Source organism: Pseudonocardia kujensis, assembly GCF_021283305.1.
Classification (GTDB): domain Bacteria; phylum Actinomycetota; class Actinomycetes; order Mycobacteriales; family Pseudonocardiaceae; genus Pseudonocardia; species Pseudonocardia kujensis.
Map to the genome: position 1 here is coordinate 1 of NZ_JAJSOK010000033.1, position 56,382 is coordinate 56,382.

The window sequence follows — 56,382 nt, forward strand, 5'->3', positions numbered from 1 at the left end:
TTCAAAGCCCTGCGCCGGGTCAGCCTCTGCCCCCGCCGCATCGGCGCCATCACCGCCGCTGCGCTCGTCGTCCTGCACCACGAACACGACCGCACAACATGATCAACGGCCTACTGAGAAAGGCTCAGTGACCGCTTATTCGCCGGTACAGCCGAAATGGGAGTCAGCTGATCACGGCTGACAGTCCGGACCTACGGGCACCGATCCGAGTAGCCGCAGCGATGAGCTCCGTCCCCGACGAGTGGCGCAGCCCCGGCGCGGCGGCTGATCGAGACGATGGCCGCTTGTCGGAGTACCCGCCCGTGTCGAGATACCGACGCAAGGCGCTCACCGGAGCAACCCGCCGCCGTCGCAGACGATCGATTGGCCGGTGATCCACGCGACGTCCGGTGAGGCGAGGAAGGACACAAGCCCAGCGAGGTCCTCTGGGTCACGAACTCTTGGATCGCCTCTGAGCCATGGGTCGGGTGAAGACCGCGTGGGCGCTGTGCGCGCGGGTGCCAAGCGTGGCGACCCGTGCAGCGTGACGGCGTTGACGCAGATTCGGTGTTCACCGAGCTCCCGGGGATAGGAGCGACCGCGGCCGACATGGCCTCGGCGCCGCTCAGTCCCCGCCGAAGGAGCGCAGGCCGGGCGTGCTGCGGCGGAGACTCGTCAACGCTGTCGCCGAGGGGCCTGCCCTCACCGCCGCCGGCCGGGTTGACGGGCGGCGACGTCGGCATCAGCCGAAGAAGGCAACCGTACGCGCCTCGACACTGGCACGCGGGGCCGCATCCGGTCGTGAGGTCGGGTCGTCGATTGCGCTGTGCGCCACGGGGAACGGGACGGAGGGGTCGGTGTCCCAGAGCCGGAAGAGCAGGGCCTCGTCGGGCTGCATGTCCGGGAAGTAGTACCAGCGCTGCTTCGGGTCGTACATCAGATTCAGGCCGACGAACGGCTGCGGCTCGTCGGGGCGCTCGTGGATCGGGACGGACATGTACTCGTCCAGGCCGACTGTGCGGGCGTCGGTGACCGCGAGGGGGACCCGCTCGACGGGCCGGACGCCGCGCCAGACGTTGATCTCCGACCAGCGTCCGGCCAGCCATTCGTCGGCCTCGGCGCCCATCGCCCGGCGGATCCAGACCTCGAAGCTCGGGCCGTCGTAGTCGGCGTGCGCGGCGCGGGCGGGCGGGCGCTCGCCGCGCTTCTCGCCGTCCTCGAAGCGGGCCATGGTGTGGAAGACGACCACCTTGACCGCGCCCGTCGCTGCCTTGACCAGCTCCTCCAACTCGGCGGTGTAGACCCGCTTCACCTCGTCCTCGTCGGCGAAGTCTCGCACCCCGGTCTGGTGCTTGACCAGCGCGAACCCGTGCACGTCGAGGCTGAACTCCGATGCGATCGGCCGGGCATTGGTGATCGTGGTGTCAACGGTGCGGAAGCTCGCCGACGAAGCCGCGTGCTGTCCGGCGTAGAAGATCCCGGCCGGCCGGTCGGGGTCGGCGTAGCGCAGCGGCACCGTCACCGTGGACAGCGTGTCCATGCTCATCGTTCCTCCGTGTGTGAAGTGGGGTGGGCTCAGCGCGCCCGCAGGGTCGCCGAGGGTGATTCTCCGAAGCGACGCCGGTACGCGGCCGCGAACCGGGGGACGTGGCTGAACCCCCAGCGGAAAGCGACCTCCGCGACAGTCGGGCCGGTGCCGGGGGACGCGGCGCTGAGGTCGTCGCGGGCTCGTGCGAGCCGCGTCCGCTGGACGTACTCCCGCGGGGAGATCCCGACATGGTCGTGGAAGTGGCGTTGAAGCGACCGGGGGCTGACCCCGGCATAGCGGGCGAGCCGCTCGAGAGACAGGTCGCTGCCCGGATCGGCGTCGATAAGCTCCATCGCCCGCTTGACCGGAGCGGGCCGGTGTGCCCCGGCTCGGCGGTCCATCAGCTGGTCGCTATAGGTGTGCGGCTGGGCGAGAAGCAGACCGTGGACGAGGAAAGCCGACCAAGGGTTCTCCCCGAGCGTCCACCCGGCCATGCCGTCCCCGGAACCGAGGTCGTCGACCAGCAGCGCCACCGCGCGCGCCCAGGACGCGGCGGCCGGTGTGCGCAGGTCCATGGCCGGCCGAAACACCAAGGGCGCGGTGACCGGTCGGCCGAGCAGCTCCTCGAGCCGCTGCTCCATCGCGGGCCGCTCGATCCGGACGTGGAGTTGGCGGTACTCCGCGCTGAGCCGCATCGTGACCGGCATCGACGGCGAGAGGATGCCCGCGGTCCGCTCGTCGACCTCGATCTCTTCGTCGCCGACGCTGATCCGGTTGCGCCCGCCCCAGGAGAGGTTGACGTCGTAGTAGTCGACCTGCTCGGTGAGTGCGACGTCGAGCTCGGCGCCGCGGTGCTGCCCGTAAATCAGTGACACCGATCCCAACGGGGCGACCGCGACGTCTGTGGTCACCACGCCCTGCGACCGGTGCGGGGTCAGGCGGTGCGGGGTGAGGACTTTCGACACCGACGCCCGGAAGGCGTCGACATCGGAGGCGTGCAGCACCGAGAACCGTTCCAGGACGGGCGCGGTCGTCACCGGGGCCTGCTCTCAGGCCGTCGCGGCCGGGGGTGCGACGACGGCGGATCTCTGTTCGAAGGTTTCCAGACCCCGATGGGCGGGCACCGCCGCGAGCTCGGCCGGGGTGAGCTGGGGCCTGGCGAACCGGATCGACGCCATCGTGACGACCTGTGCGACGACGATCAGCGCGGCGACCAGCCAGGGCGCCCCATCCAACTGGATGATCAGCGCGGTGGCCAGCAGCGGGGTTGGGCCCGCGATGAGCGCCTGCTGGAGCTCACGCGACGAGGTGAAGCCTGCCGCCCGCGACTCGGTGCGGAACAGGACCGGGCCGATCACCAGCTGCGCCACGACGCTCGGCGACCAGCAGACCGCCCACAGGACGGCGCCCGCGATGATCACGAACACCATGTTGCGGGTGGTGAGCAGCGCGAAGTACGGGAAGGCGAGCACGATGCCGGCGATGGCGCCGACGTTGAGCACGGTCTTCGCGCTCCAACGGTCGCACGCCTTGCCCCACAGCGGTAGCGCGAGCACACCGGCGACGTACATGACCAGCAGCGCCAGGGCCGTCTGGAGGAAGCTGAGCTTGAGTTGGTTGGCCATGTAGCTGATGCCGAAGGCGTTCGCGACGTAGCCGATCACGTTGCTGGCGGTCGGCATGAAGAAGGCCGCCACATAGTTGCGGGGGCTGGCCGTGAACGCCGTCTTGATCGCCAGGAGCGGGTTGGACCGCTGGACGATCCGCCCCTGCTCCTTGGCCTGCTGGTACTCCGCCGACTCCTCCATGTTGCGGCGCAGCCAGAGCGCGATGACGGTGAGTACCCCGGCGAACAGGAACGGGATGCGCCAGCCCCAGGACACGAATGCCGCCTGCCCGACGGCGAGATTGATGACTGCGAAGAACAGCAGCGAGAAGATGGACCCCGCCATCGTCGCGTTGTAGAGGAACGAGCTCTGGAAGCCCTTCCTGCGCTGTTGAGCGGACTCGTTGACGTAGACCATCGCCGTGCCGAGCTCGGCGCCCGTGCCAAACCCCTGCGCGACTCGGCAGAGCACCAGCAGGATGGGCGCCCAGACGCCGACGGTCGCATAGGGCGGCAGGACTCCGATCGCCGCGGTGGCCACGCCAACCAGGATGATCGAGGCGAGCAGGACCGGGCGTCGGCCCCAGCGGTCGCTCAGCGCGCCGAGGATGATGCCCCCGATCGGGCGGGCGATGAACCCTGCGGCAAAGGCGCCAAAGGCGCCGATCGTCGCGGCGTTGCCGGCGTCGGGCGGGAAGAAGAACGGGGCGAAGACCGTCCCCGCCACGTAGGCATAGAGACCGTAGTCGTACCACTCAATGAAGGTGCCCGCGCTGCCCGCGACGATGGCGCGGGCGGAGCGGCGGGGCGTGACCTCGACCGCCTCCTGGGGCGGGTCCGCGGGCGGGTCGATGGACGATGTCATGTCTGCACGATCTCCTTTGATCATTCGTGCGAGGGGGATCTCGGGGTCAGCCAAGGACGAACGGGTCGCGGGTCCGGCCCGCGGTGTCGATCCACACCGCCTTGGTGTGGAGGAACTCATCGACGGCGTGTCGGCCGTTCTCGCGGCCCCACCCGCTGGCCCCACTGCCCCCGAAGGGCACGTTGGGCGCGACCGCGCGATAGCTGTTCACCCACACCGTCCCTGCCCGAAGCCGGGCGGCGACGCGGTGTGCGCGTCCGACGTCAGAGGTCCAGAGACCGGCACCGAGGCTGAACTCGGTGTTGTTGGCGACGGCGACGGCCTCGTCCTCGCTCCCGACGTCGAGCACGGTCAGGACGGGGCCGAAGACCTCCTTCTGCGCGATCTCGGCGTCACCCGCCACGTCGGCGAGAATGGTCGGCTCCACGAAGAGCCCGCCCAGGTCCGGGTCGCGGCGCCCGCCGGACACGACGGTGGCTCCGGCCGCGATGGCGCGCTCGATGAAGCCCAGCACGATGTCGAGCTGACGCTGGTTGGCCAGCGGGCCCATCTCGGTGTCGGGAAGCAGCGGGTCGCCGAGCCGGATGGTCTTGGCCCGGTCGACGATCCGCCCGAGCAGCTGGTCTCGGACGTCGCGGTGGACCACGAGCCGGGACCCTGCGATGCAGGTCTGCCCGCCTGCGGCGAAGATCCCGGCGATGATGCCGTTCGCCGCGGCCTCGAGATCGGCGTCAGGCAGGACGACCTGGGCCGACTTACCGCCCAGCTCGAGCAGTACCGGGGTGAGCCGGGCGCCGGCGCTCGCCGCGATGGCGGCGCCGACCACGGGCGAGCCGGTGAACGCGATCTTGTCGACGCCCGGGTGGTCGACCAGGGCCTTGCCCAGCTCGGCGCTCTGTCCGGTCACGACGTTGAGCACGCCGGGCGGGAAGCCCGCCTCCTCGAACAGCCGCGCGTACTCCAGAGCCGAGGTAGGCGTCGACTCGGACGGCTTGACGACGAGCGTGCACCCCGCGGCCAGGGCGGGCGCCAGCTTCCAGTGCAGGAGGGAGAGCGGGGAGTTCCACGGCACGATGGCCGCCACCACACCCGCCGGCTCCTCCCGGGTGTAGACGAAGTAGTCGGGGTTGCTGGACGGGATCGTCTCCCCGTGCAGCTTGTCGGCCAGACCCGCGAAGTAGCGCAGCCAGGCCGCCAGCCCGGCGGTCTGCTGCCGGGTCTCCCGCAGCAGCTTGCCGTTGTCGGTGGTCTCGACGACCGCCAGCTTCTCGGCGTCCCGCTCGACGATGTCGGCCAGCCGGCGCATCAGGGCGGCGCGACCGAAACCGGTGGTCGCGCCCCACTCGCCGTCCAGCGCCACCCGGGCGGCCCGGACGGCGACGTCGACGTCGGCCGCGCCGGCGTCGGGCACCCGCGCCCAAGCCTTCCCGGTGAACGGGTTGACCGTCTCGTAGGTGGCTCCGGAGGCGGCGGGACGCCAGGTCCCGCCGATCGCGAGCTCGTACTCCTGCACCCTCGTGCTCAGCCTGCGAGCGGGACGACGGTCGCGAACAGCAGCGGGTCGCTGTAGACCTGTGCCAGAGTGACCCGGCCGTCACGCACGGCGAACGCGAAGAGGTAGCTCTGCGGGTACGCCTGCCCGAAGGCGGTCGCCGAGTCGGCCATCCGGCTGCGTGCCCAGACCAGCCCTGGGTCAACCGATGGGAACAGTTCGACGTCTACGTGGGCGGCGCCCACAAAGTTCTCGGCCACCCACTCGGCACGCGCCTGGAGCTCGTCCCGGCCCTGCCAGGATGCCTTCGGCTGGTTCGGCGGGGCGAAAGGGAACTCGAGGACCGCGTCGTCCGCCCAGAGCTGGTCGCGCGACTTCGGGTCGGACGCATCGGCGTTCAGCCAGGCCTCGACGACGCGGACGCTCTCCGCGGACGCCGCGGCGGCGGCCTCGTCGAACTCCTGGGGCGGGTCGTAGGGCACCGGCGTCCAGCCGTGCAGCGCGGGCGGCGCCTGGCGGAGCAGGGCCCGCTCGAGGATCAGGGAGCTGAAGAACTCGCGGTAGATCACGACCTTGCCGTCCCGCAGGACGAGCTGGTGGACGTAGCGCTGGGGATAGGCGGCCCCGTTGAAGGTCTTCTCCTCGGAGCAGCGATTGGTGATCCAGAAGACGTTCGGGTCGGCGCACTCGAAAATGCGCAGGTCCAGGCGGGACGCGTCACCACCCGCGCGCCGGACCGCATTCTCCTCGCTGTTCCGGCGCACCTCCGCGATACCGGCCCATCGGGTTTCCTCCAGCACGGCGAAGGGCAGTTCCTTCACGCCGTCGTCCGCCCACTGGTCCAGGTACTGGTCGCGCTTGTTCGTGTCGATGAAGGTCTCGACGACCTTCCGGTTCTTGCGACGCAAATCAGCATCGATCGTCGTCATGACTCGACCTCCGTCGTGGAATCGCAGGATGTCGGGGAGCCGGCGCGCCGTGACCCCCGCCGCGACTGGGAACCTTACCAGCGCTCCGTCGTCTCGCCTAGCCCTCGATCTACGGCACCATTTCCCCAGTTCACGGTCTTGTGATGCATCAAGAGGCCCGTCCCTGACGCGCTCTGGCCGAGGCTGGGCCCGGCTGCTAAATTGGGAACGTTTCCAGCCAGTGCAGAGGAGCCTGATCCCCCATGACGCTCGACGTATCGCCGGTCACCGACGCCGCCCCGAGCCTGACGGGCCTGACGATCCGCGCGATCGAGACCGTGCCCGTCCGGGTCCCCCTCGAGCGCGTGTTCCGCGGCAGCTACTACCAGATGAGCCACCGCTCGACCATCGTCACGCGCGTCCACACCGAGGAGGGCGTGGTCGGCGAGGCCTACGCCGGGGACGAGGACGCCGCCCTCCTGGATATCGACGAGATCATCCACCGCGAGATCGAGCCCCGGCTCGTCGGCGAGGACGCCATGGCGGTCGAACGGTGCTGGTCGCTGGCCCGGCCGGCCACCTTCGACATCCTGCGCGACCGGCGGCTGGGCCTCGTCGCGTGCGCGTCGGTCGACGCCGCCATCTGGGACGCCGTGGGCAAGGCCCTGGGCCAGCCGCTGTGGCGGCTGTGGGGTGGCTACCGCAACACCATCCCGATGATCTCGATCGGCGGGTACTACGACAGCCCGCTCAGCATCGAGGACGAGATCGCCGTCCTCAAGGACCGCGGCCTCGCCGGGATGAAGTTCAAGGTCGGCGGCGCCGACCCGGTCGCCGACGCGGAGCGGTTCCGGCGGGCCCGCGAGGCCGCAGGAGCCGACTTCGCCCTGGCGGCCGACGCCAACCAAGGTTGGACGGTCGCGGAGGCCGTCACCTTCTGCAGCCGGGTCGCCGACCTCGACCTGCTCTGGATGGAGGAGCCGTGCCGGTGGCACAACGACCGCCGGGCCATGCGGGACGTCCGGTACACCACCGGCGCGCGCGTGTGCGCCGGGCAGAGCGAGTTCTCGGCGGGTGGCGCCCGTGACCTGATGGTCGAGGGCGCCATCGACGTCTGCAACTTCGACGCGTCCTGGACGGGCGGCCCCAGCGAGTGGCGGCGGGTCGCGGCGATGGCCACCACGTTCGATGTGTCGATGGGTCACCACGAGGAGCCGCAGCTGTCGAGCCACCTGCTCGCCTCGATCCCGCACGGGCTCTACTCGGAGTGCTTCGACCCGCAGCGGGACCCGATCTGGTGGAACCTCATCGCCAACCGACCCCCGCTCGTCGACGGGCACATCACGCTGCCCGACCGACCCGGTCTGGGCTGGGAGCTCGACGAGGAGTACATCCGCTTCCACCGGGTCGACGCGGCCTGACCCGCCCGGGAGGCCGCGCCGCTCAGGTGGCGGCGGCCTCCCGCACCGGCCCGCAGCTCGGCCGCGGCACGAAGACGGTGGGCTGCACGGAGGTCACCGGGCCCTCGTCGGGGTCCTGGATCCGTCGTAGCAGCAACTCGGCCGCGGTGCGTCCCAGCTGATGCGTGTCGCGGCGCACGACGGCGATGGGCGGGTCGAGCATCTCGGTCAGGTCGGTCTCGTCGCAGCTCACCAGCGACAGGTCCGTCCCGACCGCCAGCCCGCGCAGCCGCAGCTCGCGCAGACAGCCTTTGAGCAGCTGGTTGCCGCCGGCGACCAGAGCCGTCGGCTGCTCCCGCATGTCCAGCAGCCGTGACGTCGCCGCCTGACCGTGCGCTGCGTCGAGCGGGCCCTGGACGATGGAGTAGCCGGTGGGGAGACCGCGCTCGGCGTAGGCCTCCTCCACCCCCCGCCGCCGCATGCGCGCGAACCGCGCGTGCCCGCCGAGGATGCACCCGATACGCCGGTGCCCGAGGTCGAGCAGGTGGGAGATCGCAGCACGCATCCCGCCCCGGTGGTCGCACAGCACCGCGCTCGGCCGCAAGATCTCGCCGGGGTCGTCGAGCTCCCGGTCGATCAGCACCAGTGGCGCCTCGATCGTCTGGAGCGCGGTCAGGACGTCTGCGTCGTCCTCCGCGCTGAGCGAGAGCAGCAGCCCGTCGACGTGGCGGTCCCGGAACAGCAGGATGTTCTGCGCCTCGAGAGCGGGGTCGTTCATCGAGTTGACGAACAGCAGGGAGTACCCGGCGCGGCGCAGCGCGTCCTCCGCGCCGAGACTGATCTCCGACAACAGCGGATTCGAGATGTCACCGATCACGAGCCCGACCGACATCGTCGGCCCGCCGCGCAGCCCGCGGGCGAAGATGTCCGGCCGATAACCGATCTCGGTCACCGCCGCCATGACCCGGTCCCGCATTCCGGCACTCACGTCCGGATGACCGGACAGCACCCGGGAAACGGACGAGATGCCGACACCCGCGCGCTTGGCGACGTCTTTGAGGCCCGGCCTCGCTTGCGGCATCTCCGCATTCTACGGTCGCGCCGGGCTCAGCCCCGTGAGGTCCACTCCGACACCACGTCGGCCCTGGTGGCCGCGTCGAACGACGTCCGGGCGGCGACCACCGTGTCGGCGTTCCGCTTGGCCCAGTCGTCGATCCCCCCGAGGAGCGGGCCGACCTCGCGGCCAAGCCCGGTCAGTCGGTACTCGACGCGCGGGGGCACGGTCGCGTGCACCCGGCGGTCAACCAGGCCGTCCCGCTCCAGCCTGCGTAGCGCCTTGGTCAGCGACTTCTGGGTCACCCCCTCCACCGCACGGCAAGCGATATTGAGAATCGCAGGCTGCTTCCCGACGACGACCAGCAGGAGGACACACATGACGCGATGGGCACGCCGCCCCGAGGGCTCGAACTGGGGCGAGTTCGGTGAGGACGACCAGCTCGGCAGGCTGAACCTGATCACCGCCGAACGCAGGCTCGCCGCTGTCTCAGAGGTCCGGGAGGGAATCGCGTTCCCGCTCAGTCTCCCGCTCGACTTCCCGAAGGGCGAGTACGCCGCGGGCCCGCGCAAGCAGCCGGTCCTGGCCAGCACCGCGCTGGGTCACAACCACCGCTTCCTGCCCTCGGTGCCGGACGTGGTCAGCGACGACTACGTGGTGCTCCACCTGCAGTACTCGACGCAGTGGGACTCCTTCGCCCACCACGGCGCCGTGTTCGATCTCGACGGCGCTGGCGAGCCCGCGGTCTGCTACTACAACGGCTACCGGGCCGACGTCGACGTGATCGGCGACCCGCAAGGCTCCATCCCCCCGCACGCCGACGCACTCGGCATCGAGACCATGGCTCAGACCGGCATGCAGGGCCGCGGCGTGCTGGTCGACCTGCAACGAGCGGTGGGCCGCGACCGCGTCGCCGTCGGCCACGACCAGCTGACCGAGATCATGGCCGCGCAGGACGTGACCGTCGAGCCCGGCGACATCCTCTGCCTCCACACCGGACTCACCGAGGTCATGCTGGAGGTCGGCGACGAGCTCACCCACGAGACGTTGGACCAGTGCGCGGTCCTCGACAGCCAGGACGACCGCCTCCTGCAGTGGATCACCGACAGCGGGGTGTCGGCGATTGTGGCCGACAACCTCGCCGTAGAGCCGTTCAGCCTCGACCCGGCGCCCGGAGCGAACTCGGTCCTGCCGCTGCACACCCACTGCCTGTTCAAGCAGGGGATCCCGCTCGGCGAGATGTGGTACCTGGCGGACCTCGCCCGCTGGCTGCGCGCGCACGGCCGTTCCCGCTTCCTGCTCACCGCTCCCCCACTGCGGCTCCCTGGTGCCGTGGGGTCGCCGGTCAGCGGCGTGGCGACAGTCTGAAAGCCGCGTCGCGGGACGGATCGGCCTGACGCGAAACGGATCGGACCGCGGCGCGGCCGGACCTAACGTCCACGGCGACCCGCAGGAGCGCCGTCGCTCCGCGTCGACAGGAGACCTGATCGTGAACCACGACTACGACGTCGCCATCGTCGGGTACGGCCCCTCCGGGCTCGTCCTGGCCTCCGCTCTCGGCAATGCCGGGCACTCGGTGGTGGTCTTCGAGCGCTGGCCGTCGCTCTACGGGCTGCCCCGTCTCACCCACATCGACGGGGAGACGGCCCGGATCGTCCAGGCCGTCGGCGACCTCGACCACGCCCTGCGCGACGCCCAGCCCATCGCGAACTACCGCTACCTCAACGGCCAGGGCGAGGAGCTGCTCGAGCTGGACTGGCGCGGCAACTCGTGCGGTCACCCCGCGCACCTGGCGATCTACCAGCCCGACATCGAGGACGCGATCGACACCCACGTCCGGGCGTCGGGCCACGTCGAGGTCAACCAGGGTTGGTCGGTGGTCGCGCTACGCCCGCAGGCGGACGGTGTGGAGCTCGCCGCCCGACCCTGGACGCAGTCCCGCACGGGCCAATGGTCACACGGCGGCGAGGAGCGCATCGTCCGGGCGAAGTACGTGGTCGGGGCCGACGGCGCCAACAGCTTCGTCCGCACCACCCTGGGCATCGAGCGCAGCGACAACGGCGTCGACGACCGGTGGCTCAACCTCGACACCGAGCGGCTCCGCCCACTGCCGGAGCGGTTCGGCAGCCTCACCCAGTACTGCGACCCGGTCCGCGGGTCGATGCACATGCCGATCGGGAAGAGCCGCCAGCGGTTCGAGCTGGCCGTCCTGCCCGGCGAGGACGCCGCCGAGTTCGAGCGTCCCGAGTTCGCGTGGAAGTGGCTGCGCGAGACGCACGATCTGGGTCCGGAGGACGTCAAGATCCTCCGCCAGATCGTCTACACCTTCCAAGGTCGGATCGCCGAGCAGTGGCGAGAGGGGCGCGTGTTCCTGATCGGCGACGCAGCCCACACCACCCCGCCCTACATGGGCCAGGGCGCCTGCTCCGGGATGCGCGACGGCCTGACGCTGGGTTGGAAGCTCGACCTGGTCCTGCGCGGCCTCGCCGGCGACGCGCTGCTGGACACCTACGAGGCCGAGCGCCGCCCGCACGCCACCGCGATCACCGAGATCTCCAGCGCGCTGGGCCGGGTGGCGAACACCCACGACCCGGTCGCCGCCGCGGCCCGGGACCAGGCGTTCCGCGACGGCACCGCACCGCCGCCCCCGCCCTTCCCGATCATCGGGGCCGGCGTGATTCACCATGACCCGGACGGGCAGCCCTCCGCGCTGGCCGGCACGCTCGTCCCGCAGGGCGTGGTGAGCAGGGACGGGACGAAGGGCCTGTTCGACGACGTCGTCGGGCGCGGGTTCAGCTTGGTCACCGCCGCGGACCCGAGCTCGGCGCTCGGCGCCGGCCGGCTGACGTTCCTCGACCGGCTCGACACGACGACCGCCGTGCTGGGCACGGACGTCGAAGACGTCGACGGCACCTACGCCGCATTCCTGCGCGACAACAGGGTCGAGGCGTTCATCGGGAGGCCCGACTTCCATTTCTTCTGGGCTGGCGCCCTGGCCGATCTCCCCGCAGCCGTCGACCAGCTGCGAGCGCGGCTGGCCTGGAGCGAGGAGACCGAGCTGCCCCCAGCCGAGGTGCTGTGGCGGGCCATGTCGCCGACCCGGATGCTCGACTACGGCATGGACTACGGCGACGTCCTCGGGCTCCGCCGACTGACCACAGCAGGCACACCCTGGGACCTCGTCGCCGAGGGCCTGGCCGACCACCACCTCGAGCGCGCCGCGAACGCCGACCGGGAGGGCCGTACAGCGACCGCGGAGGAGGCCTACCGTGCCGCGATCGCGTGCCTGGTGTTCGCCCAGATGGCCTTCAACGCCGACACCGGACGCAAGCGCGCCCTCTACAGCAAGCTCACCAACACCGTCTCCGCTGCGGCCACCATCGTGTCGGCCGCGGCGGAGCGCGCGACCGGCGCCGCCGCGCCACCTCGGTTCCAAGCCGTCGAGATCCCCTTCGGGGACGGCACGATGTACGGCTGGCTGCTGCGGCCGCTGGGGCCCGTCCTGGGCACGGTAGTGATCTTCGGTGGGCAGAGCGGCTGGGGGCCCGCGTATCTCCGGCAGGCCGACGCGCTCAACCGGCGCGGTGTCGCGGCACTTCTGGCCGAGGGCCCGGGCCAGGGCCGGACGCGGCTCCACGGGAACGTGCTGCTCGACGTCGACGTCCGCGCGGCGTACCGCGCCTTCGTCGACCACGTCGTCGAGCTGGGACTCGGGCCCGTCGGGCTGTGGGGCAACAGCAACGGCGGCCTCTACGCCGGCACCACCGCCGCGTCCGATCCACGGGTCGCCGCGGTGTGCATCAACGGCGCGCCGGCCCAGCCGCGGCTGCTCACCTTCCGCAGCTACGTCGAACAGGCCGCCGCGATGCTCGGCACCACCGACCGCGCCGCGATCCAGCAGAACTTCGACCGGATCGCGCTGCAGCCGGAGGACCGCATCGACTGCCCGGTGCTCGTCCTGCACGGCGGCGAGGACCCCCTTGTCGGACTCGACGAGCAGCAGCCGTTCCTCGACGCCGCCGCGCACCACGGAGACGCCACCCTGCGCGTTTGGGCGGACGGCGAGCACACGATCTACAACCACTCGACCGAGCGCAGCGCGGTGGTCGCCGACTGGTTCACTCGCGCGCTCACGAACCGGGCTGGAGACCATGGACCTCGATGAGAGCAGCCTGCTCGACGCCGTCCTGGCCACCCTCGACGGAACGCCGGACCCGCGGCTGAAGGAGATCCTCACCACCGTCGGGCGGCACCTGCACGCCGCGGTCCGGGAGCTGCGGCTGACCAACCGGGAGTGGGAGCAGGCCGTCGAGTTCCTCACTGCCGTCGGGCACACGTCCGACGCCACCCGGCAGGAGTTCGTGCTGCTCTCCGACGTCCTCGGAGTGTCGATGCTGGTGGAGACGATCAACGGCGCCCACGCGGGCACCGAGTCCACCGTGCTCGGGCCCTTCCACATGGTCGACTCCCCGGCCCGCGAGCTCGGCGACTCCGTCAACCTGATCGGGAAGGGCCAGCCCTGCGTGATCACCGGCTCGGTGCGGGACGTGGACGGGACCCCGCTGTCCGGGGCTACGGTCGACATCTGGCAGTGCGACGAGAACGGCTTCTACGACGTGCAGCAGCCGGAGAGCCAGCCGCCCGGCAACGGCCGCGGGCTCTTCCACGCCGACGACGAGGGCCGGTTCTGGTTTCGGACAGTGGTGCCCAGCCACTATCCGATCCCGACCGACGGTCCGGTCGGCGCGCTGCTGGCGGCCACTCGCCGCCACCCCTACCGGCCCGCCCACGTCCACGTGATCGCCGAGGCGCCCGGGCACGTCCCGCTGACCACGCACATGTTCGTCGCGGACAGCCCCTACCTCGACAGCGACGCCGTCTTCGCGGTGCGCGGGAACCTGGTCACCGAGTTCGCGGAGGTGACAGAGCCCGCCGAGGCCGAGCAGTACGGGGTCTCCGTGCCGTTCCGCCACGCGCACTTCGACATCCAGCTGGCGCGGGCATGAGCGCCGTGACCTACGAGGCCCTGCCGATGCGGGTGGTCTTCGGGCCAGGCTCGCTGGGCCGGCTCGGCGAGGAGACGGAGAGGCTCGGCCTGCGACGCCTCCTCGTGCTCTCCACACCCGGCCAGCGCGTTCTCGCCGAGCGTGTGGCGGCTGTGCTGGGGGATCACGCCGTCGGGATCCACGACCGGGCGCGCATGCACGTGCCGGTGCACACCGTCGATGGCGCCGCGAAGGCTGCCGCCGAGCTCGTGGCGGACGGATGTGTGGCTGCAGGCGGCGGATCGACGGTCGGCCTGGCCAAGGCCCTCGCCCTGCGCGCGGGCCTGCCCTACGTCGCGCTGCCGACGACCTACGCAGGCTCCGAGATGACACCGGTGTGGGGCCTGACCGAGAACGCGCGCAAGCGGACCGGTCGGGACCGAGCAGTGCTGCCGCGGGCGGTGGTCTACGACCCGGACCTGACGAGCACCGTGCCCGCCTCGGTGGCCGCCGCGAGCGGGCTCAACGCGATCGCCCACGCGGTCGAGGCGCTCTACGCGCCCGACGGGTCGCCGGTCGTCGAGGCCATGGCCGAACGCGGTATCCGCGAGCTCGCCGCCGCGCTCCCCACGGCTCCGGCCAACGAGCTGGCTCGGGCGTCCGCGCTGGAGGGGGCGTGGCTCTGCGGTGCCTGCCTCGGCGCCACCACTATGGGCCTGCACCACAAGCTTTGCCATGTCCTCGGTGGGATGCTCGATCTTCCCCACGCCAAGACCCATGCGGTCGTCCTCCCGTACGTCGCCGCGTTCAACCTGCCTGCCATGCCGCAGGCGGACGTGGCCATCCGCCGGGCGCTCGACGTGCCAGATGCCGCGGACGGTCTCCACGACCTGGCCATCCGCCTGGGCGCACCGCACAGCCTCGCCGACCTCGGCGTCGAGCGCTCCCAGCTCGACATGGTCGTCGAGGAGGCCCTCGCCGCGCCCTACGCCAACCCACGCCCGATTCATCGCGAGGATCTCGTGCGCCTCCTCGATGAGATGCGGAGAGGCTGTTGGCGATGAACGCAAGATCGTCGGGGGGGCCCGAGTCCCCCGTCCCGCAGTCACCGTTTTGGTCACCGCTTACGACCGATCACCGTGCCGAACAGGCATCTCCACTGATGATCGACACGCGGCCGAAATAGCGTCTGGCCTGCAGCAACGAGTTCCGGGGATCGCGAGTGAGTACCCGACTCCCCTCCAGCGGGTTGGGGGTCGATTCCCTCGCGGCGCACCGAAGCAGCAGGTCAGAGCGTTGTTACTCTGGCCTGCTTCGCGTTTTTACGATCAAGTCACCGTTTACCACACGGGAACTCCCTAAAGGGAGTCGGCTGATCAGGCTTTTGAGGCACTGACTTCTCCGATACTCGCAGTTCACGAGGCCAACGAACTCACCGGTCGTCGCAGCCCTCTCGGCAGCGACAGGAGTCAGCTGATCGACGGACGTCACGTCCCCGCGATCATGGGAGTCACCATCGCCAGCCGTGGTCAGACGTCATCAGCCGTCGCGGAAGCCCGCCCGCCGACATCGGAGCGATACCATCGCCCCCATCACCGCCCACCCGTGAACCGCACCGGTACGGTCCCCCCTGCCCCACAGCCTGCCCCACCGAGATACGGCAGGCGCTGCTCCCCGAGGAAGCCGGCCAGTTCGACCGCGAATGGCGCGCTGCCATGGCCCGCTCGGCCGAGGCCCTCGACCTCACCGAGGTCTACCGCATCCTCGACCGCTGGCGAGACATCGCCGCGCCAACACAGGCCGACCCCGAGGCTCACCGCCGCATGCTCCAGTGCTACTCCGACATGGACTCCGTCGTCGACGACCAACTGTGGACCCCGGAGACTCTCGAGGGCGACAAGGGTCTGTTCTCCTGGGGGCCGCCCCCGCCGCCGTCCTTCCCGCGTCCCGACGATCTCGCCGAGCTCATGACAGGCGTCCACCTGCCGGGATGACCGAGCCTCGATGGCCCTGACCTCGGATGACGTCGAGTGGCTGCGCGCGGGCCGCCTCGCGACTCGGCGATCTGTTCGCCGACCGCCCCCACCTCTACGCCGACCCGGCTTCCGCGCGGGCATAGCCCAGCTGGCCGACCTGGACCTTGTCCTCGACGCCTTCGTCCTGGCGCCGCAGCCGGCCGACGTCATGGACCTCGCCCGGCATTCCCGCAGCTGCCGATCGCGCTGCACCACCTGGGCAACCCGGTTGGCATCGGACGAGACCGGGGCCGGATGCCGGAGGAGTTCCCGGCCTGGCGCAAGGACATGACCGACCTCGTCGCCTGCGCCAACGTCGTCGACAAGGCGGGTGGGCTCGGCACCTTCCTTCGGGATCCACCTCCTTCCTCGCCGAGACGTCGGTCTCCTTCGAGGTTCTGGCGAGCGAGTGGCGCCCGTACGTCGAGGAGGCCCACCCTCTTCGGCGCGGACCGCCTGATGTTCGAGAGCAACCTGCTCACCGACGGTGCCGGGACCTTCCGCACCGTGTGCAACGCCTTCCAGCGCCTCACCGCGGACGGCTCGGACGCGGGGCGGGCGAGCCTTCCTCGCCGGCACCGCTAACCGCATCTACAGCCTGACCTGGCTTTATAGGGACTGCGCTATCCCGATATCAAGACGCTGGTATTGGAACTATGGATGCAGCCGCCCTACCGTCGAACCATCCCGAACGAGGAGGTTCGCGACCCCATGAATCCACTGGTCGAGAGCGCCAACGCGCTGAAGCTGGGCCTTTTCTGCACCAACGGCACCGGCGCCTCCCAGACCCTCGCGCCCGAGCGCCACACCGCTCCGTCCTGGGAGCGCTCGGTCCGCACCGCCCACGCCGCCGAGGCGGCGGGCTTCGAGGCCGTCGTCCCCTTCGCCCGCTGGAAGGGCTACCCCGAGAACCGGCCGGAGCACCCGTCCGGCATGGTGCTCGACCCGTTCACGTGGGCGGCGGGGATCGCCGCGTCCACGGAGCGGATCGGGGTGCTCGCCACCTCGCACGCGCCCACCGTGCACCCGATCGTCGCCGCGAAGCAGGCCGCCACCGTCGACCTGATCTCCGGTGGCCGTTTCGCGCTCAACGTCGTCGGCGGCTGGAACCGCCCCGAGCTGGAGATGTTCGGCGCTCCGCTGCGCGAGCACGACGAGCGCTACGACCACCTGCAGGAGTGGCTCCAGGTCATCCGCCGGCTCTGGAGCGAGACCGAGGAGTTCGACTTCCACGGCAGCTTCTTCGACGTCGTCGGCGGGGTCTCCCAGCCCAAGCCCGCCCAGTCCCGGATTCCGATCATGAACGCGGGCGGGTCGGCCCGGGGCATGCGGTTCGCCGCCGAGCACGCCGACCTGTGCTTCCTCATCGTGCAGTCCGAGGACGAGGCCGGGGTCCGGAAGCAGGTACAGGGCTACAAGGACATGGCGCGCAGCGAGTTCGGCCGCGACGTGCAGGTCTGGACCCACACCGTCGTCGTGCAGCGGGACAGCCAGGCCGAGGCGGACGCCGCGCTGCACCGGTTCTCGGTCGAGCTCGAGGACACCGAGAGCGTCGACGCCTGGATGCGGCTGCAGGGCGCGAACACGGAGGTGATGCCGCCGGAGATCCTGGCCGCGATGCGGCAGCGCATGGCGGCGGGCGCGGGCGGGTTCCCGCTGGTCGGCACGGCCGAGGGCATCGCCGAGCGGTTGGAGATGCTGAGCACGGCCGGGATCGACGGCGCCCTGTTGACCTGGGTCGACTACGACGCGGGGCTGGCCGACTTCACCGACGGCGTCGTCCCGCTGCTGCAGAAGGCGGGGTTGCGGACGTGAGGCTCGCCCGGTTCCGGACCGCCGCGGGACTCCCCGCGTTCGGGGTGGTCGACGGCGACGAGGTCGTCCGGCTCGACCGTCGCGTCCCCTCCTTCGAGAGCCTGCTCGCCGCACCCGTCGCACCCGAGCCCGGTGACGAGCGCGCGAGCGGGGTGAGCTGGGAACCACCGATCGGCGAGCACGCCAAGGTGATCTGTGTCGGCATGAACTACGCCGCCCACGCGGTCGAGTCCGGCCGCGAGGTCCTGGAGCAGCCGACGTTGTTCGCCCGCTTCCCGGACTCCTTCGTGGGCGCGGGGACCCCGGTCGTCCGGCCTGCGGTGGCCGACAGCCTGGACTGGGAGGGCGAGGCCGCGATCGTGATCGGCCGCGGCGGCAGGCACCTCACCGAGGACGAGGCGTGGGAGCACGTCGCGGGGGTCACGGCGATGGCCGAGAACAGCGTCCGCACCTGGCAGCTGCACTCCACGCAGGCCACCGCGGGCAAGAACTTCGCGGGGAGCGGCGCGATCGGCCCGTGGCTGACCACGCTCGACGAGATCGGCCGGGGCCCGTGGACCGTCACGACCCGGCTCAACGGCGAGCAGGTGCAGCACGACAGCACCGACCACCTCGTCTTCGCCGTTCCGCGGCTGCTCGCCTACGTCAGCGCGTTCACCCCGCTGCGGCCGGGTGACGTGATCGCCACCGGCACGCCACGGGGCATCGGGCTGCGCAGGGATCCGCCCCGGTTCCTGCGGCCCGGCGACGAGGTCGAGGTCGAGGTGTCCGGGGTGGGCGTGCTGCGCAACGGCGTCGTCGACGAGCTCGTCACGACCGGGAGGACGGGATGAGGATCTGGACCGAGGCGGACGTCCGGGCCGGCGTCGGCCTGCCCGAGGTGATCGACTCGCTCACCGAGGTGCTCGCCCACGAGGCCGAGGGCACCGCCTGGAACCTCGACAAGACGATGGCGACCTGGCCCCTCCGCGACGGCACCGCGGACGCGACCGGGAGCGCCCACGCGCTCGGCGCCGTCGATCTGGTCTCCGACCTGGCGGTCTTCAAGACCTGGGTGAACACGCCCGCGGGTGCGAGCGCGGTGCTGACGCTGTTCGGCGCGAGCGACGGCCGGACCCTCGGCGTGGCCGAGGCCGGGGCGGCGGGTTCGCTGCGCACGTCCGCGATCTCCGGTGTCGCCACCCGGCTGCTCGCCGACCCCGCCGCGGACGAGGTCGCCGTGCTCGGTGCGGGCCGCCAGGCGTTCATGCAGGTCGCGGCCATCGCGGCGGTGCGCCCGCTGCGCCGGGTCCGTGTGTGGAACCGCACCGTGGCGAAGGCCGAGGACCTGGCCGAGCGGATCCGGACCGAGCTGGGGGTCGACGCCCACGCCGTGTCGAGCCTGGGTGACGCCATCCAGGACTGTCCGATCGTCACCCTGGTCACCCGGGCCGCCGAGCCGTTCCTCGACCTCTCCGACCTCGCCGACGGCGCGCACGTCAACGCGGTCGGGGCGATCCTGCCGACCCACGCCGAGCTCGTCCCCGGGTCGCTCGCGGTGTCGAGCCTGACCGTCGTGGACAGCGAGCCGAACGCCCGGCGCGCCTCGCGCGAGCTGCGGGAGTTCGACGGCTGGGCGGGCGTCCGCACGCTCGGCGAGGTCGTCACCGGCAAGATCGCCCGGCCCGCCCGGCCGCGGCTGACCGTGTTCAAGGGCCTCGGGATGGGGCTGTCGGACCTCGCCGTCGCGCGGGTCCTCGTGGGAGGTGGGCGATGAAGTTCCGCAGTGACCCGGCGCGGATCCGGGGCTCGATCGGTCCCCTCGTGACCCCGTTCACGGACACGGGCGAGGTCGACCACGAGTCGTTGCGCGGGCTGGTCCGCCGGCAGCTCGACCAGGGCTCGCACGGGATCTCGATCGGGGGGTCCACCGGCGAGCCGAGCGCGCAGACCACGGCCGAGCGGATCGCCGCCATCCGGCTGGTGGCCGACGAGGTCGCCGACGCCGTCCCGTTCCTGCCCGGCACCGGCTCGGCCAAGCTGGACGAGACGCTGGAGATCACCGCGGCGGCGCAGGCGGCCGGGGCGGACGCCGCGCTGGTCATCACGCCCTACTACGCCCGGCCCACCCAGGAGGGCCTGGTCTCCTGGTACTCCACGGTGGCCCGCGAGTTCCCCGACCTGCCGATCGTGATCTACAACGTGCCGGCGCGCACCGCGGTCGACATCGCCCCGGAGACCGTCGCCCGGCTGTTCCGCGAGCACGACAACATCGTGGGGATCAAGGAGACGACGAAGGACTTCGAGCACTTCTCCCGCGTGCTGCAGCGCTGTGGGCCCGAGCTGCTCGTCTGGTCCGGGATCGAGCTCCTCGGCCTCCCGCTGCTCGCGCTCGGCGGCGTGGGGTTCATCAGCGCCGTCGCCAGCCTCGCCCCGGCCGCGGTCGCGCGGATGTACGAGGCCTGGGAGGCGGGCGACCACGAGAAGGCCCGCGAGCTGCACTACGCGCTGCACCCGCTCGTCGACCTCCTGTTCGTCGAGACCAACCCGGCGCCCGCGAAGTGGGTCCTGCAGCGGCAGGGCCGGATCTCCTCCGCCCACGTCCGGGAACCGCTCCTGCCGCTGACCGCGGCCGGGCAGGACAGGGTCCGCGATCTGCTCGACCAGGGCGCCGCACTGCTCTGACGCACCACCCGCGCGCGGCCACCAATGACCGCGTCCGGGGTACGACCAGGACCGCAGGCAGGAGGCCGACGATGGCCGAACTCACCGCACCGAGTACCCGCACCTCCCCGCCCCGGGCTCGCCGGGTCGCCCTCGCCGGGCTCGTCGGCACCACCATCGAGTGGTACGACTTCTTCATCTACGGCACCGCCGCCGCGCTGGTGTTCGCCCCGCAGTTCTTCCCCGGTGTCTCCCCGCTCGCCGGCACCCTCGCCGCCCTGTCGACCTATGCGGTCGGGTTCGTCGCCCGGCCCGTGGGCGGCGCGCTCATGGGGCACTTCGGGGACCGGATCGGGCGGCGCGCCATGCTCGTGCTGTCACTGCTGATCATGGGCACCGGAACGGCGCTGATCGGGCTGCTGCCCACGTACGCCTCGATCGGCGTCGCCGCCCCGGTCCTGCTAGTGGTGCTGCGCTTCGCCCAAGGCCTCGGCGTCGGCGGCGAGTGGGGCGGCGCCACGCTGCTCGCCCTCGAGCACGCCCCGCCCGGCCGCCGGATCCTCTACAGCTCGTTCCCGCAGCTGGGGCTGCCGCTCGGTGTGGTGCTGGCGAGCGTGGTGTTCCTCGTGACCCGGCTGGGGATGTCGCCCGAGGCGTTCCTGAGCTGGAGTTGGCGGCTGCCGTTCCTCGCCTCGGCGGTACTGGTCGTGTTCGGCCTGCTCCTGCGGCTGAGGCTGGAGGAGAGCCCGGAGTTCGCCGCGACCCGCAAGCAGGGCGAAGTCCGGCGGGCACCGCTGGTCGACGTGCTTCGCCGGCCCCGGATCCTGCTGCCCGCCGCCGCGGTGAACCTGGTCTCGGCGGGCGCCGCGAACGTCATGCTGGTCTTCAGCCTCGGGTACGTCGCCGCCCGCGGCCTGGTGTCGGCGTCGGTGATGCTGACCGCGACGATCGTGACCGCGCTGGCATGGACGGTCACCATCGCGGTGTCCGCGGTGGCCGCCCAGCGGCTCGGCCGCAAACCCCTCGCCTACCTGGGTTCCGGCCTGCTGGCGCTCTGGGCCTTCCCCTACTTCTGGCTGCTGGACACCGGGTCGGTCGCCGCGACCGTGCTCGCGTGCGTCGTGATCGGGCTCGGGGTCGGCCTCGCGAGCGGGCCCTTCGGCGCGCTCGTCACCGAGGCCTACCCGGTGGCGTACCGCTACAGCGGCTCGTCCCTGGCCTACGCGCTCGGCAGCGTGCTCGGCGGCGCCCTCGCCCCGATCGTCGCCACGGTGCTCTTCAGCGCCACCGGCGGCACCACCGCCATCTCCGGGTTCCTCACGTTCCTCGGCCTGCTCAGCGTCGCGGGTGTGCGGACCCTGCAGAGCCCGCACAGCTCGCACCCCGATACGGAAGGACAGTCATGACGAGCCTCCAGAACCCCATGCTCGACGTCAGCGGGACGCCCGCCCCGGTCTCCGTCCCGTGGCGACCGATCAAGATCACCCGGGCGGAGATCGACGCCGAGGTCGAGCGGCTCGCCGCCGCCCCGGCACCCGCGAACGGCCGCCGGGCCAGCCGGATCGTGCACCCCTCCGCCGTCGCTCCCGGGCTCGGTTTCGCGCCGGGTGTGTCGGTCACCATCGAGGTCCTCAACCCCGGCGAGCAGACCGCGCCGATGCGGGAGAACGCCCACCGCGTCGAGATCGGGATCGGCGGCTCCGGCCTGATCACGGTGCAGGACACCGAGATCGACCTCGCCCGGCTCGACGTCGCCAACATCCCCGCCATGCGGGGCTTCACCTTCCGCAACCCCGGCGACGACATCTGGGCCCGGCTGTCGTACTCCAACGCCCCGCTACTGGAGAAGCTCACGGCGCACTACGCCGAGGACCTCCCGGAGGGCTGGGAGCCCAAGCCGCGCTCGTCGGACTCCCCGGCGGTCTACACCCGCGGCACCGCCCCAGACCACGCCATCGGCACCAACGGTGCCCGGCTGCGCGGCTACGAGTTCCTCGTCGACATCGAGGTCGTGGAGTCCCCCGCACTGCACTGGCCGTGGGAGGAGGTCCGCGGCCACCTCTCACAGACCGCGGGGGACGGCGGCCGCACGATCATGGCCCTCTACAACCCCGCCACCCAGCGCAAGCAGGGCGCGACGCACAACTTCTTCGTGACCGCGTCCTACCTGCCGCCCGGCTCGACGCAGCGGCCCCGCGGCCGCGGCCACAAGCACACCTCGGTCGCGATCAACTACCACTTCGCGGGCTCCGGCGAGAGCGAGGTCGACGGCGAGACGATCACCTGGGAGGAGGGCGACCTGCTGCTGTCGGCGCCGTCCTGGCTCGAGCACGCGCACTACCAGGGCCCCGACGGCCTGGCCGCCTACACCGTGCAGGACCACCCGCTGCACATCGGCATGGAGTCGCTGGTGTGGCAGGAGGAGATGGACGGCCCGGTCCTCGCCCTCGGCTCCGAGGAGGGCCAGACCGGCTACGTCGGCCCGCGGGAGGCGGGGGCGTGAGGTCGGGCCCGGTCGTGCCCGGTCGGTCGGCCCGACCGGGCACGACCCAACGCCTCCAACGAGGAGACGGCCGCGGCCTGCAGGGGTGAGAAGTACTTGGCCTCGCGGTGGTAGAGCCCGATCCCCTCGACCAGCTCCGCGTCGGAGATCCGCACGGCCCGGACCCGACCCGCGGCCAGGTCCCTGCGGAGCATGTAGGCCATCGACAGGCTCACCCAGCCGTTCGCCGCGACCGCCTCGATGATCGCCTCGGCGTGCCCGAGCCGGATCACCGGTGTCGGGAGGCTCGTGCCGTGCCTGCGCAGCTGGTCCTGCAGCATCCGGTGGAACGACACCCCGGACGGGACTCCGACGAACGGCAGACCGTGGAGCTCGGCGAGGGTGATGGTGTCGCCGTCGGGCGGGCCGTCCGGGCTCGCGCAGAGGACCATCGGTTCGTCCCAGAGCTTGCGGCCGACCAGGTCGTCGGGCACCTCGTCGTCCACCCAGCTGGTCACGGCGAAGTCCACGGTGCCGCGCTGGGCCGCCCGCAACGCGACCTCGGGCTCCCCGATCTGCACCGTGATGTCCGCACCCTCGCGCTCCGCCCGCAGCGCGGTCATGACCGGCGGGAGCAGGTAGGTCCCGATCGCCATGCTGGCGGCGATCACCAGGGACCCGGCGGTGCCGGCGACGAGATCGTCGACGTCCCGCTGGACCTGCGCACTGCTCGCCAGCACCTCCTTCGCCCACCGGTACACCCGCTCCCCGGCCTCGGTCAGCACCAGCGCGACCCCGGACCGCACCACGAGCGTGGCCCCCAGCGCCTTCTCCAGCGACCGGAGCTGCCCCGAGACGCTGGGTTGCGCCACCCGCAGCTGCTCGGCCGCCCGGGTCACCCCGCCCGCGTCCACGACCAGGCAGAACACCGACAGCCGGCGCAGCGTCACCCCGTCGTCCATAGGAAGGACCCTATGTCACCGACACCAGCCATCGAGACCGATCCCACGACGGGCGAACCGCTCGCCGTCTACAGGGCGTTCGACGGCCAGCGGATCGAGGCGAGCCTCTTGGCGGCGGCCCCCGCGGCGAGGGCGCGGGACTGCCGCCCCACGGCCGAGCGCTGCGCTCAGCTCGCCGTGCTCGCGGGATCCTGCGCGGGGAGGCCCGCGGGCTCGCCGCGCTCGTCACGCGCGAGATGGACAAGCCGATCGCGCAGGCCGAGCCCGAGATCGAGAGGTGCGCCGGCGCCGCGGACCTCTACGCGGAGCACGCCGAGGCACACCTCGCCGCCGAGCCGATCGGGGGTCTCGACGCCTGGGTGGCCTACGAGCCGCTCGGCGTGGTGTACGCCGTGACGCCCTGGAACTTCCCGTTCTGGCAGGTCCTGCGGTTCGTGATCCCGGCCCTGGCCGCGGGGAACACGGTGCTGCTCAAGCACTCCCCCAACGTCACCGGCTGCGCGCTCGAGCTGGAGGCGGTGTTGCGGCCGGCTTCCCGACCCGGGCGCTGACCACGCTGGTGGTCGCCGCGCAGGAGGTCCCGCGGGTCAGCGACCCACTGGTCGCCGACGCCGGGGGTCGCCGCGGCGACGCCGACCGGCGGCACGGCGCGGGCTCCGCGGTCGGCGCTGCGGCCGGGCGCGCGGTGAAGACTCCGTGCTGGAGATCGGCGGCTCGGACGCCTTCGTCGTGCTCGACGATGCGGGCGTCGAGCGTGCCGCCGAGGCAGCCGTCGCCTCGCGGTTCCAGAACGCCGGCCGGAGCTGCGCGTGCGCGAAGCGGTTCCTCGTCGCCTCGTCGCTGGCCGAGGAGTTCACCGCTCTCGTGGTGCGACGGACCGAGAAGCTCGTGGTGGGTCCCCGACCGCGGCCGGGGTGGACCTCGGCCCGCTGGCCCCGTGCCGACCTGCGCGCGACCCTGCACCGCCAGGTGGTCCGCTCCGTGGAGCAGGGCGCCCGCGTGCTCTGCGGCGGCTACCCGCTCGACGGGCCCGGGAACTTCTACCGCCCGACCCTGCTCGCCGACACGGGGCCGGGCGTCACCGCGTTCGACGAGGAGCCCTTCAGCCCGGTCGCGGCGATGACGAACGTCGTCGTGCTGGCACAGGGCGAGTCGGCGACCTCGCCACGCGTGCTCGCGATGACCGACTCCTGGGTGGGCGCCGCGATCCACTTCGCCTACGAGATGTGGTCGACCCGGGAGGACGAGGACGCCGTCCCCCCGCCCTTCCGACCCTTCTGGGAGCAGTACTGCACGCACGTCGCCGCGATGGCGACCCCCGCCGACCGCCGCTACCTCGAACTGCACGACGGCCACGCCACCTGGCTGTCCGCCGCCGAACGCAGGTTCCTGACCGAGGACGCCGTCCGCGCGGTCACGATCGTGGGCACCGCCGACGAGGTCGTGGAACAGATCCGACAGGCCGAACGGGCCGGCGTGACCGAGCTGGCGCTGCAGAGCCCGCTGGCCACCGCCCGAGACGTGATGCGGGAGTTCGCCGAACGGGTCCGGCCGGCGCTCTCAGGGCGTCGCCCGAGACAGGCGGTTCGACCGGGCGACACATGAGCCTGCTGCTGATCGCGGCAGGCGCCACGGACGGCCCGAGTTCGGCCCGGGCCATGCTCGTCGCTCAACGCGCACTTCCCTCTCCGCCTCCACGTCGAGGCGCCGCACGCGGATTGATGTAGTCCTGTAGATGCGTGACCTTGCCGTTCCGACGGGTGATGAACCAGATGTAGCGCAGGACCACAGGCGTTCCGTCGAGGCGCCTGTGGTGGCCGGTGGCGCGCACGACGGTGTCGTCGCCGGCCCGAATGGTCTGCACGTCGCGGAAGGTCCCGATCTCGAGGCGTTCGGCCAGTCGACTCATGTGGGCGCGCATCTCCGCGTGGCCTTCCAACCTCCGAACTCGATCCTCGGGCGCCCACGGCAGTTCGTGGACGCCGTCCGGGGCGAACATGGCCAGCCATCCGTCGAGATCGCCGTCCGAAAGGGCGTCGATCGCCGTCGCGAGCCATTCCGGAAGTGTCGATTCCGTACTCACGGCGGCCGCGCTATTCGGCGGCAAGCGCTTCGATACGCTCGCTGTGGAAGCGGATGGCCCGCGAGTGGTAGCGGATGAGCTCGTCCCGGGTGCGACCCCCAGGACCCTCGACGGGTTCGTCGTCTCGCGACGCAAGGCCGTACAGGACGAGATCGGTGAATCTCTCGGCGATCTCGTCCGGACTCAGCGCCCCGGACGAACGGTACCATTTCCACAACCAGTTGCACATGCCGTCGATGGCGAAGACGGTGAGGTTCTCGTCGCTGCTGACGAATTCACCGCTACGCATTCCTTCGCGAATGATCTCCTGAACCACGAGATCGCTTTCTCGCTTGAACTTCCGGAACTCGGCACGCACCTCGTCGGGCAGTTCGGACTCGGCGCTGAAGGACAGTCCGTACAGCTCGATGTTTCCGGTGATGCACTCGATGTGGTGGCGGACGTAGAGCCGCAGTCTCTCCCGTGTCGTTCCCGGTGCGGAGGTGACGGCGTCGAGCTTCTCGATGTCGCGCTTGAGCCAGTCGCCGAAGACATGGCGGAGGAGGTCGTCCCGGTTGCTGAAGTAGTGGTAGAGCGCCGCCTTGGTGAGCCCGACCTCGTCGGCGATCTCCTGCAGGGTGACGGCGCGGATGCCCTTCGCCTGGAACAGTCGTGTCGCGGTCCTGATGAGCTCTTCCTGCATGACGGCGCCCTTGGGCATGACGGTCCTCCTCTACCTGGTCAGCGCGGGACTTCGATGAACTCGAGCTGCACGCCTGCCATGTCCCGGGGGTGGGTGAAGTTCACCGCGCCGTGGCCCTCGCCGCGAATTGGCTCGTCCAGGAGCGGGGCCAGCCCGTTCTCTCGCAGCTCGCGCGTCGCCACGTCGACATCCTGCACGGCGACCGACACGAGGAAGACACCCTCCCCTCGCCGCTCCAGGAACCGACTGACCGAGGTCCCTTCGGCGACACTGGTGATGAGGTTGAGCTGGAAGCCGCCGATGTCGAAGTTGGAACCCCGCAGGCCGGGGAAGGCGAAGCCGCTCTCGTCCACCGGCTTGGCCTCGATCCCGAAGATCTCCTCGTACCGGCGGGTCCACCGGTCGAGGTCCTTCACCGCGATGTTGATCCCGTGGATTCCGTTGAACTGCATGCATCTCTCCGTTGTGTGTGGGGCCGTCAGGTGATCGACATGCCGCCGTCGACGACGATCGTCTGGCCGGTGACGAAGCCGCCCGCGGGCGAGGCCAGCCACACGCCCACGCCGGCGATCTCCGTCGGGGATCCGAAGCGGCCCAGCAGCAGGCGGGGTGTGATGACCGTGTCCACGTAGTCGGCGCTGTACTGCTCGGTCATCTCCGTCTCGAAGAACCCGGGGGCGATGGCGTTGACCCGGATACCCTTCCGGGGGCCCCACTGCTGGGCCAGGTCGCGGGTGAGGCCGAGCAGCCCCGCCTTGCTCGCGGTGTAGGCGGCCTGCGGCAGGCCTGCGGTGGTGAGGGCGAGGACGCTGGCGACGTTGACGATCGAACCGCCGGGCGGCATGACCTCGGCGCAGGCCTGGGCCATCCAGAACGCGCCGTGCAGGTTGACGTCGACGACCGCGCGGAACTCCTGCGGCGTCTCGCGCGTGGCGGGTACCGCGGTCCCGACCCCCGCGTTGTTGACGAGGATGTCGACACGGCCGAACCGGTCGTGTGCGTGGCCGACGGCGGCCCGGCACTGCGCGGGGTCGCTGACGTCGGCCTTCACCGCGAGCGCCTGACCGCCTGCATCCTCGATGGCTGCGACGGTCTCGTCGAGCAGCGCGGCGCGCCTCGCCGCGACGACGACCTGCGCGCCGGCCGCAGCGAACGCTCGGGCGAACGCGACGCCGAGCCCTGAGGATGCGCCGGTCACGAGGGCGACCCGACCGTCGAGCCGGAAGAGCGCCTCCGGGGACAGGTCCGTCATCGCAGGTCCAGCAGGCGTTTGACCTTGCCTTCGCCGCCGAGTCCGGTGTGGGTGGCCAGTGACCCCGCGGGGACGACCTCCACGTCCACACCGACACCGAAGGCGGTGTGCAGCTTGGTGACCATGTCGGCCTGGATCTCGGCCTCGTGCCCGCCACGGGTCTCGATCTGTACGCGCATCCGCTCGCGGGAGGCGAGCCCCTCCCCCACCGTCTCGACGATGCAGAGGAACTCGCCGGTCGTGCGGGCGTCCCCCGCGACGACGTCCTGGGCCGAGCGCGGGTACACGCTGGTCGCGCGCAGCTTGACCATCTCGTCCGAGCGCCCGAGGAACCCGGACAGCTTCGTCGTACGCAGCCCGCAGCCACAGGTGTCCCGGGGGCTGGTCCGCATCAGGTCCTTGAGGTCGTAGCGGATGATCGGCGGGACGGAGCGGTGCAGGCTGGTGACGACGAGGTTTCCCGGCTCCCCTACGCCGAGGATCGCGCCCGTGTCGCGGTCGGCGATCTCCAGGTACGCGGTGTCGTCGTTGACGTGCAGGCTGTCGTGGGCCGCGCACTCGAACCCGACCAACCCGACCTCGTGGGTGCCGTAGTTGTCGAAGACCTCGCAGCCCCACGCGTCGGAGAGCAGCTTGCGCAGGTGCCCCTCGACGTCCACCCCGAGATAGGTGTGGATGAACTTCGTGCGGAGGTCCTTCTGCAGGTCGATGCCCTCGCGCGCGGCCGTCTCGGCGAGGATCTTCATGTACTCGCCGAACGCGACCCAGCCGGCGGTGCCCCACTCCCGGGCCAGCTCCAGCTGCCGCTTCGACGGTGTCACCACGCCGGAGCCGGTGGTGAGCGGCACCATTCCGCACCAGTTCATCGCCGCCGTCGACGAGCACCAGGCCGTGTTGGCGAGGCTGTTGGTCAGCGTGATCTGCAGGATGTCGCCCACCTCGCCGCCCTGGGCGTGGAAGGCGCGGGCGAACTGGATCGCCTGGGCCTCCCACGCCACGGGGTCGAACAGCGTCGGGCGCGGCAGCCCTGAGGTCCCGCCGCTGGACTGGATCTTCAGCGGCGTGGCCATCGCCTTCAGCGCGAAGTTCTGGTGCGTACCGAAGGGCGGCTCGGCTTCGATGCTCTGCTTGATGTCCTCGCTGGTGAACGTGGGGATCTTCGTGATGTCGTCCAGCCCGCGGATGTCCCCGGGCTCCAGCCCGGCGGCACGCCACCGGTCGCTGTAGAACGGCACGCCCCAGGCCTCGCGGACCCGCTCGCGGAACCGCCGGTCCTGCAGAGCGCGGAGCCCGTCGTCGGACAGGGCGGCCATCGCGGAGGCGAACGCGGGGGGCGGAGGGTAGTCCTCGACGAACCGCGGCCAGTCCACGCTGGACCAGTAGTAGGGGATGGTCATGTCTCCTCCTGGGTCACAGGCAGGCGGGGTCGAGGTCGAGGATCGTCCGGTCGAGGCCTGCCAGCAGGTCGAGCTTCGCCTGCGCCGCGGGCAGCTCGGAACGGTAGAAGTGGCGGGCGGCGGCGCGTTTGCCGTCGTAGAAGGCACCGGTCCTGCCGTTCGCGGCGATCACCAGCTCCAGCCACGTCCACGCGATCGCGATGTGCCCGAACGCCTCAAGGTAGGCCGACGCGTTGGCCAGGCCAATCTCGGCGTGCTCCGGGTCCGTGAGCAGCGCCGTGACGCGTTCCAGTTCGTCGAGGAGGCGGGCCAGCGGGGCCGCGAGCTCGTCGAGCCCGTCCGCCCGTCCCAGGGTCGCGCGGACGGCGTCGGTGAAGGCGCGGAACGCGGCCCCCTCCTGCAGGCGAACCTTGCGCCCCAACAGATCCAGGGCCTGGATCCCGTGGGTGCCCTCGTGGATCGGGTTGAGCCGGTTGTCCCGGTAGTGCTGCTCGACGTCGAACTCCCGGCTGTAGCCGTAGCCGCCGTGCACCTGGATGGCCAGCGAGTTCGCCTCGACGCACCACTGCGAGGGCCAGCTCTTCGCGACGGGCGTGAGGATGTCCAGCAGCAGGCTCGCGTCCTCCCCCGTGCGCTGCCGGTCGACCAGGTGGGCGCACCGCAACACGAGCGCGAGCGCCCCCTCCACGAAGGACTTCTGCGTCAACAACATCCGCCGCACGTCCGGGTGCTCGATGATCGGGACGCCGCCCTGGACGCGGACCTTCGCGTACTCCAGCGACTTCCGGTAGCCGGCCTGCCCCAACGCCGCGGCGACGAGCCCGACACCGATCCGCGCCTCGTTCATCATGTGGAACATCTGGGCGAGGCCGCGCCCCTCCTCCCCGACCAGATGACCGACCGCCCCGTCGAAGGCGAGCAGCGTGTTCGTCGTGCCGCGGGCACCCATCTTGTGGTTGAGCCCGACGAGCGTGACGTCGTTGCGCCGCCCGTCGGGCAGGACCTTCGGCACCGCGACCAGCGACAGGCCCTTCACCCCGGGGCCCCCGGTCCTGGCCAGCACGAGATGGAGGATGTTCCCGAGCTCGTGGTCCCCCGCGGAGATCCACATCTTGGTGCCGGTCACCCGGTACGTGCCGTCCTCCGCCCGCGCGGCCCGCGTCGCGACGTCCGCGAGCGACGACCCGGCGTCCGGTTCGGACAGACACATCGTGCCGAAGAGGTCCCCGGCGAGCATCGGGCGCACCCACTGCTCGACCTGCTCCGTGCTCCCGTGCGCGGTCAGCAGGTTCGCCGCGGCGATGGTGAGGAAGGCGTAACCCGTCGTCGCAGTGTTGGCCGCCTGGAACCACGCCATGCAGGCTTGGAACACGGTCAACGGGAGCTGCATCCCGCCGACGGCCTCGTCGAACTGCGCGGCGAGCAGGTCCGCCTTCGCGAAGGCGGACAGGGCGGCCCCGACCTCGTCGGGGAGGACGACCCGGCCGTCCGGCCCGACCCGGGGCTCCTGCTCGTCGCTGCGGCGGTTGTGCGGGGCGAACTTGTCGGCGGCAAGATTCTCGCTGAGCTCCAGCAGACCGGTGAAGGTCTCTCGGGAGTGTTCGGCGAAGTGCGGGTGCGCGGTCAGCGACTCGACATCGAGCCACTCGAACAGGAGGAACTCCAGGTCGCGGCGCATCTCAGAGCCGCTCGAGGACCATGGCCATGCCCTGCCCACCGCCGACGCACATCGTCTCCAGGCCGATCTGCTTGTCGTGGCGCTCCAGGTTGTTGAGCAGCGAGGCCGTGATCCGGGCTCCGGTCATGCCGAAGGGGTGGCCGAGCGCGATGGCGCCCCCGGAGACGTTGAGCTTCTCCTCGTCGATGCCGAGCTCGCGTGCGGACCCGAGCACCTGGACGGCGAAGGCCTCGTTGATCTCGACGAGCTCGACGTCGTCGATGGTCATGCCCGCCAACGCGAGGGCCCGCCGGGACGCCTCGACGGGACCGAGGCCCATGATCTCCGGCGACAGCCCGGACACCCCGGTCGAGACGATCCGGGCGAGCGGCCGCAGGCCCAGGTCGCGGGCCCGCTCGGCCGACATGATCACCAGGGCGGCGGCGCCGTCGTTGAGCGGGCAGGCGTTGCCCGCGGTGACCGTGCCGTCGACCCGGAACACCGGCTTCAGCGCGGCGACCTTCTCCAGGGTGGTGCCCGCGCGTGGGCCGTCGTCGGTGCTGACGACGGTGCCGTCCGGCAGGGTGACCGGTGTGATCTCGCGCGCGAAGTGGCCCTCCGCAATGGCCTGCTCGGCCCGGTTCTGCGAGCGGACCGCCCAGCGGTCCTGATCCTCGCGGGTGATCCCGGTGGTGTGCGCGACGTTCTCGGCGGTCTGGCCCATCGCGATGTAGGCGTCCGGCAGCAGGCCGGCCCCGCGCGGGTCGGTCCACGGGTCGTTGGTCTCGGCGAGCCGGGCGGTCCGCTTCTGCGCGTCGTCGAACAGCGGGTTCTGCGTGTCCGGCAGCGAGTCCGACATGCCCTTGACGTAACGGGAGACCGTCTCGACCCCGGCCGACACGAAAGCGTGACCCTCTCCCGCCTTGATCGCGTGGAAGGCCATGCGCGTGGTCTGCAGCGACGACGCGCAGTACCGGGTGACCGTGGTGCCCGGCAGCTCGTCGTAGCCGAGCTGGACCGCGACGATGCGGGCCATGTTGAAGCCCTGCTCGCCGCCAGGGTTGCCGCAGCCGAGGATGAGGTCGTCGAGCTGCGCGGGGTCGAGCTCGGGTACCGCGTCCAGCGCCGCGCGCACCATCTGGGCGGCCAGGTCGTCCGGGCGCATGTCCTTGAGCGAGCCCTTGCCCGCGCGGCCGATGGGCGAACGGGCGGTGGCGACGATGACGGCGTCGGTCATGTGATCAGCTCTCTGCTGGGGGCGTGACAGCGGGGACGAAGCGGTAGGCGTCGCCGTCCGGCACGATGCGGCCGGCGCTGCGCCCGCTGAAGTGGGTGCCGAAGACGAGCATGTCGGATCCGGCGACGGCTCGGAGGAAGTCCGTCCGGGTCTCGGCGGACTGCGCTCGGTCGGTGTCGCCGCGCGAGCTCCACGCCGGGTGCGCGATCTGGATCGGGTGGTGGATGAAGTCGCCGGTCACCAGGCCGACCCGGCCCTGCGACTCGAGGGTGACGCTGTGGTGGCCGGTGGTGTGCCCGGGCGTCGCGGTGTAGCGCACACCGGGGGTGACCTCGTGGTTCGCGTCGACCAGGTCGACCAGGCCGGCGTCCACACACGGCTGGATGGACTCGGCGAACACCAGCCGGGTCTGGGAGTGGATGTCCGGGTTCGCGCCCTGGTAGACGACGGCGTGGGCGAGGTCGTCGGTCGCCGCCACCCCTTCGCGCAGGCCCGAGTGGTACTCGAACTCGGCCCGCACGTAGGTGTAGCGGGCGTTCGGGAAGGTGGGGCGCCACTTGTCCCCGTCGAGCACGGTGTTCCAGCCGACGTGGTCGAGGTGCAGGTGGGTGGCGAGGACGAAGTCGATGTCCTCCGGCTGGTAGCCGGCCGCCGCGAGGCGCTCCAGGAACGGGGTGTCCAGGCCGCCCCAGTTCGGGATCAGCGGGAGGTTCTTGTGGTTGCCGCAGCACGCGTCGACCAGTACCCGGTGTGTCGGGGTCTCGACGACGTAGGCGTGCAGGCTCCACAGGGTCTGTCCGGCCTCGTTGGCGTAGTCCGGGTACAGCCACTCGACCGACCGCACCGCCTCGGGCGTGGCCTCCTCGATCAGCCCGTCGAGCTCGCCGGGTTCTACCGGCATCTCGACGATCTGGCTGACCTTGATGTCTCCCACCTGCCAGCTGGTCATCGTCGGCTCCTGTCGGCTCATCAGACGCTCCGTCCCGCCATCTCGCCCTCGTAGATCGCCTCGTCGACCCTGCGCGGGGCCACGCAGTCGCCGATCTCGGTCACGGGGAAGCGGCCTGCCAGCGCCGTGGCCAGCGCTCCCTCGGGCGCCCGCATCGCCACGGTCACGATCGAGTCGATCGGGACCACCTTCGTCCGCCCGTCCCAGATCCGGCCCACGACCGCCCCCTCGGGGGTGACCTGGAAGACCGCGTGCTGAGGTGTCAGCTCCACGCCCGCCGCGTGCAGCCGCGGGTAGAGATGCGCCGTGTCGAGATACAGGACCGTGTTGTCCCCCAGGGACATCCGGGTGGTGACGACCTCCACCTGCTTGCCGTCGGCGGCCAGCTTCTCGGCGAGCCCGAGCGCGAGGTAGTCGCCGGTGTCGTCGATGACCAGGACCCGCTCCCCCGCCCGCTGCGGCTCCGTGATCGCGGTGATCGGGTCCAGGACGGTCGTGTGCTCCAGCCCCGGGATGCCGCCGTGGTTGCCGACGGCGGCCAGGTAGCCGTCCGTCCTCCAGGAGGAGCCGGTCGCGACGACGACGTGATGCGGGTCTTCCGCCGCGATCGTGTCCACGGTCGCGGTCGCGCCCAGCCGGATGTCGACCTTGAACTTGTCGAGCGTGCGCTCCATGTCCGAGACCATCGCCGCCCACCGGCCTCGGGTGGGGAGCTGGGCAGCGTAGCGGATCTGGCCGCCCAGCACGTCGTCCCGCTCGAACAGGACGACGCGGTGGCCGCGCGTGGCGGCGGTCTCCGCCGCGCGCATGCCGGCGGGTCCACCCCCGACGACGACGATCGTCCTCGGCTCGGTGACATGGTCCAGGGTGCCCAGCCCCAGCTCGGCCTCGCGGCCCGCTGACGGGTTCTGCGTGCAGGTCAGGGACCAGCCCTTGGCCATGCGGGAGAAGCAGCCCTGGTTGCCCGCCACGCAGTGCCGGATCTCGTCCTCGCGCCCGGTCTGCGCCTTGGTGATCAGGTGGGGGTCGGCGATGTGGGCACGGGTCATCGCCACCAGGTCGGCGTCGCCCCGCTCGATGATCCCGTTCGCCGTGTCCAGGTCGGCGATCCCGTTGGCGCTGAGCACCGGCTTGTCGGTGATCCGCTTGGCGCGCACCGCCAGGTCGATCAGCGGGGTCCCGGGGATGCTCATCGGGGACACGGTCTGGTGGAACGTCAGGGCGGCTCCGCCGCTGACGCTGAAGTAGTCGAACAGGCCGGTCTCGTCCAGGGTCCGGAGGATGCGCTCGCCCTCGTCGGGCTCGATCCCGCCGGCCACGAACTCATTCAACGACAGACGGACACCCACCGCGAACTCCCCCGCCGGCATCGACTTCCGCACGGCCTGCGCGCACTCGACGACGATCCGGCACCGGTTCTCGGTCGACCCACCGTAGGCGTCGGTACGACGGTTGGTCAGCGGAGAGAGGAAGCTGCACAGCAGGTAGCCGTGGGCGGCGTGGACCTCGGCGCCGTCCAGGCCCGCGACGGCGGCATTGCGCGCGCTGCGGCCGAACCCGGCGACCAGCTCGGCGATGTCCTCCTCGGTCATCGGCCGCGGGATCTCGCCAAAGGTCGGCGACGGCAGGCCGGACGCGCTCCACAGCGACCGCCAGTTGTCCAGGTGCATCGTGTTGTCGTCCTCGGCACCGAAGTGCGAGAGGTCGACGAACACCTTGGCGCCGTGCCTGTGCACGGCCTTCGCGAGCCGCTCGTAGACCGGGATCACCTCGGTCGGCCAGCTCTGCAGCGTGCGGAGCATCATCCCGCGGCTCGACGGGTGCACGACCTGCGCCTCGGTCAGGATCAGCCCGGCACCGCCCTTCGCCCGCTCCTCGTAGTAGTCGACGCTCTGCTGGGTCATGACGTTGTCGCGGCCGTAGGCCAGCGCGTGCGGGGTCACCACGACCCGGTTCTTGAGCGTGACGGGGCCGACCTGCAAGGGCTGCCAGAGAGAGTCGTACTCGCGCATCGTCGCGCTCCTCAGTATCGAAGTGGTGGCTGAGGCACTGCCCGCCCAACCCGAAGGTTGGAAATTTGAACGAACAGTAACTCGCGGCAGATTAGGGGTGCCCGACGGGCCTGTCAAGGACGGCCTCGGCGAACCGGCTGACCTGCACGGCGACGCAGACCGGCTTCTGCCCGGTGTCGCTCTCGAAGATCGTCTCTGTGAGCACGTGGGCGGTGTCGGCGCCGACGCGATCGACGGACCGGATCACCGCCCGCATCCTGACGCGCGAACCGACCGGTGACGGCGCGGGGAAGCGCACCTTCTCGTAGCCGTAGTTGAGAGTGTGGGCGAACCCGTCGAAGGACATCAGCTCGCCCAGCAGGGCCGGGCCGAGCGAGAGCGTGTAGAGACCGTGCGCGATCGTCGAACCGAAGGGACTCGCGGCTGCGCGTGCGGGGTCGACGTGGATCCACTGGTGGTCGTCGGTCACCCTCGCGAAGGCGTCGATCGCTCCCTGGGAGACCGTGCGCCACGGGGTCGGGCCGAGCTCGACGCCGACCAGGGCTCTGAGCTCGTCGACGGTAGTGGGTCGGAGCGGGCCCATCAGATCGCGATGCCTCCGTCGACCGGGAGGACGACGCCAGTGATGTAGGCGGCCTCGTCCGATGCCAGGAAGGCGACGGCGGCCGCCATCTCCGACGGGGCCCCGAAGCGGCGAAGGGGAATGGCCTCCTCGATGTCCCTGCGCCGCTCCGGCGGAATCGAGTCGATCATCCGGGTCTCCGCGTTCGGCGAGATCGCGTTCACGGTGACCCCGAATCGGGCGAGTTCCTTCGCGGCAGTCTTGGTGAACCCGATGATCCCCGCCTTGGCGGCGGCGTAGTTGGCCTGTCCGAGGTTCCCCCGGAGCCCGCTGTAGGAGGTGACGTTGACGATCCGTCCTCCGCCCTGGCGACGAAAGTGGGGCACCGCCGCCCGAGTCATGCGGAAGGTCCCACCGGCGTGCACCGCGAGGACCGCCTCCCACTCGTCGTCGGTGAGTTTCCACAGCATCCCGTCGCGCAGGATCCCGGCGTTGTTGACCACGACGTCCACCCGTCCGGTCTCGGCCACGACCCGCGCGAAGAGCTCCTCGACCTGGGCGGTGTCGGAGATGTCGGCGGCGACCCCGGTCGCGCCGATCTCCTTCGCGGTCTCGGTCACCGCGTCGGCGTCCGCGTCGACACAGAACACCTCACCACCCGCCTCTCGGAAGCGTTCGGCGATGGCCCGGCCCACGCCGCGGGCGGCGCCGGTGACGACGATCGTCCGGGCGATGTAATCGAAGGTCAGGTTGGCCATGAAGTACTCCTGTTCGCGATGCGGCGGTCACGCGGTGTTGTTCGCGATGAGGCCCGCGGACACGTGCAGGACCTCGCCGGAAACCATGCGCGCGTCGTCCGAGAGCAGGTAGAGGTAGGCATTCGAGACGTCCTGCGCGGCGACGTGGGGGACGCCGAGCGGGTGCATCGCCGCCATCCGCTCGAGCATCTGCCCACGGGTCGGGTTCTCGAGGTCGGGACAGAACAGCTTGTACGCCTCCTCGTTGTTGTTCATCGAGGGCAGGTCACCCGGGTCGACGTTCGTCGGCGCGACGCAGTTCGCCCGGATCCCGTAGGCGCCGTACTCGGCCGCCACGGTCTTCATCAGCCCGATCACACCCCACTTCGACGCGCCGTAGTCCGCGATGTGCTGGTAGGCGAACCGGCCCGCGGTCGAGGCCGTGATGACGATCGCCCCCTTGCGTTGCGCGACCATGTGGGGCAGCACTGCACGGCAGGCGTGGAACGCCCCGGTCAGGTTCGTGTCGATCACCGCTCGCCAGTGTTCGGGATCGAGGTCGGCCACTTTGCCGAAGCCGAGAATGATTCCGGCGTTGCACAGCAGGTGGTCGATCCGGCCGAGCTCGTCGACCGTCTGCTGCGCGGCCTTCACCATCGCTTCGGCGTCGCGGACGTCGGCGACGATGCTCACGCACCGACGACCGAGGTCGGACACCATCCGGTGGGTCTGCGCCAGGTCCTCCGGGGACCCACCCGGGTAGAACTGGCCCTCGACGTCGGCGACGCAGTTGTCCAGGAGCGCGACGTCCGCACCCTCGCGCGCCACGGCGACGGCGTGCGAACGCCCCTGCCCCTTCGCCCCACCGGTGATGAGGGCGACGGTGCCGTCCAACCTACCCATGGCGCATCACCCCGGCCCTGTCCTCGCCCCTCTCCTCGGCGAGGATCGGATGAAGCACGTGAATGTCCAGGTCGCCGGCGAGCAGGGCCGCACTGTCCGCGAAGAACTCACGCATGTGAGGCTGTTCGAGGTGCGCCCGGACGGCGTTGCCGTCGCGGTAGACCTCGTAGAACGCCACGCTCCCGGGTCGCGACGGGGCCTCATGGACCTCATAGGCGAGGACTCCGGGCTCAGCACGGCTCGGGTCGCCCAGCGCGAGCATTCGCTCGCGCAGGTCCCGCTCGAGGCCGGGCTTGGGATCGGCGTAGCCGAAGAACGCGACGGGCCGGGTGCTCGCCAGGAGCTCGGCCGATACTGGTCCAGACATGGGACATCTCCGTCCGATGCGAAGTGCGGGTGAAGGGCGCGGTGTGCGCTACAGCAATGGGTAGCCGGCCGTGACCTCGAGCTCGGTCCCGGTGATGTACCTGCCGCTTTCGCCGGCCAGGTAGAGGACTGCCTGCGAGATGTCCTCCGGCGACACCCAAGGCGTGTCCAGCGCCGTCATCGACCGGAACGCCGGCTCGACCGCCTCGCGGCTGGGGTTCTCGACGTCCGGGGCGAACAGCCCGTAGATCGCCGGGTTCTGGATCATCGCGGTGTCGCAGTTCGTCGGGTGGACCACGTTCACCCGGATCCGATGCCGGGCCAGATCCTTCGCGAACGACTTGGTCAGACCGACGACGCCGTGCTTCGAGGCGATGTAGGCCGCCATGTTGTACGTCGGCGTGAGCGTGCTGGCCGATCCGACGAAGGTCATCGAACCGCCCCGGCCCCCCGCCACGATGTGCTTCGCCGCCGCCTGCGCGGAGAAGAACGCACCGGAGAGGTTCGTCCCGATCACCGCGTTCCACGCCTCCTCCGAGACCAGCGGGGTCTCCGTCACCTCGCAGATGCCCGCGTTGAGCACCGCGACGTCCAGACGCCCCAGCTCGGCCACCGCCCGGTCCAGGCCTGCCGCGAGCGCGGCCGGATCCCGGACATCGCACTCCAGGCGGACGGCACGGCGGTCGGCCTTCTCGACGAGCGCCACCGTCTCGTCGAGATCCCCCGGCGTGGACATCGCGTAGGGGACGGTCGGGACCTGCTGACAGATGTCGAGCAGGATCACATCCGCGCCGGCCTGCGCGAGGTGGGCCGCGTGCGAGCGACCCTGCCCACGGGCCGCGCCCGTGACGAAGGCGACCTTGCCCTCGAGACTCGCCATTTCCGTGACCTCCGTACGGACACCGCAACGTGTCCTCGTCGGGATGGGCGCGCCCGGGACTGGGCCCGGGGACGCGGCCGAGCGTCATGCTCAGCGGATGTAACCAGTGGGTTGGCAATCCAACTGCTGGGTCAAATTAGGGTGCGGCTCGCGCTCCTGTCAACAGCCGCAAGCGGACGACAGGCAGCGTCTTGACACCCCCCGCGCCCCGCATCACGATGACCAACCACGCGTTCAGTAAGCCGACCATGTGGTCAAAATCGGCCGGGCCGGGCTGAACGCGTTCGATCCCGCCACACCGACGAGGGAGAGCGCGGTGCCAGGTCGCCTGGAAGGCAAAGTCGTCGTCATCACCGGAACCGGAATCGGGATGGCCAGGCAGGTCGCCCTCCGCTGCGTGGCCGAAGGCGCGTCCGTCATCGGATGCGACATCCTGGGCGAGGACGCCCAGGAGACTCTCGACATCGTGCGAGCGGCCGGAGGAAGGATGGAGTCACTCCATCCGATCGACCTGACCAACGAGCAGCACGCCCACCACCTACTGGAGTTCGCCGCCGACACGTTCGGTGGCGTGGACGTCGTGCATCACAATGCAATGCAGATGAGACTGGGAGCGGTCGAGGACTCGAGCCTGGACGATTGGCAGTTCACGATCGACCACACCCTGCTGATCCCCTTCCTCGTCTCCAAGCACGCCATTCCTCACCTTCGGGCGCGCGGCGGCGGCAGCATGAGCTACATGGGCTCCGTCGCCGGCGCGAACCTCGGCACCGGCTACCCAGGAAACCTGCCTCTTCATCCCGCCTACTCGGTGGCAAAGGCCGGGGTGATCCGACTTGCCTCCTACCTGGCGCACGAGCTGGCACCATGGAACATCCGGACGAACACCATCTCCCCCGGGTGCGTCGCCACGCCAAGAGGCCTGAACTTCTACGGCGCAGAGGGAACCGCCGACCGCCAGGTGGTCATGAACGCCCAACTGACCAAACGCCTCGGTGAACCCGACGACATCGCGAGCGCCGTCGTGTACCTGGCTTCCGACGAGGCGTCCTGGATCAACGGCCTGAACCTCGCCATCGACGGTGGCCACCACGCCTCCGGAGGCGCAGGAACAGCAGACCCGGAGGATGTGGCCGTCTACGCTCCGAAGATGAAGGCGTGGTCGACGGTGGACCACTGGGAGACGTCGGGCAAACGCGCCTAGCGAAACGAAGCATGACTGCCGGCGCCGATGGTCCAGATCAGTCCCATCGCTGAGTGGACGAGCGCGGCGTGGGCGTTCTCGCCGCGGTGGTCGGGCAGCCGCGGCTGGCTCCCTGCCCGGCGGTCACCGTCTTGGTCACCACTAACCCCGATCACGACCTCTGCAGCTGAACATGAGCCAAGATCGTCAGCGCAAGCGACCCGCTCCAGCACGACTGCTCATCGGAGCTCAGCTTGATCTTTAACCTTGGCGCGCTGGCGTGGTCGGGTCGCTGCTGGTCGTGCGGCGTGTCGACTGGGCATCGGTGCGGCCACCGCCTGATCCTCTTCGGGTTCCTCTCACAGAGCTCGAAGACGAAGGCGGTGGCGGCGGTGGCGAGTGTGACTCCTCGACCGGGTGGGCAGCCGGGCGACACCCTGCCCTGGCGGGGTGAACTCGCCCGGTTCCGGCTGGAGTTCTACGACGCGATCACCTACTCGTTCGTCGCGGCCCTGGAACCGGGTCGCACCTCGTGGACGGCGATGCTCGACGTGGTTCGGATCGGGCCGGGGCAAGACGCCGCCGCGGTCACCGCCATCCAGCTGCGTGAGGTCGTCGACCGGCTCCGGGCGGCGGGTCAGTGGCGGGCGGGGGACCCGCCGATCCTGATCGTCGCCGATGCCGGCTACGACATCACCCGCCTCGCCCACGTGCTGGCGGACCTGCCGGTGGAGCTGCTCGGCCGGCTGCGTTCGGACCGGGTCCTGCGCGGGCCCCGCACCCGCCGCGCGCCCGAGCAACGGGGCGCCCGCCGCGCCACGGCCCGGACTTCGCCTTGTCCAAGCCCGAGACCTGGTGGACACCGGTGCACATCACCACCACCGACACCACCCGCTACGGCCGGACCGTCGCCACCGCCTGGGACGGGCTCTACCCGCGCCTGACCCACCGCGGCGTGTGGGCGGCGTCTGCGTCGAGCACCCCGGTGAGTTGCCGGTCGTCGCCGGCGCCCTGATCCGTCTGCAAGTCGAGCATCCGCTCGGTGATCACGCTCCGAAACCGGCGTGGCTGTGGTCCTCGGTCGTCGGCGCCACGGCAGCAGATGTCGACAGGTGGTGGCAGGCGTTCCTGCGCCGGTTCGACCTCGAGCACACCTTCCGGCTCACCCAGCTGCGTCTGGCCCGACCCCTCGCGGTCGACCTGCGACGTCCCTGGGAAGAACCCGCCGACCCCGGCCGGCCGACCCCGGCGAGGGTCCGCCGCGGGTTTCGCCACCTCCGCCCGAACACCAGCCATCCGACCAGAGCACCGAAACCGGGCCGACCCGGCCCCGGACGTCCACCCGGCTCCCGCAACCGAGCACGCGCCACCCGCCACGACGTCGGCAAACACCCCGCCAGCCTCACGAGCCCGACAGGAGCAGGTTGAAGATCAAGCTGAGGGCAAGTGTCCGGCGCCAGGGGCCGAGCTCATACGCTTACGCTCCACCGGCACCTCCCACATCTGTGGCTCCACCGACCAGGACCCACTTCTTGCCCGGCAGCCCCATGTTCACACGCGGTGAGGCCCCAGCCCAGGCCCCCATATCGTCCAGATCACTCGTCTCCGCCAGCGCAGGCCGGGGAGGACAACAAGGGGGCTTCTTGCCCGCCCTTCGTCGTCCTCTCCGGGTAGTGCTACGCCGTGTGGGAGTCAGGTGGTCCGACAGGGCGGACCTACCGCTCGACCGCCTGGGCCGTCGCCGCGCTGTCGAGGCCAACGGGATCCCGGTACCACGCGTAGCCGATCGCCGAGAGCACGCACGCGAGGACGACGAAGAGGGCCGGGCTCTCGGTGTAGCCGGTCAGGGCGATCAATCCGGTGCAGATGAACGGGGCGGCCCCGCCGAACACGGCAACGCACAATCCCCACGCGATGGAGAAGGCCGTGCTGCGGGTCCGGGTCTGGAGCACCTCGAAGATCGCGCCGAGGGTCAGCGCATTGTGCACCGAGTAGACCAGCGTGAGGACCAGGATCCCGGCGATCGCGGCGCCGAGCCCGCCGCGGATGAGTGCGAAACACGGGACGAGGACGACCGCGAGGACGGCTGCCGAGGCAACGCCGAGCCTCCGACGGCCGGTCCGGTCGGCGACCCGGCCCCAGATCGGCGTGAGCACGAACATCGCCCCGAGCCCGAGCAGGGTGACCAGCAGCCCGTCGGACCCGCTGAACCCGATCTCCTTGATCAGGTAGGCGGGCAGCTGGATGTAAATGACGTAGTAGCCGGCGGCCTGAAGCGCGCCCAGCAGGATGCACTTCATGACGGCGGAGCGGGTGGCGGGGTCGTTGACGGTGTCCCGGATCGGTGTTCGGGCCAGGTCGCCGCTCTCCTGCAGCGCCCGGAAGGCGGGCGTCTCGTCGATCTTGATGCGGATGTAGAAACCGAGCGCTGCCAACGGAAGCGCGAAAAGGAACAGCACCCGCCAGCCCCAGGCCTGCATCAGTACAGGCCCAAGGATGAAACTCAGCACGAAGGCCAGGATGGATCCGAAGAGGTTGCCACCGGTCCCACCCGCCTGCACCCAGGCCAGCCTGCTCGCCCGGTTACGGAGCGGCGTCCACTCCCCCACGAACGTGATGGCGTTCGCAGTCTCGCCGCCATAGACGAAGCCCTGCAACAGTCGACAGACGAGCACGGCGAGTGGCGCAGCGATGCCGATCGTGGCGAAGGAGGGCACGGCCCCGATGAGCGCCGTCGCGGCCGCGATCGCGACGATGCTGAACAACATGACCTTCTTGCGGCCGAGGCGATCCCCTACCGCCCCGAGGACCAGCCCGCCGAGCGGCCGGATCAGGAACGGGATGGCGAAGACCGCCCAGGTGATCAGCAGGGAGGTCGTGGGGTCGGCGGCGGCGAAGAACTCGACCGTCAGGTAGGCCGCGACCAGTCCGTAGATGCCGAAGTCGTAGGTCTCCATGAACAACCCGGCCGCGCCCGACGCCATCACCCGCCGAATCGTCCGCTCGGACGGGGGCTGTTGTTCCAGCCCCGCGAGGCGTCCGTCCATCCGTTCCGTGGGCCCGCTCATGACGGATACCTCCAGCGTCGTCGCCTGTCGGAGAGGCGCGGATCAACTCGTTGCGTACTCGTTGCGTCACACGCGCCATGGTTGCGCTATAGTCATCGCGGCACGAACCACTGTCAAGCGCCATCCCCGAGGACGAGGAGCCGGCAGACGATGAAGTTCGGACTCACCCACGGCAACCTGGGTCGCACTACGGACCCCGACAAGGCGGTGGAGATGGCACAGGCAGCCGAGGCCGCCGGCTTCGAGTCATTGTGGACGGTGGATCACGCGATCATCCCGACCCGGTACGAGAAGGTGTACCCGGAAACGACGGACGGCCACTTCCCCTTCCCCCTGGATCACCCGCTCGCTGATCCCCTGCCCTGGCTGACCTGGGTCGGCGCCGCGACCAGCCACGTCAAGCTCGGCACCGCGATCCTGGTCCTTCCGCAACGGAACGTGCTGGTCACCGCGAAAGAGGCGGCGACCGTCGACCGGCTGACCGGCGGTAGGCTGATTCTCGGGGTGGGTACCGGCTGGTGCCGCGAGGAGTTCGAGGCGTTGGGCGCGGACTTCGATTCCCGCGGGCGGCGGCTGCGAGAGGCGATCCCGGCGCTCCGTGCACTATGGACCGGTGAGCCTGCCTCGCACGAGAGCGGGTCACTGAGTTTCGACGGCGTGATCTGCCAACCCCGGCCCGCGGGCAAGTCCATCCCGATCCACGTCGGTGGGTTCTCCACCACCGCGGCCGCGCGTGCAGGCCGGATCGGCGACGGCTTCTTTCCCGCCGGATACGGCGACCTCGACAGGCTCGCCGCCCTGGTCACCCGTACCCGCGAGGCCGCCGCCGAGGCCGGACGCGACCCCGGCGACGTCGAGATCACCACGCGCTGGACCCGGGACCCGGCCGACGTCGACCCGGACCTGGTGCGCAGGCTCGCCGAGCTCGGCGTGGACCGGGTGACCGTTCCCGTCATGCTGTTCGACCCCGACGACCTGGCCGACGGGATCGCCCGCTTCGGCCAGACCTACATCGACCCCTTCCGGTCCTGAACCCCGAGGAGCGACGACGATGATGCTCGACGGACTTCCCGCCATCGTGACCGGAGCGGGCTCCGGCATCTGCCGCGCGGCGAGCCTGCGGCTCGCCGCCGAGGGCGCCCCGCTGGCGCTGCTGGACCGCGACGAGGCCGGTCTCGACGAGACGCGACGCCTGGTCGAGGAGCGGGGCGGCCGGGCCGTCACGCTGCCCGTGGATGTCACCGACGCGGGGGCGGTGGAGAAGGCGATAGCCGAGGCCGTGGACCGTGTCGGCGCGCCGCGGGTCCTGCTCAATGGTGCGGGCATCGTGATCCGCAAGGGTCTCCTCGCCACCTCGCCCGAGGAGTGGGACCGCGTCATCCGGGTCAACCTCTCCGGCTACTTCCATGTGCTGCGTGCCGTCGTTCCGCCGATGGCGGCGGCGGGCGGCGGCTCGATTGTCCAGATCGCGTCGTCCTCGGCCCACCTCGGCGGGCACGGGTACCCGTCCTACTCCGCGTCCAAGGGCGGGGTGCTCACGCTCTCCCGCATGTTGGCCCACGAGCTCGCGCCGCAGGGAATCCGCATCAACTCGATCAGCCCGGGGGCAACCATCACCCCGATCAACAGCGGCACCTTCGCCGTCCCCGCGATCCACGACGCCATGGCCGGGGCGATCCCGCTGGCCAGGCTGGGTGCCCCAGCGGACATCGTCGGCGCGATCGCCTTCCTGGCCGGCCCGGACTCCGCGTACGTCACCGGTATCGACCTCCCCGTCGACGGCGGCCTGATCAGCCGGATCACCATGCCCGGCGACAATTCCTACTCCACCTTCTCCGAGAGCTGAGGTCGGCCGTGCACGCACTCGTCAAGGCCGCCCCCGGGCCGGGCTCGGTCTCCGTCGCCGAGCTCGACGACCGCCCACCCGGACCCGGTGAAGTCCGGATCGCGCTGCTCAAGGCCGGGATCTGCCACACCGACATCGCCATGGTCGACGGTCTGCTCGGCGAGGCGCAGGGCTATCGACCACGCTTCCCCGTCGTACTCGGCCACGAGTTCCTCGGTCGGGTGGTGGTGCTCGGACCGGGCGCGGGTGGTGTCGAGGTCGGCGACCGGGTCGTCGGCAGCGGGCACCTCACCTGCCGGACCTGCCGCTGGTGCACCGCCGGGCGCTCCCAGCTCTGCGTCGACCGGCGCACCATCGGGATCGACGCCGACGGGGTCTATGCCGAGCGGTTCTCGCTGCCGGCGTCGAGCCTCGTCCCCGTCCCCGAGGACGTGTCGGACGACCTGGCGGCAGTGGCTGAGCCGTTTGCGGTGTCCGCCCGCGCGGTCGACGTCGCGGCGATCCGGCCCGGCGAGAGAGTGGCGGTGATCGGCCCCGGCTCGGTCGGGCAGCTCACGGTTGCCGCGCTCGCGGGTCACGCTGTCACGGTCGTCGGCAGGCCCGAGGACGAGAGCCAGCTCGAGCGCTGCCGCACCTTCGGCGCCACCCGGACCTGCTCGGACCCCGCCGAGGTCGCCGAGCTGGCGGACACCTTCGACGTCGTCCTCGAGACCGCGGGGTCCGGCGCCGCCGTCGGCGTCGGCGTCGGGATGCTCGCCCCCGGCGGCCGGATCGTCTGCGTCGGTGTGCCGCCGGACGAGACCGTCTTCCGGTCCGCGGATCTCGTGCTCCGCGAGCGCTCCATCATCGGGACCCGCAGCTACGACCTGTCCACCTGGCGGACGATCCCCGACCGGCTACGGGCCGCTCCGCAGATTGCCGAGATCGTCAGTCACGTCCTCCCCCTCGACAAGTTCGCCGAGGGCTGCGAGCTCGTCGCCACCCGTGCGGCCTCGAAGGTGGTGCTCGTCCCGTGAGCGTGGACGTTCTGGTCGTGGGCGGAGGCATCGCCGGACTGACGGCCGCCATCACCGCGGCGGAAGCGGGCGCACAGGTCCGGCTCGTCGACGCCGCCGAGCGCGCCGACCGCGGCGGGAACACCCGGTGGAGCATCGGAATATCCCGCGTCGCGCACAGCGACCGCGCGGAGCTGGAGAAACTGCTGGACGCGGGCATGTCGTTCGGCGAGGTCGACGTGCCCTCCTATCCCGCCGACCGGTTTCACGCCGATCTCGTGCGGGTCAGTCGGGGCGACGGTAACCGGACCCTGCAGCGCCTGGTCGCCGACGGCTCGTTACCCCTCGCCCGCTGGTTGCGGGATCACGGCGTCCGATGGAAGCCGGCGCCGTTCCGGTTCGGCCGGGCGGCCCCCGACCGCGAGCCGGGCCTGGCCCCGGGAGCCGAACTGATGGTCCGCGGCGGCGGGGCGGCGCTGGTCGACGCCCTTCTCGACGCCGCGCACACGGCGGGTGTCGAGGTGCGGTTCGGCATCCGCGTACGGGCCCTGTGCACAGCCGGGGTCGAGCTCGCGGACGGCACTCGGCTCACCGCCGACGCCGCCGTCCTGGCCTGCGGCGGGATCGAGGGCAGCCGTGCGATGCGGGCGCGCTACCTCGGCCCCGGCTGGGACCTTGTCCGCATCCGGGGCACCCGGCACAACACCGGCGCACTGCTCGAGGCCGCCCTTGCCGCCGGCGCGGCGCCGGCCGGGCACTGGAGCGGTGTACACGCCGTCGCGTCCGACCCACACGGCCCGCCCTACGGCGATCCCGTGATCGGTGACGTGCACGGCCGCTACTCCTACCCCTACGGCATCACCGTGGACGCCCGCGGCGAGCGGTTCCTCGACGAGGGCGCGGACGAGAAGAACCTGACCTACGCCACGATCGGCCCGGCCATCCACGCCCGGGGCGGGACCGCTTACCAGGTCTTCGACGCCTCCGGCACAGAGCTCCTCGAGCCGCGCTACGCCCAGTCGACCCCGGTCGTCGCCGACACCGTCGAGAAGCTCGCGCACGCGCTCGGACTGCCACGGCTGGTGGAGACGGTGCGAGCCTTCAACACTGCTTGCCCCGACGGCGAATTCGATCCCGCAGACCTCGACGGCCTCGCCGCGCAGCCACCCGGCCAACCGCCGAAGTCCAACTGGGCCGTCCCGCTGACCAGGCCACCCTTCCGCGCCTACCGGGTCACCCCGGCCGTGACCTTCGCCTTCGCCGGGCTGGCGATCGACGCCGACGCGCAGGTGCGGGACGAGGTCGGCCGCCCGCTGCCCGGTCTCCTCGCCTGCGGGGACGCCGTCGGCGGGATCGCAGTGCACAACCTGCCCGCGGGAACCGGGATGATCGCAGCCGGGGTGCTCGGCCGGATCGCGGGCGCCACCGCAGCGAGGAGGACCCCGTGAAACTGCCGCTGGCAGGAGCGACCGCATCCTGGATGCACCACGAGCCGCTCGACCACGCCCTGGACACGATCGCGGCCAACGGCCTGCGCCACGTCGAGTTCTTCACGTCCGCACCCCACCTGCAGGCCACGGCGCTCGACGCGAACGCCCGACGTGGGCTGCGTCGCCGGCTCGACGAGCTGGGCCTCGAGCCACTGTCCGTCAACCCGAGCGGGCTGGACGTCAACCCGATCTCACCGCACAGCGACGTCCGCGCGCTCGCCGAGCGGATCATCGGAGCGGAGATCGGCCTTGCCGCCGACCTCGGTGCCCCGTTCGTGGTGGTCACGACCGGGCGGCTGCACGCGCTGGCGCCACTTCCCCGATCCGAGGCGCTCGAACTCATCACGGACGCCTACGGAAGGCTCGCCGAACGAGCCGCACACGCCGGCGTCGTACTGCTGGTGGAGACCCTCCCCTACGGCTTCCTGGCCCGCAGCGAGGAGATCCGTGACCTGGTGCGCGCGATCGACTCGCCCGGACTGGCCATGGTCTACGACGTCGCCAACGTCCTGGCGTTCGAGGACCCGTGCGCGGGACTGCGCGCGGCCAAGGACGAGCTGCGGCTCGTGCACGTGAGCGACAGCGGCCGGGAGAAATGGGCGCACACCTCTCCGGGCCGGGGGGAGATCAACTTCGCCGCCGTCGCGGGCACCCTGCACGAGATCGGGTATAACGGCACGACCGTCTACGAGCTGCTGGACGGTGAGCACCCCACCCCCCGCTACGGCGCCGACGTGGCGGCGCTGGTGAGCGCCGGCTGGTCGCTGTGAACGGCAAGGGTAGGCTTCGGGCACTGAGCAACCGGCAGAGCGAGGGGGTCATGGCCGAGGGGGACGGCGAGTCGTCGAAGGAGTCCTCGGGCAGGCTGGGCGCACTGCGGCACGGGCTCGCGGTCTTCGACATGTTCGATGTCGACCGTCAGACGGTCACCGTCGCAGAGATCGCGCGCCACCTCGGCCTGCACAAGTCCACCGCGTCCCGCATCGCGTCCAACCTGGTCCTCAGCGGCTATCTGCTGCCCGCGAGCTCCGGCTCGGGCTACCGGCTGAGCGGGAAGCTCACCCGGCTCGGCGCGATCGCCGCCGCCGACACCAACTTGACCACGGTGTCGATGGAACACATGCAGGCACTCGTCGAGGACACCGGCGAGACCTGCCATGTCGGCGTGCTGGAGGGACACGAGGCGGTGACCGTCGCCCTCGTTGACGGCTCCTACTCGGTGCGCCTGCACTCCTGGGTCGGCAAGCGCAGCGACGCGCACTCCACCGCGATGGGCAAGACCCTGCTCGCGGGCCTGTCCGACGCGACGATCGACATGCTGTACCCGAAGAAGACGCTTCCGCAGCCCACCGCACACACGCTCGGCACGGTCGCCGACCTCAAAGAACAGCTGTCGAAGGTCCGCGAGCACGGATTTGCCCTCGACAACGAGGAACTCGAACCCGGCCTCCGCTGCGTCGCCGCACCGATCACCGACCACGACCGCCGGGTCGTGGCCGCGCTGACCATCGCCGGCGCATCGTCCCGGCTGACCATGGCCCGAATCGACGAGTACGTGGCGAAGGTGAAGGCCTCCGCCCGCCGGATCAGCACCGCTCTCGGTGCCCCGGACGACGACTTCCGAATCACCGAGAGCGCAGGCTGACCCGGACGGACGTCAGAGGGTGAGGACTCCGCGGATGCTCCGCCCCTGGACCTGGTCGTCGTAGCCCTGGTTGACCTCGTCCAGCTTGTACCGGTGGCTGACCAGCTCCTCGAGCTGCAGTTTGCCGCTGCGGTGGAGGTCGAGCAGTCGGGGGATGTCGCGCCGCGGGTTGGCCGACCCGAAGCACGAACCCCGGACCTGCTTCTCCATCACCGTCAGGTCGAGGGCGTTCATCGTGACCTGTTGGTCACCGGCCTCGTGCAGGTTCGTGACGACGACCTTGCCCCGCTTGCCCGCCAGCCCGAGCGAGATCGCGATGTCGGCGCCCTCACCCTCACTCTTCGTGTTGATGACGACGTCGGCGAGGCGGCCACGCGTCAGCTCCTGGAGCAAGGCGAAGCCCTCGGTCGCGTCCGAGGCGGTGTGCGTCGCCCCGAACCCGATCGCCTTCTCCCGCTTCAGGGCGACGGGGTCGATCGCCAGGATCCGCTCGGCTCCGGCCAGGGCCGCGCCCTGGATCGCGTTCATCCCGATTCCACCGGCGCCGACCACGACCACGGTGTCCCCCGCGACGACGCCCCCGGTGTTCACCGCCGCACCCCAGCCGGTGACCACCCCGCAGGCCAGCAGGCAGGCGAGTTCGAGCGGGAGATCGGGGTCGACCGGCACACAGTGGGCCTCGTTGACGGTCGTGTGCTCGGCGAAGGTACCGACCATGCAAGCCACCCGCAGGTCGACTCCCCGGGCGTGGTGGCGGGCGGTGTGGTCGGTGACCTGGTAGCCGTCGGCCATGTACATCCCCAGGTCGCAAAGGTTCTGCGCACCGGTCGAGCAGGATGGACAGCGACCGCAGGCCGGGATGAACGCCAGCACGACGTGATCACCGGGGGCCACGGTCGTGACGCCCGGTCCGACCTCTTCGACCACCCCGGCACCCTCGTGGCCGCCGATCATCGGCAGCTCCCAGGGCATGTGCCCGTTGCGGATGTGCTCGTCGGAGTGGCAGAGGCCTGAGGCCACGAGACGCACGAGCACCTCGCCGGCCTTCGGCGGGTCGAGCTCGATCTCCTCGACGCTCCACGGGGTGTTCCGTTCCCAGCAGATGGCAGCTCTGGTCAGCACAGAAGGTCTCCCTCGATCGATGGGGTGTGGACGTGCCCGCGAGCCTCTTCAGCGGGCGACCGCGCTTGCATGTGGCGCATCGCGTTGCATATGGTGCGTCTCACACACGGCGATGTCAACTCGCCCGCGCAGTTCGACCGCGACGATCCCTGCACCATTCCGACGCGGGCGACGAATCAACGAGAGCCAGCTCGGCGTCGCTCATTCTTCACCATGTCGAGCGACTCTGTCCAGAAGTCCGAACGATCACAGGAGCATTCCGATGACAGATCGCGATCCACGCACCACCATCGTCCTGGAGCACGCGCGGGAATTCTATGTCGACGGTAAATGGACGACGCCCGCGGATCCGGGCCGGACCATCGAGGTGCTGGACTCCACCACCGAGGAGCCATTCCTGCGGGTCGCGGAGGCGACGGAGGAGGACATCTCGGCTGCCGTCGCCGCGGCTCGCCGAGCGTTCGACGACGGCCCGTGGCCACGGATGGCCCCTTCGGAGCGGGCCGGCTACATTCGCGCGTTCGCCCAGGGCATCCGGGACCGAGCGGAGCTGTTCAGCGAGATCTGGACGAGAGAGTCGGGTGTCCTCCACAGCACGTCCGAAGCGGGCTTCGAGTTCGTCCCGGCGATCTACGACCGGTACGCCGACCTCGCCGAGTCCTTCACCTTCGACGAGCCGGCCGAGATCACGCAGGGCAAGGGACGGTTCGCCCTGCTGCGCCGCGAACCGGTGGGCGTCGTCGGCGCGGTCGCCCCGTGGAACGCCCCCGTCCTGCTCGCCGCGATCAAGCTGGGGCCGGCGTTCGCGGCAGGCTGCACGGTCGTGGTGAAGGGCTCCCCCGAGGCGCCCGGCAACGTCAACCTGATGGCGGAGGTCGCCGACTCGATCGGGCTTCCGCCGGGGGTGCTGAACGTCGTCACCGCGGATCGCGAGGCCTCGGAGGCGCTCGTCCGGGACCCGCGGGTCGACAAGATCGCTTTCACCGGCTCGACCGCCACGGGACGGCGCATCGCCGCACTCTGCGGCGAGCGCATCGCCCGCTACACCCTAGAGCTCGGCGGCAAGAGCGCCGCGCTGGTCCTGGACGACTTCGACATTGATGAGGCTGCGCGGATCCTGAGCCGGGAGGAGTGCTTCCTCTCCGGCCAGGTGTGCTCGTCGCTGACCAGGATCATCGTTTCTCGTGATCGCCACGATGACCTCGTCGACGCCCTCACGTCGACGTTCTCCCAGGTCAAGGTCGGCGACCCGTTCGATGCAGACACCGAGATGGGCCCGCTGATCTCCGACCGCCAGCGCACCCGCGCCCTCGGCCTGATCGAACGTGGTCGCGCCGAAGGGGCGATCCTGACGACCGGCGGCGGCACACCGGAACACCTCGACCGCGGCTGGTTCATGGAACCCACTGTGTTCGCCAGGGTCGACAACGACTCCGTCCTGGCCCGCGAGGAGATCTTCGGCCCCGTCCTGTCCGTCCTGCCCGCCGACGGCGAGGAGGACGCGATCCGGATCGCCAACGACTCGATCTACGGGCTGAACGCCAGCGTGTTCACCGAGGATCTGGACAAGGCGCACGACGTGCTGCGTCGCATGCGCGCGGGTACGGCGGGCCACAACGACCACCACACCGACCTCGGCATCGCCTTCGGCGGCTACAAGCAGTCCGGCCTCGGCCGGGAGGGGGGCCGCGAGGGACTCCTGCCGTACCTGGAGACGAAGACCCTGATCCTGCAGGGCAGACCGACCGCCTTCGACACCGAAGCCTGAGCAGGCGATCGCGGAACCGACGGGGCCGGAGGTGGGCGGACGGTCCGCCGCCACCGGCCCCGTCGTCGGCGGGTTGACCGTGTTGCCACCCGGGCTTACGCTGACACAGTCGCGAATCCCTCTTCGTATATAGGAATCGACCGACAGGCGGACCCCCGCCACCCCCCTTCAAGCGATGGAGCTGGAGGAAGACCCGATGGACGACACGTCACCGACGGCGAGCCTCGATGCGGTCCCGGAGGACAGACCGCCACGCGATCGCGCGGACACAGCCGCGGATCGCGCGGCGCCCGATTCGAGAACGGTGCGCCGAGCCACTTTCTCCGGTGCCGCGGGTTTCTTCATGGAAACCTACGACTTCGGCATCTATGGCCTGCTCGCCGCCTATCTCGCGGTGGAGTTCTTCGCGTCCACGAATTCCACGGCCTCGCTGCTGATCACCTGGGCCGTTTTCGCCATCCCATTCGCTATTCGCCCGCTCGGGGGGCTCGTCCTGGGAGCGATCGGCGATCGCGTGGGCCGCAAGAAGGTGATGCTGTTCAGCATCGCCGCCATCGCGCTGGCGACAGCGGCGATCGGCGTCATCCCCTCGGCGGCGACGATCGGGATCGCCGCCCCGCTCGCCGTCCTCGCCGCCCGTGTGCTCCAGGGGTTCGTCTACGGCGGAGAGACGGCCAACGCGATCACCTTCGTCGGGGAGTGGACGCCCGCGCGACGGCGGGCGAGCAGGCTCGCGTGGGTCCAGTGCGGCTCGTCCGCGGGCCAGGTGTTCGGTTCCGTGCTGGCCTTCGCGCTCAGCGCGAGCCTCGGGCCGGCGCTGATGCAGGCCTGGGGCTGGCGCATCCTCTTCGTGGTCGCCCTCCCCCTCGCCGCCGTCGGCATCTACATCCGGTTCAAGATCGACGAGACGCCCGCCTTCCGCGCTCTGCAGGCCGAGGGGACCGTCTCGGCCAACCCGGTCAGGTCGACGTTCTCCGACCCCGCAACCAGGACGGCGATGGCGCAGTGCTTCCTGCTCGGCGCCCTGTTCGCCGCCGGCTTCTACACCATCTACATCCAACTGCCCGCCTACCTCGTCCGTGAGGTCGGGTTCAGCGGCTCCGAGGGTCTGCTGCTCACACTCGTCGGGCTGGTGTTCCTCCTCATCTGCACGCCGATCTGGGGCTACGCCGCGGACCGCTTCGGGCGGCGGGGGCTCGGACTGTGGTCGAGCGTCGTCGTCGCCTGCATGGTCGTCCCCTGCTTCATGCTGATCAGCGGCCACGGCGGCCTCGGGATCGCGCTGACCGGGATTCTCCTGCTCACCCTCGTCTACTCGGCACAGAACGCGCTGGCCCTCGGGACGATCTTCGAGGTCCTGACCACGCGTACGCGCAGCACGGCGTTCTCCATCTCCTGGGGTGTCTGCGCTGCCCTCTTCGGCGGCGCCGCACCCTTCGTGAGCACCGCCCTTGTGGCCGCGACCGGCTGGGCCGCCGCGCCCGCGCTCATCGTCGTGGTCGCCGCGGCCTGCTCGGCGGCCGGCTACCTCTGGTTCCGCGAGCGCCCGGTGCTCGCAACCTGACCCCTTTCGGAGGCTTGTACAGATGATCGAGACCGTGCGCGGGCCGATCCCGCCCGAGGACCTCGGGCCCACCCTGATGCACGAGCACATCTTCGTCCTCGACCGGGAGATCGAGGCGAACTACCCGGGTCGCTGGGACCAGGAGGAGCGGCTGACGGATGCCGTGGCGAAGTTGCGCGCCGCCGCGGCCTCCGGGATCCGGACCATCGTCGACCTCACGGTCCTCGGTCTCGGCCGCGACGTCCCCCTCGTCCAGCGGGTGGCGGCACAGGTCGATCTGAACATCGTCGTCGCCACCGGGCTCTACGCGTACGACGACGTGCCGATGTTCTTCAAGTTTCGCGGCCCCGGCCTGCTGATCGACGGCCCCGAGCTGCTGACGGAGTTCTTCGTCCAGGACCTCACCAAGGGCATCGCCGACACGGGGGTCAAGGCGGCGATCATCAAGTGCGCCACCGACAAGGCCGGGGTGACACCGGGTGTCGACCGGATCCTCCGGGCGAGCGCCCGCGCCCACGTCGAGACCGGCGCGCCGATCACGACGCACACGGACGCCGGCACCCGCCGCGGGCTCGACCAGCTCGCGATCTTCCGGGAGGAGGGTGTCGACCTCAGCCGGGTGGTGATCGGCCACTGCGGAGACACCACGGACACGGACTACCTGACCGAGCTGATGGACGCCGGGTGCACCATCGGCATGGACAGGTTCGGCATGGACATCCTGCTCCCCTTCGACGACCGTGTCGACACCGTGGCGAGGCTCTGTGCGCGGGGCTACGCCGAGCGGATGGTGCTCTCCCACGACGCGTCCTGCTTCACCCACAACTTCGACCCCGCGGTGAAGCAGCGGGTGATGCCCCACTGGGTCTACACCCACCTCCAGCAGGACGTCGTGCCGGCGCTGCACGCCGCGGGCGTCTCGCCCGCGCAGATCGAACAGATGCTCGTGCACAACCCGAGCCGCCTCCTGAACCGATGAGCGCGTCCTCGGCACCCCACACCCACCCCGGACGGAAGGACGAGATGAAGCCCGACGAGGAACAGCCCGGCACCGAACCGACCGCGACGGTCGAGGGCTGGCTCACGGCGTTCGGCGAGGCGCTGGCGCACGGGGACCTGAGCGCCACGACCGACCTCCTCCACGAGGACTGCGTCTGGCGGGACATCGTCTGCCTGACATGGGACATCCGCACCTTCGACGGCCAGGCGGCGATCTGGGACGGTCTCGGCGAGAGACTGAAGGAGGCTCCGCTGACCGGTTTCGCGCTCCGTCCCTCGCCCGCTCCGCGCTGGGTGACCAGGGGCGGCGTGCGCTCGATCGAGGCGCTGCTCGAGTTTCGCGCCCCGGCGGGGCGCGGCGAGGGTGTCGTCCGCCTGGTGCCCGGTCCGACCGGACCGCGGGCGATCGCGGTGCTCACCGCCCTGCACGAGCTCGACGGGCACGGCGAGGCCCTCGGCGACCGTCGCCCCAGCGGCCGACGCTACCTCCGCAGCTTCGGCGGTCCCAACTGGGCGGACGATCGTCGCGCTGCGGCGGCCTACCGCGACACCGAACCGGAGGTGCTCGTGGTCGGGGCCGGCCAGTCCGGACTGGCGATCGCCGCCCGGCTGGGACAGCTCGGGGTGGACACCCTGGTCGTCGACCGGGCCGAGCGTGTCGGGGACAACTGGCGGAACCGCTACCACTCGCTCTGCCTGCACAACCAGGTGTGGGTCAACCATCTCCCCTACCTCCCCTTCCCCGACACCTGGCCGATCTACATCCCGAAGGACAAACTGGGCGACTGGCTCGAGAGCTATGCGGAGAGCATGGAGCTCAACGTCTGGACGGAGACCAGCCTCGCGCACGCGGCCTACGACGACACGGCCCGGACCTGGACGGTCACGGTCGACCGGGCAGGCGCCGCCCGGGTGCTGCATCCGCGGCACGTCGTGATCGCCACGGGCGTCAGCGGCATCCCGCACGTCCCCGAGGTGCCGGGGCTCGAGTCCTTCAGCGGGCCCGTCCTGCACTCCAGCAGGTACACCGACGGATCGAGCTACGCGGGCAAGCGCGTCGTCGTCTACGGTACCGGGAACAGCGGTCACGACGTCGCACAGGACCTGCACAACTTCGGCGCGGACGTCTGCATGGTGCAGCGCAGCCCGACGACGATCGTCCAGGTGGAACCCTCGGCACAACGGGTGTACAGCCTTTACACGGAGGGCCTCCCGACGGAGGACTGCGACCTGATCTTCGCCTCGATCGGCTACCCGGTCCTCGTCGACACCTATCGCGAGCTGACCCAGCGCATCGCCGCCGACGACAAGCCGCTCATCGACGGCCTCGAGGCGGCCGGCTTCCGCACGGACATCGGGGACGACGGCACCGGCTTCCAGATGAAGTACATGCGGCGCGGTGGGGGCTACTACATCAACGTCGGCTGTTCGGACCTCATCGTCGAGGGGAAGGTGCGGGTCCGCCAGAACCACGACATCGAACGGGTCGGCCCCGCCGGGCTGCAGCTGCGCGACGGCTCGACAGAAGAGGCCGACGCCATCATCCTCGCCACGGGGTTCAAGGGTCACGAGGAGTTCGTCCGGCGCCACTTCGGGGAGGACGTGGCAGACCGGGTGGGTCCGGTGTGGGGCTTCGACGAGGGCGGCGAGCTCCGCAACATCTGGAAGCCCACCGCACAGCCGGGACTCTGGTTCCACGCGGGAAGCCTCGCCCAGAACCGGATCTTCTCGCGCTACCTCGCGCTGCAGCTCAAGGCCGACCTCGAAGGCCTCACGGGCCACTGACCACCGAAAGGACGCCATGCGCATCCTGCGAAGCGGAAAGGGTTCCGGGCAGCCTCCGCCCGGGCCCACGTTCACCGGAGACGTGCTCCTCACACCCGTCCACCGAGGCGACCGGGTGGCGGTCAACTCGGTGACCTTCCTCGAGGGGGCACGCACCTTCTGGCACACCCACGAGCACGGGCAGCTCCTGCTCGTCACCGCCGGGACGGGCTGGGTGGTGAACGAGGACGGCGACCGGCAGCGCGTCGAGCAAGGCGACCTCGTCTGGTCGGAGCCGGGCGAACGGCACTGGCACGGCGCAGTGTCCGCCAGCGACTTGACCCACCTCGCCGTCTCGCTGGGCCTCACGTCGTGGCACGACGAGGCCGTCGACGATCCTGATCGTCCCTGACCGATGAGCACCTGGCTGCGAGCAGAATCCTTCGCGGGGCGAGTCGGGCTGGTCACCGGTTCCGCCGGCGGGATC

General features: G+C 70.7%; 52 protein-coding genes and 3 pseudogenes (1 of these 55 only partly in view). 30 read left to right on the forward strand and 25 right to left on the reverse strand.

All coding sequences use genetic code 11. The annotated features are described in order from the left end of the window. Positions 1-102: pseudogene (locus LWC35_RS21875) on the forward strand (IS5/IS1182 family transposase); the annotation flags it as partial. Between the two features lie 225 nt (positions 103-327). On the opposite strand, the pseudogene LWC35_RS21880 reads toward LWC35_RS21875, so the two are convergent. The 6 genes and pseudogenes from LWC35_RS21880 to LWC35_RS21905 all read right to left on the reverse strand — a co-directional run. Beyond that, positions 328-567: pseudogene (locus LWC35_RS21880) on the reverse strand (SDR family oxidoreductase); the annotation flags it as partial. 154 nt (positions 568-721) lie between these two features. Continuing rightward, positions 722-1,525, reverse strand: coding sequence for a CmcJ/NvfI family oxidoreductase (locus LWC35_RS21885; protein WP_232872050.1), 804 nt, complete (start codon positions 1,523-1,525; stop codon positions 722-724). Positions 1,526-1,554: 29 nt separating this feature from the next. Then, on the reverse strand, positions 1,555-2,544 hold the full coding sequence (locus LWC35_RS21890; protein ID WP_232872051.1) for an AraC family transcriptional regulator: 990 nt from the start codon (positions 2,542-2,544) through the stop codon (positions 1,555-1,557). A gap of 12 nt (positions 2,545-2,556) precedes the next feature. Next, positions 2,557-3,978: an MFS transporter gene (locus tag LWC35_RS21895; protein WP_232872052.1), complete on the reverse strand. Its 1,422-nt coding sequence runs from the start codon at positions 3,976-3,978 to the stop codon at positions 2,557-2,559. 46 nt (positions 3,979-4,024) lie between these two features. Next, the gene (locus LWC35_RS21900) at positions 4,025-5,491 is read right to left on the reverse strand and encodes an aldehyde dehydrogenase (protein ID WP_232872053.1); all 1,467 of its coding nucleotides are present in this window, start codon (positions 5,489-5,491) and stop codon (positions 4,025-4,027) included. 8 nt (positions 5,492-5,499) lie between these two features. Beyond that, positions 5,500-6,399 carry a nuclear transport factor 2 family protein gene (locus LWC35_RS21905; RefSeq protein ID WP_232872054.1) on the reverse strand — a complete coding sequence of 300 codons (900 nt, stop codon included), beginning with the start codon at positions 6,397-6,399 and terminating at the stop codon, positions 5,500-5,502. Between the two features lie 242 nt (positions 6,400-6,641). Between LWC35_RS21905 and LWC35_RS21910 the strand changes: the two genes are divergently transcribed. Continuing rightward, a complete protein-coding gene (locus LWC35_RS21910; protein WP_232872055.1) occupies positions 6,642-7,799 on the forward strand; it encodes a mandelate racemase/muconate lactonizing enzyme family protein in 1,158 nt (385 codons plus the stop codon). Positions 7,800-7,821: 22 nt separating this feature from the next. On the opposite strand, the gene LWC35_RS21915 is transcribed toward LWC35_RS21910, so the two are convergent. Next, positions 7,822-8,859, reverse strand: a complete 1,038-nt coding sequence (locus LWC35_RS21915; RefSeq protein WP_232872056.1) for a LacI family DNA-binding transcriptional regulator — start codon at positions 8,857-8,859, stop codon at positions 7,822-7,824. A gap of 26 nt (positions 8,860-8,885) precedes the next feature. Further along, complete coding sequence (locus LWC35_RS21920; RefSeq protein ID WP_232872057.1) at positions 8,886-9,137, reverse strand: winged helix-turn-helix transcriptional regulator; 252 nt, start codon at positions 9,135-9,137, stop codon at positions 8,886-8,888. Between the two features lie 73 nt (positions 9,138-9,210). On the opposite strand from LWC35_RS21920, the gene LWC35_RS21925 reads away from it, so the two are divergent. The 12 genes from LWC35_RS21925 to LWC35_RS21975 all read left to right on the forward strand — a co-directional run bounded on the left by LWC35_RS21925 (position 9,211) and on the right by LWC35_RS21975 (position 22,793). Then, a complete protein-coding gene (locus LWC35_RS21925; protein WP_232872058.1) occupies positions 9,211-10,200 on the forward strand; it encodes a cyclase family protein in 990 nt (329 codons plus the stop codon). Positions 10,201-10,321: 121 nt separating this feature from the next. Further along, positions 10,322-12,997, forward strand: coding sequence for a bifunctional 3-(3-hydroxy-phenyl)propionate/3-hydroxycinnamic acid hydroxylase (locus tag LWC35_RS21930; protein ID WP_232872059.1), 2,676 nt, complete (start codon positions 10,322-10,324; stop codon positions 12,995-12,997). After that, complete coding sequence (locus tag LWC35_RS21935; RefSeq protein ID WP_232872060.1) at positions 12,984-13,838, forward strand: dioxygenase family protein; 855 nt, start codon at positions 12,984-12,986, stop codon at positions 13,836-13,838. Before LWC35_RS21930 ends, LWC35_RS21935 begins: the two co-directional genes overlap by 14 nt. Further along, positions 13,835-14,881, forward strand: coding sequence for a maleylacetate reductase (locus LWC35_RS21940; RefSeq protein ID WP_232872061.1), 1,047 nt, complete (start codon positions 13,835-13,837; stop codon positions 14,879-14,881). Before LWC35_RS21935 ends, LWC35_RS21940 begins: the two co-directional genes overlap by 4 nt. Positions 14,882-15,394: 513 nt before the next feature. After that, entirely contained in the window at positions 15,395-15,811 is a 417-nt protein-coding gene (locus LWC35_RS21945; RefSeq protein ID WP_308194632.1) for a DUF6247 family protein, read from the forward strand. A 480-nt stretch (positions 15,812-16,291) separates the two neighbouring features. Continuing rightward, positions 16,292-16,417, forward strand: a complete 126-nt coding sequence (locus LWC35_RS39460) for a hypothetical protein (RefSeq protein WP_269804580.1) — start codon at positions 16,292-16,294, stop codon at positions 16,415-16,417. Positions 16,418-16,543: 126 nt separating this feature from the next. After that, entirely contained in the window at positions 16,544-17,647 is a 1,104-nt protein-coding gene (locus tag LWC35_RS21950; protein WP_232872062.1) for an LLM class flavin-dependent oxidoreductase, read from the forward strand. Further along, positions 17,644-18,480: a fumarylacetoacetate hydrolase family protein gene (locus LWC35_RS21955; RefSeq protein ID WP_232872063.1), complete on the forward strand. Its 837-nt coding sequence runs from the start codon at positions 17,644-17,646 to the stop codon at positions 18,478-18,480. Before LWC35_RS21950 ends, LWC35_RS21955 begins: the two co-directional genes overlap by 4 nt. Next, positions 18,477-19,403, forward strand: a complete 927-nt coding sequence (locus LWC35_RS21960; protein ID WP_232872064.1) for an ornithine cyclodeaminase family protein — start codon at positions 18,477-18,479, stop codon at positions 19,401-19,403. The genes LWC35_RS21955 and LWC35_RS21960 overlap by 4 nt, the downstream gene beginning before the upstream one ends. Continuing rightward, complete coding sequence (gene dapA / locus LWC35_RS21965; RefSeq protein WP_232872065.1) at positions 19,400-20,311, forward strand: 4-hydroxy-tetrahydrodipicolinate synthase; 912 nt, start codon at positions 19,400-19,402, stop codon at positions 20,309-20,311. Before LWC35_RS21960 ends, dapA begins: the two co-directional genes overlap by 4 nt. A gap of 71 nt (positions 20,312-20,382) precedes the next feature. Further along, the gene (locus tag LWC35_RS21970; RefSeq protein WP_232872066.1) at positions 20,383-21,696 is read left to right on the forward strand and encodes an MFS transporter; all 1,314 of its coding nucleotides are present in this window, start codon (positions 20,383-20,385) and stop codon (positions 21,694-21,696) included. Further along, on the forward strand, positions 21,693-22,793 hold the full coding sequence (locus LWC35_RS21975) for a cupin domain-containing protein (protein ID WP_232872067.1): 1,101 nt from the start codon (positions 21,693-21,695) through the stop codon (positions 22,791-22,793). Before LWC35_RS21970 ends, LWC35_RS21975 begins: the two co-directional genes overlap by 4 nt. Here LWC35_RS21975 and LWC35_RS21980 read toward each other — a convergent pair. Next, entirely contained in the window at positions 22,763-23,734 is a 972-nt protein-coding gene (locus LWC35_RS21980) for a LysR family transcriptional regulator (protein WP_232872068.1), read from the reverse strand. The two genes, LWC35_RS21975 and LWC35_RS21980, sit on opposite strands and share 31 nt — an antisense overlap. A 161-nt stretch (positions 23,735-23,895) precedes the next feature. On the opposite strand from LWC35_RS21980, the gene LWC35_RS39465 reads away from it, so the two are divergent. Both LWC35_RS39465 and LWC35_RS39470 read left to right on the forward strand, forming a co-directional pair. After that, entirely contained in the window at positions 23,896-24,285 is a 390-nt protein-coding gene (locus tag LWC35_RS39465; RefSeq protein WP_269804589.1) for an aldehyde dehydrogenase family protein, read from the forward strand. Positions 24,286-24,427: 142 nt separating this feature from the next. After that, positions 24,428-25,339, forward strand: a pseudogene (locus LWC35_RS39470) (aldehyde dehydrogenase family protein); the annotation flags it as partial. A 64-nt stretch (positions 25,340-25,403) separates the two neighbouring features. Here the strand turns inward: LWC35_RS39470 and LWC35_RS21990 are convergent. From LWC35_RS21990 to LWC35_RS22055, 14 genes are all read right to left on the reverse strand, one after another. Further along, entirely contained in the window at positions 25,404-25,817 is a 414-nt protein-coding gene (locus LWC35_RS21990) for a nuclear transport factor 2 family protein (RefSeq protein ID WP_232872069.1), read from the reverse strand. Between the two features lie 10 nt (positions 25,818-25,827). Continuing rightward, positions 25,828-26,517 carry a TetR/AcrR family transcriptional regulator gene (locus LWC35_RS21995; RefSeq protein ID WP_232872070.1) on the reverse strand — a complete coding sequence of 230 codons (690 nt, stop codon included), beginning with the start codon at positions 26,515-26,517 and terminating at the stop codon, positions 25,828-25,830. Positions 26,518-26,537: 20 nt separating this feature from the next. Then, positions 26,538-26,951: a VOC family protein gene (locus tag LWC35_RS22000; protein WP_232872071.1), complete on the reverse strand. Its 414-nt coding sequence runs from the start codon at positions 26,949-26,951 to the stop codon at positions 26,538-26,540. Between the two features lie 26 nt (positions 26,952-26,977). After that, complete coding sequence (locus tag LWC35_RS22005; RefSeq protein WP_232872072.1) at positions 26,978-27,751, reverse strand: SDR family NAD(P)-dependent oxidoreductase; 774 nt, start codon at positions 27,749-27,751, stop codon at positions 26,978-26,980. Beyond that, entirely contained in the window at positions 27,748-29,148 is a 1,401-nt protein-coding gene (locus LWC35_RS22010; protein WP_232872073.1) for a phenylacetate--CoA ligase family protein, read from the reverse strand. Before LWC35_RS22010 ends, LWC35_RS22005 begins: the two co-directional genes overlap by 4 nt. A 13-nt stretch (positions 29,149-29,161) precedes the next feature. Then, complete coding sequence (locus tag LWC35_RS22015; RefSeq protein WP_232872074.1) at positions 29,162-30,826, reverse strand: acyl-CoA dehydrogenase; 1,665 nt, start codon at positions 30,824-30,826, stop codon at positions 29,162-29,164. A 1-nt stretch (position 30,827) separates the two neighbouring features. Further along, positions 30,828-32,042 (reverse strand): acetyl-CoA C-acetyltransferase, encoded by a 1,215-nt coding sequence (locus tag LWC35_RS22020; RefSeq protein WP_232872075.1) that lies wholly within the window; start codon positions 32,040-32,042, stop codon positions 30,828-30,830. Positions 32,043-32,046: 4 nt separating this feature from the next. After that, on the reverse strand, positions 32,047-32,991 hold the full coding sequence (locus tag LWC35_RS22025; RefSeq protein ID WP_232872076.1) for an MBL fold metallo-hydrolase: 945 nt from the start codon (positions 32,989-32,991) through the stop codon (positions 32,047-32,049). Positions 32,992-33,011: 20 nt separating this feature from the next. Then, positions 33,012-35,003 carry an oxidoreductase gene (locus LWC35_RS22030; protein WP_232872077.1) on the reverse strand — a complete coding sequence of 664 codons (1,992 nt, stop codon included), beginning with the start codon at positions 35,001-35,003 and terminating at the stop codon, positions 33,012-33,014. Positions 35,004-35,094: 91 nt separating this feature from the next. After that, entirely contained in the window at positions 35,095-35,586 is a 492-nt protein-coding gene (locus LWC35_RS22035) for a MaoC family dehydratase (protein WP_232872078.1), read from the reverse strand. Continuing rightward, complete coding sequence (gene fabG / locus LWC35_RS22040; RefSeq protein ID WP_232872079.1) at positions 35,586-36,323, reverse strand: 3-oxoacyl-ACP reductase FabG; 738 nt, start codon at positions 36,321-36,323, stop codon at positions 35,586-35,588. The genes LWC35_RS22035 and fabG overlap by 1 nt, the downstream gene beginning before the upstream one ends. Before the next feature lie 27 nt (positions 36,324-36,350). After that, positions 36,351-37,205 carry a mycofactocin-coupled SDR family oxidoreductase gene (locus tag LWC35_RS22045; RefSeq protein WP_232872080.1) on the reverse strand — a complete coding sequence of 285 codons (855 nt, stop codon included), beginning with the start codon at positions 37,203-37,205 and terminating at the stop codon, positions 36,351-36,353. After that, positions 37,198-37,572, reverse strand: coding sequence for a putative quinol monooxygenase (locus tag LWC35_RS22050; RefSeq protein WP_232872081.1), 375 nt, complete (start codon positions 37,570-37,572; stop codon positions 37,198-37,200). Before LWC35_RS22050 ends, LWC35_RS22045 begins: the two co-directional genes overlap by 8 nt. A 48-nt stretch (positions 37,573-37,620) precedes the next feature. Continuing rightward, positions 37,621-38,451, reverse strand: a complete 831-nt coding sequence (locus LWC35_RS22055; protein ID WP_232872082.1) for a mycofactocin-coupled SDR family oxidoreductase — start codon at positions 38,449-38,451, stop codon at positions 37,621-37,623. 250 nt (positions 38,452-38,701) lie between these two features. Between LWC35_RS22055 and LWC35_RS22060 the strand changes: the two genes are divergently transcribed. After that, complete coding sequence (locus LWC35_RS22060) at positions 38,702-39,655, forward strand: SDR family NAD(P)-dependent oxidoreductase (protein ID WP_232872083.1); 954 nt, start codon at positions 38,702-38,704, stop codon at positions 39,653-39,655. 380 nt (positions 39,656-40,035) lie between these two features. Continuing rightward, positions 40,036-40,578 (forward strand): transposase, encoded by a 543-nt coding sequence (locus LWC35_RS22065; protein ID WP_232872084.1) that lies wholly within the window; start codon positions 40,036-40,038, stop codon positions 40,576-40,578. Positions 40,579-41,349: 771 nt separating this feature from the next. On the opposite strand, the gene LWC35_RS22070 is transcribed toward LWC35_RS22065, so the two are convergent. After that, positions 41,350-42,702: an MFS transporter gene (locus tag LWC35_RS22070; protein ID WP_232872085.1), complete on the reverse strand. Its 1,353-nt coding sequence runs from the start codon at positions 42,700-42,702 to the stop codon at positions 41,350-41,352. 150 nt (positions 42,703-42,852) lie between these two features. On the opposite strand from LWC35_RS22070, the gene LWC35_RS22075 reads away from it, so the two are divergent. Genes LWC35_RS22075 through LWC35_RS22100 form a run of 6 tightly spaced genes read left to right on the forward strand, consistent with a single transcriptional unit; the run spans position 42,853 to position 48,678 of the window. Next, entirely contained in the window at positions 42,853-43,734 is an 882-nt protein-coding gene (locus tag LWC35_RS22075; protein WP_232872086.1) for an LLM class F420-dependent oxidoreductase, read from the forward strand. A gap of 19 nt (positions 43,735-43,753) precedes the next feature. Next, the gene (locus tag LWC35_RS22080; protein ID WP_232872087.1) at positions 43,754-44,548 is read left to right on the forward strand and encodes an SDR family NAD(P)-dependent oxidoreductase; all 795 of its coding nucleotides are present in this window, start codon (positions 43,754-43,756) and stop codon (positions 44,546-44,548) included. Between the two features lie 8 nt (positions 44,549-44,556). Continuing rightward, the gene (locus LWC35_RS22085) at positions 44,557-45,564 is read left to right on the forward strand and encodes a zinc-dependent alcohol dehydrogenase (protein ID WP_232872088.1); all 1,008 of its coding nucleotides are present in this window, start codon (positions 44,557-44,559) and stop codon (positions 45,562-45,564) included. After that, complete coding sequence (gene tcuA / locus LWC35_RS22090) at positions 45,561-46,991, forward strand: FAD-dependent tricarballylate dehydrogenase TcuA (RefSeq protein WP_232872089.1); 1,431 nt, start codon at positions 45,561-45,563, stop codon at positions 46,989-46,991. Before LWC35_RS22085 ends, tcuA begins: the two co-directional genes overlap by 4 nt. Further along, complete coding sequence (locus LWC35_RS22095; protein ID WP_232872090.1) at positions 46,988-47,803, forward strand: sugar phosphate isomerase/epimerase family protein; 816 nt, start codon at positions 46,988-46,990, stop codon at positions 47,801-47,803. The genes tcuA and LWC35_RS22095 overlap by 4 nt, the downstream gene beginning before the upstream one ends. Positions 47,804-47,853: 50 nt before the next feature. After that, positions 47,854-48,678 carry an IclR family transcriptional regulator gene (locus LWC35_RS22100; protein WP_232872091.1) on the forward strand — a complete coding sequence of 275 codons (825 nt, stop codon included), beginning with the start codon at positions 47,854-47,856 and terminating at the stop codon, positions 48,676-48,678. Positions 48,679-48,690: 12 nt separating this feature from the next. Here LWC35_RS22100 and LWC35_RS22105 read toward each other — a convergent pair whose 3' ends face one another. Next, positions 48,691-49,800, reverse strand: coding sequence for an NDMA-dependent alcohol dehydrogenase (locus LWC35_RS22105; RefSeq protein WP_232872092.1), 1,110 nt, complete (start codon positions 49,798-49,800; stop codon positions 48,691-48,693). A gap of 112 nt (positions 49,801-49,912) precedes the next feature. Between LWC35_RS22105 and LWC35_RS22110 the strand changes: the two genes are divergently transcribed. From LWC35_RS22110 to LWC35_RS22135, 6 genes are all read left to right on the forward strand, one after another. Next, positions 49,913-51,568, forward strand: coding sequence for an aldehyde dehydrogenase (locus LWC35_RS22110; RefSeq protein ID WP_232872093.1), 1,656 nt, complete (start codon positions 49,913-49,915; stop codon positions 51,566-51,568). A 196-nt stretch (positions 51,569-51,764) separates the two neighbouring features. Continuing rightward, complete coding sequence (locus tag LWC35_RS22115) at positions 51,765-53,132, forward strand: MFS transporter (RefSeq protein WP_372463079.1); 1,368 nt, start codon at positions 51,765-51,767, stop codon at positions 53,130-53,132. Positions 53,133-53,154: 22 nt separating this feature from the next. Further along, positions 53,155-54,111, forward strand: coding sequence for a phosphotriesterase family protein (locus LWC35_RS22120; RefSeq protein ID WP_232872095.1), 957 nt, complete (start codon positions 53,155-53,157; stop codon positions 54,109-54,111). Further along, complete coding sequence (locus tag LWC35_RS22125; RefSeq protein WP_232872096.1) at positions 54,108-55,916, forward strand: flavin-containing monooxygenase; 1,809 nt, start codon at positions 54,108-54,110, stop codon at positions 55,914-55,916. Before LWC35_RS22120 ends, LWC35_RS22125 begins: the two co-directional genes overlap by 4 nt. A 115-nt stretch (positions 55,917-56,031) precedes the next feature. Next, positions 56,032-56,307, forward strand: a complete 276-nt coding sequence (locus tag LWC35_RS22130) for a cupin domain-containing protein (protein ID WP_232872097.1) — start codon at positions 56,032-56,034, stop codon at positions 56,305-56,307. A gap of 3 nt (positions 56,308-56,310) precedes the next feature. Beyond that, on the forward strand, positions 56,311-56,382 hold the 5' portion of the coding sequence (locus LWC35_RS22135) for an SDR family NAD(P)-dependent oxidoreductase (RefSeq protein ID WP_232872098.1). It continues 744 nt past the right edge of the window; 72 of the gene's 816 nt are visible here — the first part of the coding sequence; it begins with the start codon at positions 56,311-56,313; its stop codon lies beyond the right edge, outside the window.

What these genes read in the sequence shown, in the direction of transcription:
- LWC35_RS22030 (WP_232872077.1), bottom strand. Translation starts at nt 35,003, where the DNA reads ATGCGCGAGTACGACTCTCTCTGGCAGCCCTTGCAGGTCGGCCCCGTC.
- LWC35_RS22125 (WP_232872096.1), top strand. Translation starts at nt 54,108, where the DNA reads ATGAGCGCGTCCTCGGCACCCCACACCCACCCCGGACGGAAGGACGAG.
- LWC35_RS21970 (WP_232872066.1), top strand. Translation starts at nt 20,383, where the DNA reads ATGGCCGAACTCACCGCACCGAGTACCCGCACCTCCCCGCCCCGGGCT.
- LWC35_RS21905 (WP_232872054.1), bottom strand. Translation starts at nt 6,399, where the DNA reads ATGACGACGATCGATGCTGATTTGCGTCGCAAGAACCGGAAGGTCGTC.
- fabG (WP_232872079.1), bottom strand. Translation starts at nt 36,323, where the DNA reads ATGGCCAACCTGACCTTCGATTACATCGCCCGGACGATCGTCGTCACC.
- LWC35_RS22120 (WP_232872095.1), top strand. Translation starts at nt 53,155, where the DNA reads ATGATCGAGACCGTGCGCGGGCCGATCCCGCCCGAGGACCTCGGGCCC.
- LWC35_RS22025 (WP_232872076.1), bottom strand. Translation starts at nt 32,991, where the DNA reads ATGACCAGCTGGCAGGTGGGAGACATCAAGGTCAGCCAGATCGTCGAG.
- LWC35_RS21980 (WP_232872068.1), bottom strand. Translation starts at nt 23,734, where the DNA reads ATGGACGACGGGGTGACGCTGCGCCGGCTGTCGGTGTTCTGCCTGGTC.
- LWC35_RS21915 (WP_232872056.1), bottom strand. Translation starts at nt 8,859, where the DNA reads ATGCCGCAAGCGAGGCCGGGCCTCAAAGACGTCGCCAAGCGCGCGGGT.
- LWC35_RS22020 (WP_232872075.1), bottom strand. Translation starts at nt 32,042, where the DNA reads ATGACCGACGCCGTCATCGTCGCCACCGCCCGTTCGCCCATCGGCCGC.
- LWC35_RS22080 (WP_232872087.1), top strand. Translation starts at nt 43,754, where the DNA reads ATGATGCTCGACGGACTTCCCGCCATCGTGACCGGAGCGGGCTCCGGC.
- dapA (WP_232872065.1), top strand. Translation starts at nt 19,400, where the DNA reads ATGAAGTTCCGCAGTGACCCGGCGCGGATCCGGGGCTCGATCGGTCCC.
- LWC35_RS21925 (WP_232872058.1), top strand. Translation starts at nt 9,211, where the DNA reads ATGACGCGATGGGCACGCCGCCCCGAGGGCTCGAACTGGGGCGAGTTC.
- LWC35_RS21885 (WP_232872050.1), bottom strand. Translation starts at nt 1,525, where the DNA reads ATGAGCATGGACACGCTGTCCACGGTGACGGTGCCGCTGCGCTACGCC.
- LWC35_RS22015 (WP_232872074.1), bottom strand. Translation starts at nt 30,826, where the DNA reads ATGCGCCGCGACCTGGAGTTCCTCCTGTTCGAGTGGCTCGATGTCGAG.
- LWC35_RS39460 (WP_269804580.1), top strand. Translation starts at nt 16,292, where the DNA reads ATGTTCGAGAGCAACCTGCTCACCGACGGTGCCGGGACCTTCCGCACC.
- LWC35_RS22050 (WP_232872081.1), bottom strand. Translation starts at nt 37,572, where the DNA reads ATGTCTGGACCAGTATCGGCCGAGCTCCTGGCGAGCACCCGGCCCGTC.
- LWC35_RS22010 (WP_232872073.1), bottom strand. Translation starts at nt 29,148, where the DNA reads ATGACCATCCCCTACTACTGGTCCAGCGTGGACTGGCCGCGGTTCGTC.
- LWC35_RS22110 (WP_232872093.1), top strand. Translation starts at nt 49,913, where the DNA reads ATGTCAACTCGCCCGCGCAGTTCGACCGCGACGATCCCTGCACCATTC.
- LWC35_RS21960 (WP_232872064.1), top strand. Translation starts at nt 18,477, where the DNA reads ATGAGGATCTGGACCGAGGCGGACGTCCGGGCCGGCGTCGGCCTGCCC.
- LWC35_RS22005 (WP_232872072.1), bottom strand. Translation starts at nt 27,751, where the DNA reads ATGACGGACCTGTCCCCGGAGGCGCTCTTCCGGCTCGACGGTCGGGTC.
- LWC35_RS22075 (WP_232872086.1), top strand. Translation starts at nt 42,853, where the DNA reads ATGAAGTTCGGACTCACCCACGGCAACCTGGGTCGCACTACGGACCCC.
- LWC35_RS22000 (WP_232872071.1), bottom strand. Translation starts at nt 26,951, where the DNA reads ATGCAGTTCAACGGAATCCACGGGATCAACATCGCGGTGAAGGACCTC.
- LWC35_RS21910 (WP_232872055.1), top strand. Translation starts at nt 6,642, where the DNA reads ATGACGCTCGACGTATCGCCGGTCACCGACGCCGCCCCGAGCCTGACG.
- LWC35_RS22100 (WP_232872091.1), top strand. Translation starts at nt 47,854, where the DNA reads ATGGCCGAGGGGGACGGCGAGTCGTCGAAGGAGTCCTCGGGCAGGCTG.
- LWC35_RS21940 (WP_232872061.1), top strand. Translation starts at nt 13,835, where the DNA reads ATGAGCGCCGTGACCTACGAGGCCCTGCCGATGCGGGTGGTCTTCGGG.
- LWC35_RS22035 (WP_232872078.1), bottom strand. Translation starts at nt 35,586, where the DNA reads ATGGGCCCGCTCCGACCCACTACCGTCGACGAGCTCAGAGCCCTGGTC.
- LWC35_RS22045 (WP_232872080.1), bottom strand. Translation starts at nt 37,205, where the DNA reads ATGGGTAGGTTGGACGGCACCGTCGCCCTCATCACCGGTGGGGCGAAG.
- LWC35_RS21895 (WP_232872052.1), bottom strand. Translation starts at nt 3,978, where the DNA reads ATGACATCGTCCATCGACCCGCCCGCGGACCCGCCCCAGGAGGCGGTC.
- LWC35_RS21995 (WP_232872070.1), bottom strand. Translation starts at nt 26,517, where the DNA reads ATGCCCAAGGGCGCCGTCATGCAGGAAGAGCTCATCAGGACCGCGACA.
- LWC35_RS22055 (WP_232872082.1), bottom strand. Translation starts at nt 38,451, where the DNA reads ATGGCGAGTCTCGAGGGCAAGGTCGCCTTCGTCACGGGCGCGGCCCGT.
- LWC35_RS22070 (WP_232872085.1), bottom strand. Translation starts at nt 42,702, where the DNA reads ATGAGCGGGCCCACGGAACGGATGGACGGACGCCTCGCGGGGCTGGAA.
- LWC35_RS21950 (WP_232872062.1), top strand. Translation starts at nt 16,544, where the DNA reads ATGAATCCACTGGTCGAGAGCGCCAACGCGCTGAAGCTGGGCCTTTTC.
- LWC35_RS21935 (WP_232872060.1), top strand. Translation starts at nt 12,984, where the DNA reads ATGGACCTCGATGAGAGCAGCCTGCTCGACGCCGTCCTGGCCACCCTC.
- LWC35_RS22115 (WP_372463079.1), top strand. Translation starts at nt 51,765, where the DNA reads ATGGACGACACGTCACCGACGGCGAGCCTCGATGCGGTCCCGGAGGAC.
- LWC35_RS21975 (WP_232872067.1), top strand. Translation starts at nt 21,693, where the DNA reads ATGACGAGCCTCCAGAACCCCATGCTCGACGTCAGCGGGACGCCCGCC.